This window comes from Pseudomonas sp. 3-2, from assembly GCF_019710535.1.
Lineage (GTDB): Bacteria > Pseudomonadota > Gammaproteobacteria > Pseudomonadales > Pseudomonadaceae > Aquipseudomonas > Aquipseudomonas pharyngis.
On record NZ_CP081200.1, the window covers coordinates 757,739 to 815,409 of the forward strand.

43 protein-coding genes, 2 tRNA genes, 3 rRNA genes and 1 pseudogene (1 of these 49 cut by a window edge) are annotated in these 57,671 nt (G+C 60.6%); 24 read left to right on the forward strand and 25 right to left on the reverse strand.

Annotated features, from left to right (window positions below; all coding sequences use genetic code 11):
- The 3 genes from K3819_RS03280 to K3819_RS03290 form a co-directional block, all read right to left on the reverse strand.
- Positions 1 to 205 carry the beginning of a collagen-like triple helix repeat-containing protein gene (locus tag K3819_RS03280; RefSeq protein WP_221398622.1) on the reverse strand. The gene continues 1,349 nt to the left of window position 1, outside the view, so only the first 205 of its 1,554 coding nucleotides appear in the window; the start codon lies at positions 203 to 205; its stop codon lies off the left edge, out of view.
- A 306-nt stretch (positions 206 to 511) separates the two neighbouring features.
- Positions 512 to 1,366 carry a MaoC/PaaZ C-terminal domain-containing protein gene (locus K3819_RS03285; RefSeq protein WP_221398623.1) on the reverse strand — a complete coding sequence of 285 codons (855 nt, stop codon included), beginning with the start codon at positions 1,364 to 1,366 and terminating at the stop codon, positions 512 to 514.
- A 2-nt stretch (positions 1,367 to 1,368) separates the two neighbouring features.
- Complete coding sequence (locus K3819_RS03290) at positions 1,369 to 2,721, reverse strand: 3-oxoacyl-ACP reductase (protein ID WP_085610984.1); 1,353 nt, start codon at positions 2,719 to 2,721, stop codon at positions 1,369 to 1,371.
- A 177-nt stretch (positions 2,722 to 2,898) separates the two neighbouring features.
- On the opposite strand from K3819_RS03290, the gene K3819_RS03295 reads away from it, so the two are divergent.
- Positions 2,899 to 4,176 carry an acetyl-CoA C-acetyltransferase gene (locus tag K3819_RS03295; protein WP_085643975.1) on the forward strand — a complete coding sequence of 426 codons (1,278 nt, stop codon included), beginning with the start codon at positions 2,899 to 2,901 and terminating at the stop codon, positions 4,174 to 4,176.
- A gap of 49 nt (positions 4,177 to 4,225) precedes the next feature.
- Here K3819_RS03295 and K3819_RS29635 read toward each other — a convergent pair whose 3' ends face one another.
- Together K3819_RS29635 and K3819_RS29640 are read right to left on the reverse strand one after the other, a co-directional pair.
- Positions 4,226 to 4,993, reverse strand: coding sequence for a methyl-accepting chemotaxis protein (locus tag K3819_RS29635; protein ID WP_371850984.1), 768 nt, complete (start codon positions 4,991 to 4,993; stop codon positions 4,226 to 4,228).
- A gap of 138 nt (positions 4,994 to 5,131) precedes the next feature.
- A pseudogene (locus K3819_RS29640) lies at positions 5,132 to 6,172 on the reverse strand (cache domain-containing protein); the annotation flags it as partial.
- Between the two features lie 441 nt (positions 6,173 to 6,613).
- Here K3819_RS29640 and K3819_RS03305 point away from each other — a divergent pair.
- Both K3819_RS03305 and K3819_RS03310 read left to right on the forward strand, forming a co-directional pair.
- On the forward strand, positions 6,614 to 7,510 hold the full coding sequence (locus K3819_RS03305) for a PA4780 family RIO1-like protein kinase (protein WP_221398624.1): 897 nt from the start codon (positions 6,614 to 6,616) through the stop codon (positions 7,508 to 7,510).
- Positions 7,511 to 7,566: 56 nt separating this feature from the next.
- On the forward strand, positions 7,567 to 8,784 hold the full coding sequence (locus K3819_RS03310) for an MFS transporter (RefSeq protein WP_221398625.1): 1,218 nt from the start codon (positions 7,567 to 7,569) through the stop codon (positions 8,782 to 8,784).
- Here the strand turns inward: K3819_RS03310 and cueR are convergent.
- The 3 genes from cueR to K3819_RS03325 form a co-directional block, all read right to left on the reverse strand.
- Entirely contained in the window at positions 8,738 to 9,151 is a 414-nt protein-coding gene (cueR, locus tag K3819_RS03315; protein WP_007958485.1) for a Cu(I)-responsive transcriptional regulator, read from the reverse strand. The two genes, K3819_RS03310 and cueR, sit on opposite strands and share 47 nt — an antisense overlap.
- Complete coding sequence (locus K3819_RS03320) at positions 9,148 to 11,541, reverse strand: heavy metal translocating P-type ATPase (RefSeq protein WP_085613570.1); 2,394 nt, start codon at positions 11,539 to 11,541, stop codon at positions 9,148 to 9,150. The genes cueR and K3819_RS03320 overlap by 4 nt, the downstream gene beginning before the upstream one ends.
- Before the next feature lie 77 nt (positions 11,542 to 11,618).
- Positions 11,619 to 12,002 (reverse strand): hypothetical protein, encoded by a 384-nt coding sequence (locus tag K3819_RS03325; protein ID WP_064593272.1) that lies wholly within the window; start codon positions 12,000 to 12,002, stop codon positions 11,619 to 11,621.
- 148 nt (positions 12,003 to 12,150) lie between these two features.
- Between K3819_RS03325 and K3819_RS03330 the strand changes: the two genes are divergently transcribed.
- Both K3819_RS03330 and K3819_RS03335 read left to right on the forward strand, forming a co-directional pair.
- Positions 12,151 to 12,348, forward strand: a complete 198-nt coding sequence (locus tag K3819_RS03330) for a heavy-metal-associated domain-containing protein (protein WP_007958490.1) — start codon at positions 12,151 to 12,153, stop codon at positions 12,346 to 12,348.
- Positions 12,349 to 12,451: 103 nt separating this feature from the next.
- A complete protein-coding gene (locus tag K3819_RS03335) occupies positions 12,452 to 13,654 on the forward strand; it encodes a multidrug effflux MFS transporter (protein ID WP_064593273.1) in 1,203 nt (400 codons plus the stop codon).
- A 10-nt stretch (positions 13,655 to 13,664) separates the two neighbouring features.
- Here K3819_RS03335 and K3819_RS03340 read toward each other — a convergent pair whose 3' ends face one another.
- From K3819_RS03340 to K3819_RS03350, 3 genes are all read right to left on the reverse strand, one after another.
- Entirely contained in the window at positions 13,665 to 13,838 is a 174-nt protein-coding gene (locus K3819_RS03340; protein ID WP_166742328.1) for a hypothetical protein, read from the reverse strand.
- A gap of 166 nt (positions 13,839 to 14,004) precedes the next feature.
- Positions 14,005 to 15,018, reverse strand: coding sequence for a zinc-binding alcohol dehydrogenase family protein (locus K3819_RS03345; protein WP_221398626.1), 1,014 nt, complete (start codon positions 15,016 to 15,018; stop codon positions 14,005 to 14,007).
- A gap of 31 nt (positions 15,019 to 15,049) precedes the next feature.
- Positions 15,050 to 15,343, reverse strand: coding sequence for a putative quinol monooxygenase (locus K3819_RS03350; protein WP_011332308.1), 294 nt, complete (start codon positions 15,341 to 15,343; stop codon positions 15,050 to 15,052).
- A gap of 117 nt (positions 15,344 to 15,460) precedes the next feature.
- Between K3819_RS03350 and K3819_RS03355 the strand changes: the two genes are divergently transcribed.
- The 3 genes from K3819_RS03355 to K3819_RS03365 all read left to right on the forward strand — a co-directional run bounded on the left by K3819_RS03355 (position 15,461) and on the right by K3819_RS03365 (position 18,938).
- The gene (locus K3819_RS03355) at positions 15,461 to 16,390 is read left to right on the forward strand and encodes a LysR family transcriptional regulator (RefSeq protein WP_085613573.1); all 930 of its coding nucleotides are present in this window, start codon (positions 15,461 to 15,463) and stop codon (positions 16,388 to 16,390) included.
- A 304-nt stretch (positions 16,391 to 16,694) separates the two neighbouring features.
- On the forward strand, positions 16,695 to 17,429 hold the full coding sequence (locus K3819_RS03360) for a helix-turn-helix transcriptional regulator (protein WP_064593276.1): 735 nt from the start codon (positions 16,695 to 16,697) through the stop codon (positions 17,427 to 17,429).
- A 126-nt stretch (positions 17,430 to 17,555) separates the two neighbouring features.
- On the forward strand, positions 17,556 to 18,938 hold the full coding sequence (locus K3819_RS03365; RefSeq protein WP_221398627.1) for an MFS transporter: 1,383 nt from the start codon (positions 17,556 to 17,558) through the stop codon (positions 18,936 to 18,938).
- A gap of 117 nt (positions 18,939 to 19,055) precedes the next feature.
- On the opposite strand, the gene K3819_RS03370 is transcribed toward K3819_RS03365, so the two are convergent.
- The 3 genes from K3819_RS03370 to K3819_RS03380 form a co-directional block, all read right to left on the reverse strand.
- Complete coding sequence (locus K3819_RS03370) at positions 19,056 to 20,009, reverse strand: adenosine deaminase (protein ID WP_007958502.1); 954 nt, start codon at positions 20,007 to 20,009, stop codon at positions 19,056 to 19,058.
- Between the two features lie 81 nt (positions 20,010 to 20,090).
- The gene (locus K3819_RS03375; protein WP_221398628.1) at positions 20,091 to 21,056 is read right to left on the reverse strand and encodes a 2-oxoglutarate and iron-dependent oxygenase domain-containing protein; all 966 of its coding nucleotides are present in this window, start codon (positions 21,054 to 21,056) and stop codon (positions 20,091 to 20,093) included.
- A 56-nt stretch (positions 21,057 to 21,112) separates the two neighbouring features.
- Positions 21,113 to 22,186, reverse strand: a complete 1,074-nt coding sequence (locus K3819_RS03380; protein ID WP_064593279.1) for a BMP family ABC transporter substrate-binding protein — start codon at positions 22,184 to 22,186, stop codon at positions 21,113 to 21,115.
- 287 nt (positions 22,187 to 22,473) lie between these two features.
- On the opposite strand from K3819_RS03380, the gene K3819_RS03385 reads away from it, so the two are divergent.
- Positions 22,474 to 23,565, forward strand: coding sequence for a calcium:proton antiporter (locus K3819_RS03385; protein ID WP_221398629.1), 1,092 nt, complete (start codon positions 22,474 to 22,476; stop codon positions 23,563 to 23,565).
- A 29-nt stretch (positions 23,566 to 23,594) separates the two neighbouring features.
- Here the strand turns inward: K3819_RS03385 and K3819_RS03390 are convergent, their stop codons facing one another.
- From K3819_RS03390 to K3819_RS03405, 4 genes are all read right to left on the reverse strand, one after another.
- The gene (locus tag K3819_RS03390) at positions 23,595 to 24,557 is read right to left on the reverse strand and encodes a transposase (RefSeq protein WP_221397423.1); all 963 of its coding nucleotides are present in this window, start codon (positions 24,555 to 24,557) and stop codon (positions 23,595 to 23,597) included.
- A 237-nt stretch (positions 24,558 to 24,794) separates the two neighbouring features.
- On the reverse strand, positions 24,795 to 26,153 hold the full coding sequence (locus K3819_RS03395) for an 8-oxoguanine deaminase (protein WP_085613576.1): 1,359 nt from the start codon (positions 26,151 to 26,153) through the stop codon (positions 24,795 to 24,797).
- 182 nt (positions 26,154 to 26,335) lie between these two features.
- On the reverse strand, positions 26,336 to 27,031 hold the full coding sequence (locus tag K3819_RS03400) for an SDR family oxidoreductase (protein WP_011332317.1): 696 nt from the start codon (positions 27,029 to 27,031) through the stop codon (positions 26,336 to 26,338).
- Between the two features lie 27 nt (positions 27,032 to 27,058).
- Entirely contained in the window at positions 27,059 to 27,409 is a 351-nt protein-coding gene (locus K3819_RS03405; RefSeq protein WP_074689712.1) for a MerR family transcriptional regulator, read from the reverse strand.
- 83 nt (positions 27,410 to 27,492) lie between these two features.
- Between K3819_RS03405 and K3819_RS03410 the strand changes: the two genes are divergently transcribed.
- Positions 27,493 to 27,909: a hypothetical protein gene (locus K3819_RS03410; RefSeq protein ID WP_221398630.1), complete on the forward strand. Its 417-nt coding sequence runs from the start codon at positions 27,493 to 27,495 to the stop codon at positions 27,907 to 27,909.
- Here K3819_RS03410 and K3819_RS03415 read toward each other — a convergent pair.
- From K3819_RS03415 to K3819_RS03440, 6 genes are all read right to left on the reverse strand, one after another.
- Positions 27,906 to 28,832: an ABC transporter permease gene (locus K3819_RS03415; RefSeq protein WP_085613578.1), complete on the reverse strand. Its 927-nt coding sequence runs from the start codon at positions 28,830 to 28,832 to the stop codon at positions 27,906 to 27,908. The genes K3819_RS03410 and K3819_RS03415 overlap by 4 nt on opposite strands.
- Complete coding sequence (locus K3819_RS03420) at positions 28,832 to 29,938, reverse strand: ABC transporter permease (RefSeq protein WP_221398631.1); 1,107 nt, start codon at positions 29,936 to 29,938, stop codon at positions 28,832 to 28,834. Before K3819_RS03420 ends, K3819_RS03415 begins: the two co-directional genes overlap by 1 nt.
- Before the next feature lie 12 nt (positions 29,939 to 29,950).
- Positions 29,951 to 31,501 (reverse strand): ABC transporter ATP-binding protein, encoded by a 1,551-nt coding sequence (locus tag K3819_RS03425; protein WP_221398632.1) that lies wholly within the window; start codon positions 31,499 to 31,501, stop codon positions 29,951 to 29,953.
- 537 nt (positions 31,502 to 32,038) lie between these two features.
- Positions 32,039 to 32,620 carry a YigZ family protein gene (locus K3819_RS03430; RefSeq protein WP_221398633.1) on the reverse strand — a complete coding sequence of 194 codons (582 nt, stop codon included), beginning with the start codon at positions 32,618 to 32,620 and terminating at the stop codon, positions 32,039 to 32,041.
- Between the two features lie 8 nt (positions 32,621 to 32,628).
- A complete protein-coding gene (locus K3819_RS03435) occupies positions 32,629 to 33,279 on the reverse strand; it encodes a TetR/AcrR family transcriptional regulator (RefSeq protein WP_011332324.1) in 651 nt (216 codons plus the stop codon).
- 95 nt (positions 33,280 to 33,374) lie between these two features.
- Complete coding sequence (locus K3819_RS03440) at positions 33,375 to 34,295, reverse strand: LysR family transcriptional regulator (protein WP_007958517.1); 921 nt, start codon at positions 34,293 to 34,295, stop codon at positions 33,375 to 33,377.
- Positions 34,296 to 34,434: 139 nt separating this feature from the next.
- Between K3819_RS03440 and K3819_RS03445 the strand changes: the two genes are divergently transcribed.
- The 13 genes from K3819_RS03445 (at position 34,435) to K3819_RS03505 (ending at position 55,051) form a co-directional block, all read left to right on the forward strand.
- Positions 34,435 to 35,784: an aspartate aminotransferase family protein gene (locus K3819_RS03445; protein WP_011332325.1), complete on the forward strand. Its 1,350-nt coding sequence runs from the start codon at positions 34,435 to 34,437 to the stop codon at positions 35,782 to 35,784.
- A gap of 77 nt (positions 35,785 to 35,861) precedes the next feature.
- Positions 35,862 to 37,355 carry a CoA-acylating methylmalonate-semialdehyde dehydrogenase gene (locus K3819_RS03450; protein WP_011332326.1) on the forward strand — a complete coding sequence of 498 codons (1,494 nt, stop codon included), beginning with the start codon at positions 35,862 to 35,864 and terminating at the stop codon, positions 37,353 to 37,355.
- A 632-nt stretch (positions 37,356 to 37,987) separates the two neighbouring features.
- Positions 37,988 to 39,524: ribosomal RNA gene (locus K3819_RS03455) — 16S ribosomal RNA — on the forward strand.
- Positions 39,525 to 39,605: 81 nt separating this feature from the next.
- Positions 39,606 to 39,682 (forward strand) — tRNA-Ile (locus K3819_RS03460).
- Between the two features lie 30 nt (positions 39,683 to 39,712).
- Positions 39,713 to 39,788: transfer RNA gene (locus K3819_RS03465), tRNA-Ala, on the forward strand.
- 244 nt (positions 39,789 to 40,032) lie between these two features.
- Positions 40,033 to 42,923, forward strand: a 23S ribosomal RNA gene (locus tag K3819_RS03470).
- Between the two features lie 156 nt (positions 42,924 to 43,079).
- Positions 43,080 to 43,195, forward strand: a 5S ribosomal RNA gene (rrf, locus tag K3819_RS03475).
- The 16S, 23S and 5S rRNA genes sit together here with 2 tRNA genes alongside, the layout of an rRNA operon.
- A gap of 154 nt (positions 43,196 to 43,349) precedes the next feature.
- On the forward strand, positions 43,350 to 46,802 hold the full coding sequence (gene recC / locus K3819_RS03480; RefSeq protein ID WP_085611244.1) for an exodeoxyribonuclease V subunit gamma: 3,453 nt from the start codon (positions 43,350 to 43,352) through the stop codon (positions 46,800 to 46,802).
- Positions 46,799 to 50,488: an exodeoxyribonuclease V subunit beta gene (gene recB, locus K3819_RS03485; RefSeq protein ID WP_221398634.1), complete on the forward strand. Its 3,690-nt coding sequence runs from the start codon at positions 46,799 to 46,801 to the stop codon at positions 50,486 to 50,488. Before recC ends, recB begins: the two co-directional genes overlap by 4 nt.
- Positions 50,485 to 52,593, forward strand: coding sequence for an exodeoxyribonuclease V subunit alpha (gene recD, locus K3819_RS03490; protein ID WP_221398635.1), 2,109 nt, complete (start codon positions 50,485 to 50,487; stop codon positions 52,591 to 52,593). Before recB ends, recD begins: the two co-directional genes overlap by 4 nt.
- A gap of 117 nt (positions 52,594 to 52,710) precedes the next feature.
- Positions 52,711 to 53,286 (forward strand): YfiR family protein, encoded by a 576-nt coding sequence (locus K3819_RS03495; protein WP_210710973.1) that lies wholly within the window; start codon positions 52,711 to 52,713, stop codon positions 53,284 to 53,286.
- A complete protein-coding gene (locus tag K3819_RS03500; RefSeq protein ID WP_210710974.1) occupies positions 53,283 to 54,551 on the forward strand; it encodes a diguanylate cyclase domain-containing protein in 1,269 nt (422 codons plus the stop codon). Before K3819_RS03495 ends, K3819_RS03500 begins: the two co-directional genes overlap by 4 nt.
- Complete coding sequence (locus tag K3819_RS03505) at positions 54,551 to 55,051, forward strand: OmpA family protein (protein ID WP_221398636.1); 501 nt, start codon at positions 54,551 to 54,553, stop codon at positions 55,049 to 55,051. The genes K3819_RS03500 and K3819_RS03505 overlap by 1 nt, the downstream gene beginning before the upstream one ends.
- Here K3819_RS03505 and K3819_RS03510 read toward each other — a convergent pair.
- Positions 55,048 to 55,995, reverse strand: coding sequence for a LysR family transcriptional regulator (locus K3819_RS03510; protein WP_039772937.1), 948 nt, complete (start codon positions 55,993 to 55,995; stop codon positions 55,048 to 55,050). The two genes, K3819_RS03505 and K3819_RS03510, sit on opposite strands and share 4 nt — an antisense overlap.
- Positions 55,996 to 56,144: 149 nt before the next feature.
- Between K3819_RS03510 and K3819_RS03515 the strand changes: the two genes are divergently transcribed.
- Entirely contained in the window at positions 56,145 to 57,671 is a 1,527-nt protein-coding gene (locus K3819_RS03515; RefSeq protein ID WP_085611248.1) for a CoA-acylating methylmalonate-semialdehyde dehydrogenase, read from the forward strand.

The following is a 57,671-nucleotide window of genomic DNA, read 5'->3' on the forward strand; positions in this document are numbered from 1 at the left end:
CGCCAGTGCCCGCGGTGTCTCCGGTTCCACCCGTGCCACCGGTGCCGCCAGTACCCGCAGTCGAGCTGTCGGGGGAAGAACTGCCGGAACTGCTGTGATGACCGCCGCCGCCACTGCTGCAACCGGCCAGACCGAGGGAGAGAATGAGGGCCAGTGCCGTTGCCGATTTGCACCATGCCGCCTGAGCTTTCATCTGAGTTTTCATGAGCGTTATTCCTTGCACCTGTCACAACGTTTGTTGTCTTCGATGGCCCGCCGATTCTGTTGCCGGCAGTGCCTTCGTCCGTTGTGCTCATATCAGCCGCAAGGCCGGATCCACGCCATTCTCAAGTTGGTATTAACGCCTTTATGCAGGGGGACGCGAGTGCCGCCTAACGACTAATACCGAGGATATAGGCGCGCAAAAAAAAGCCTTGAAAATCAAGGCTGGGTTTCGGCGAGGGACGTTTGTGCGGCGCGGGAAAACTTAAGTGATATATACACAATTGAGCAGGTTTTCCCGGCCTCGATGTCAGGCCACCGGCTGCCAGTTGCCCACCATGTGCTCCAGATCCCCGGCGCCGATCAGGCGCAACTCACCGCTGGAACCGGCAGCGCTGGCGAACAGGCTCACCTCGCTCGGCAGGCGCACCGGTTTGCGAAAATGCACGGTGACCTCAAGGTTGGCCTTGGGCAGATGATCTGCCAGCGCTGCCAGCGTGCGGGCCTTGTTCCATAACCCGTGGGCGATGGCTGTGGGGAAACCGAACAGCTTGGCACTGGCGGCACTGAGGTGGATCGGGTTGTAGTCGCCGGAGACTTTCGCGTACTGCCGGCCGATGTCCGCCGGCGCCTTCCATTGCGCCACTTGCATCAGCGGCAGCGCCGGCTCCCAGGCCTGTTCGACCGGTTCGCCTTCAAGCTTCACGCCGCGACAGAGCATTTGGCTTTCGGCTTCCCACAACGGGCCGAGTTGATCGTCGAGGGTGGTCAGCAGATCGAAGGTCGCGCCTTTGGGATGGGGTTGCAGGTTATGCACCCGGACGCTGACTTGCGCACGACTGATCCCGCCCATCGGACGCAACACGCGGATGCGGTTGCGCAGATGAATCAGCCCCAGCAGCGGGAACGGAAAGTCTTTGGCCGTCAGCAATTGCATCTGCAGGGCGAACGCCAGGATATGCGGATAGGTCGGCGGCAGCAGGCCGTCATCGGCGAAACCGCAGACCTGGCGATAGGCCGCCAGACGTTTGCCATCGACCTCGACGGCGCAGCGCAGGCCGCTGTCGGGCAGGGTGGTGCCGGTGATTTTGCGTCGGGTGGCCGCCCGGGCATACAGCCCCGGCAGGCTCGGTTCGTGGTGCAGCGTTTGCCATTCGATGCTCATGCTCAGGCCCCCAGAACGCTTTGGCCGCACACCCGCAGCGCTTGTCCGGTGAACGCGCCGGTGCCCGGTTGTGCCAGCCAGGCCACGGCTTCGGCGACGTCTTGCGGCAGGCCGCCCTGGCCCAGCGAACTCATGCGCCGCCCGGCCTCACGCAGGCCGAACGGGATGTGCGCAGTCATCTGGGTCTCGATGAATCCCGGCGCCACGGCATTGATGCTGATGCCGCGTTCCAGCAGGGTCGGCGCCCAGGCCTGGGCCAATCCGATCAGCCCGGCCTTGCTCGCCGCGTAGTTGGTCTGCCCGCGATTGCCGGCGATGCCGCTGATCGAGGCCAGCAGAATGACCCGGGCGTTATCGCGCAACGTGCCGCTGTCGAGCAGGGCTTTGGTCAGCACTTGCGGTGCGTTGAGGTTGACCGCCAACACCGCGTCCCAGAATTCCGGCGTCATGTTGGCCAGGGTCTTGTCACGGGTGATGCCGGCGTTGTGCACCAGAATGTCGAGGCCGTCCGGCAGCTGTTCGATCAGTTGCGCGGCAGCATCTTCGGCGCAGATGTCGAGGGTGATGGCGCGCCCGCCGAGGCGCGCGGCCAGGGCTTCCAGATCGGTTTTCGCGGGCGGCACGTCGAGCAGGATCACCTCGGCGCCGTCACGGGCCAAAGTTTCGGCGATGGAGGCGCCGATGCCGCGCGCCGCACCGGTGACCAGTGCCTTACGTCCGGCCAACGGGCGCGTCCAGTCGGTGACCTGGGTGGCGCAAGCTGTCAGCCGGATCACCTGCCCGGAGACGAATGCACTTTTCGGCGAAAGGAAAAACCGCAGCGGCCCTTCGAGCTGATCCTCGGCGCCTTCGCCCACGTAGATCAATTGCAGCGTGCCGCCGCTGCGCAGCTCCTTGGCCAGCGAGCGAGAGAAGCCTTCAAGGGCTCGCTGTGCGCTGGCGGCAAACGGTTCACGCAGGGTTTCCGGGGCGCGGCCGAGGATCACCAGATGCGCGCTGCTGTCGAGGTTTTTCATCAACGGCTGGAAGAACTCACGCAGCTGCTTCAGCTGGTCGGTGTGCTGCAAATCGCTGGCGTCGAACACCACGGCCTTGAGTTTCGGGCCATGGCCGGGAATCCATTGGGTGGCGCTGGCCGGCTGATCGCCGTAGCGATAAATGGCATCGGTCAACCGGTTGGCAAAGGCGCTGACCTGCTCGGCCAGCGGACCACCGCCGATCAGCAGCGCACCGTCCACTGGCCGCAGGCGCCCCGCCTGCCATCGTTCCAGCCGCACCGGCGACGGCAGGCCCAGGGCTCCGACCAGACGGTGGCCGATGGACGAGTTGGCGAAGTCGATATAGCGGTCAGACATGGAACGCTCTCCAGAAGATGGGGTTCAAAGTGTGGACTGCGAAGGGCAATCAATCGTTCGATCCACGCAATAAGGCCTACGCTAGAACAGCAGAGTAGTTTGCCCTCGGCGCTTTTGTGGCCCGACCGGGTTTTCAGCGCTCGATTTTCAGACCGGATATTTCACAAGGAGCATTTCATGAGTCAGCTGCGCCGCGTCGCGATCATTGGTGGCAACCGCATTCCGTTCGCCCGTTCCAACGGGCCTTACGCCACCGCCAGCAATCAGGTGATGCTCACCGCCGCCCTCGAAGGCCTGATCGAACGCTACAACCTGCACGGCCAGCGCATCGGCGAAGTGGTCGCAGGGGCGGTGCTGAAATTGTCACGGGATATGAACCTGACCCGCGAATGCGTGCTTGGCTCACGCCTGTCACCGGCCACCCCGGCCTACGACATTCAGCAGGCCTGCGGCACTGGCCTGGAAGCGGCGCTGCTGGTGGCGAACAAGATCGCCCTCGGCCAGATCGATTGCGGCATTGCCGGCGGCGTCGACACCACGTCGGATGCGCCGATCAGCGTCAGCGAAGGCCTGCGCAAGATCCTTCTGCAAGCCAACCGCGCCAAGACCACCGGCGACAAGCTCAAGACCTTTCTGCAATTACGCCCGAAACACCTGATCCCCGACTTCCCGCGCAACGGCGAACCGCGCACCGGCCTGTCGATGGGCGAGCACTGCGAATTGATGGCGCAGACCTGGAACATCCCCCGCGAGGAACAGGATCAACTGGCCTTCGAAAGCCACCACAAACTGGCGGCTTCCTACAGCGAAGGCTGGCACAACGACCTGATGACCCCATTCCTCGGCCTGACCCGCGACAACAACCTGCGCCCGGACCTGACCCTGGAAAAACTCGCGACCCTGAAACCGGCCTTCGAGAAAAGCGCCAAAGGCACGCTGACTGCCGGCAACTCGACGCCGCTGACCGATGGCGCGTCGGTGGTGCTGCTGGGTAGCGAGGAGTGGGCGAAGGAACGCGGCTTGCCGATCCTCGCTTACTTGCGTGACGGCGAAGCGGCGGCGGTGGATTTCGTCAACGGCGCCGAAGGGCTGCTGATGGCGCCGGTCTATGCCGTGCCACGCTTGCTGGCGCGCAATGGGCTGACCTTGCAGGACTTCGACTACTACGAAATTCACGAGGCCTTCGCCGCGCAAGTGTTGTGCACGTTGAAGGCCTGGGAGGATCCGGACTACTGCAAGACCCGGCTCGGGCTGGACGCGCCGCTGGGCTCGATTGATCGCAGCCGCTTGAACGTCAAGGGCAGCTCGCTGGCGGCGGGGCATCCGTTCGCCGCGACGGGCGGGCGAATTGTGGCGAATCTGGCGAAGTTGCTGGATGCGGCGGGGCAGGGGCGGGGGTTGATTTCGATTTGTGCGGCGGGGGGGCAGGGGGTGACTGCCATCGTCGAGCGCTGAAGGAACAAGAAGCCCCCTCTCCCAAGGGAGAGGGGATTACAAAGGTTACTCAGGTACGGAACCTGCGCACCAACCCGTCCAGCTCATTCGACAACCCCGCCAGACTCTGTGAATCCAGCCGCGCCGAATTCGCCAGCTCCGCCACCAACTGCGCATCACCATGAATCTGGCTGATATGCCGATTGATGTCCTCAGCCACCTGATGCTGCTCTTCAGCGGCCGTGGCGATCTGCGTGTTCATGTCGCGAATCACATCCACCGACTCACGGATCTGACCGAAGCTTTCTCGCGCTTCGCCGATGCGTGCCACCGATTGCTGAGACACATCGAGGCTGGCGCGCATCTGCTGAGTCACCGCGCTGGTGCGTTTGGCCAGGTTGCCCAGCAGCCCGTCGATTTCCGCCGTCGAATCCGCCGTGCGTTTGGCCAGTGCGCGAACCTCATCGGCCACCACCGCAAAACCACGACCCTGCTCACCGGCCCGCGCCGCTTCGATGGCCGCGTTGAGCGCCAGCAGGTTGGTCTGTTCGGCGATGGAGCGGATGGTGCCGAGGATCGACTGGATGTCGTTGCTGTCGCGCTCCAGTTGTTGCATCGACTGCGCCGATTGCTCCAGCTCCTGGCTCAGTTGATCGACGCTGTGCACCGCCGCATCGATCTGCTGCTGACCTTCGCGGGCCTGGCGCTGGCCGCTGTCGGCAGACTCCGCCGCCTGGCTGCACGAGCGGGCGACTTCGTTGGCGGTGGCGACCATTTCGTGGAACGCGGTCGAGACCATGTCCACCGCTTCGCGCTGGCGTCCGGCGGCTTCGGCCATGTCGCCGGAGACGCGGGTCGAGCTCTGCGAAGTGGCGAGGATTTTCCCGGCCGCGCCGCCGATATGCTGGATCAGGCTGCGGATCGCGGTAAGGAACTGGTTGAACCAGTTGGCCAGTTGCGCGGTTTCGTCGCTGCCACGAATGTCGAGGCTCTTGGTCAGGTCGCCTTCGCCTTGGGCGATGCCTTCCAGACCACTGGCCACGCTGCGGATCGGCCGCACGATCAGGCTGGCGAAACTGGCACCGACCACCGCGAAAAACACCGCCAGCACGGCCGCAATGATTGCGATCAGCCAGGTCAGTTGGGTGGCGGAACTCATCACTTCGTTCTGTTTGATCAGGCCGATGAAGGTCCAGCCCAGTTGCTCCGAGGGCCAGACATTGGCCATGTAGCGTTCGCCGTTGAGCTCGATGTCAACCAGGCCTTTGCCGGCCTTGGCCAGTTGCGCGTAGCCGTCGCCGAGGCTGTCGAGTCGCTTGAAGTTGTGCTCCGGTTGCTTCGGATCGACCAGCACCGTGCCGGTGTTTTCCATCAGCATCAGGTAACCGCTTTCACCGAGCTTGATCTGTTTGACGATCTCGGTCAGTTGCTTGAGCGACACGTCAATGTTGACCACGCCACCCTGGGCGCCCAACTGGTTGGCGACCGCCCGCACGGTGCTGACCAGTACCGCGTCATCGCCGGCCCAGTAATAGGCTTCGGTACGCAGGGTCTTGCCCGGGTTGGCCATGGCCGTCTTGTACCAGGGGCGGGTGCGCGGGTCGTAGTTGGCCATCTTCGGATCGCCCGGCCAGAAGGCATAGCCGCCGCTGTTCAATCCATAGGAGACGTAGGAGTAGGCCGGGTGGGATTTGGCCAGCCCCTCGAACAGTGCAAACAGTTGCTTGTCGATCTCGCCATCGGAGGTATCGGCGGCGTTGGCGCTCATGCGGCTGCGAACGCTGCCGTCCGCGTTCTTTACCAACGGCTGCGCCGCCAGGTAATCGACGTTCTGGCTGATGCCGTCGAAAAACAGCTGCATGGCATTGCTGACCTGACGGATCTCGCGCCCGCTGCTGTCGACAAAATCGTCCCGGGCATCGCTGCGCAGGTTCAGTACCACCAGCGTGGCGACCAGCACCACGGGCAAGCAGGCGATGATTGCAAACGCCCAGGTCAACTTCTGTTTGATGTTCATCCGCGCTCCAGATTTTCTTGTAGGCCCACGCAGTGCAGATGACTCGCGGTTATTGGCAGCCGAAAAACCTATTTCTCACCCGTTTCCCTGGGTGCGACATCGAAGTTTTTTTTGGAACGATTGTCGGACAAGTTCCTCTGTCTCAGAGGAATTCGGCTGATGAAGAGGGAAATTGAGGTCTTGGGAGAAAATTCTTACGAGATCTGTTCAGTTGGATGTCAGATTCTGTCGCAAATGCCCTCAAGTCCTGGCGCCTATAAATTCGCCGGCCTCGGCTATGATTCGAAGCGGTCGATAAAGAGGCGAATTGACCTGATTTATCCGGCACAGTGTGTGCATCCACAGGTTCACAGGTCGGCAACCCCTCCCCGTGATGCGAGGATTGCCGTATAACGAATGACATTCGCGTGTTTGGTAATAAAGGACCCACAATAAAAGCTGATGAAGACTCCAAAACGCATTGAACCCCTGATCGAGGACGGTCTGGTCGACGAAGTGCTGCGTCCACTCATGAGTGGCAAAGAAGCAGCTGTTTATGTGGTGCGCTGCGGCAATCAGTTACGTTGCGCAAAGGTCTACAAGGAGGCGAACAAACGCAGTTTCCGCCAGGCGGCCGAATATCAGGAAGGCCGCAAGGTTCGTAACAGCCGACAGGCCCGGGCGATGGCCAAGGGGTCGAAATTCGGTCGCAAAGAGACCGAAGACGCCTGGCAGAATGCCGAGGTCGCGGCGCTGTTCCGTCTGGCCGGCGCGGGTGTGCGAGTGCCCAAGCCCTACGACTTCCTCGACGGCGTGCTGCTGATGGAACTGGTGGCCGATGAATACGGGGATGCCGCGCCGCGTCTGAACGACGTGGTGCTGGAGCCGGATCAGGCCCGCGAGTATCACGCGTTCCTGATTTCGCAGATCGTGCTGATGTTGTGTACCGGTCTGGTGCACGGTGACCTTTCGGAGTTCAACGTGCTGCTGACGCCGACGGGGCCGGTCATCATCGACCTGCCGCAAGCGGTGGACGCGGCGGGCAACAACCATGCGTTCAGCATGCTGGAGCGTGACGTCGGCAACATGGCGTCGTACTTCGGCCGCTTTGCCCCGGAGTTGAAGAAGACCAAATACGCCAAGGAAATGTGGGCGTTGTACGAGGCGGGTACGCTGCACCCGGCCAGCGTGCTGACCGGCGAGTTCGACGATCCCGAGGACCTGGCCGATGTCGGCGGGGTACTGCGCGAGATCGAAGCGGCGCGTCTGGATGAGGAGCGCAAGCAAGCCATCCGCGCGGCGGACGACGAGCCCAAGGGCAAGTCCGACGAACCTCCGCCACCACCGTGGATGCAGTGAGCATCTGAAAAACAAAACCCGGCTTCGGCCGGGTTTTACACATTCAAGGATTGATTGTGACCAGCACTTCCCGCAATGCCCGGCTGATCATCACGGCGCGGCTGATCTCCGATTTCGGCGCGTTCCTCAACATGGTTGCGCTGGCCACTTATGTCTACCTGCTGAGCAACAGCGCGATGAGCGTGGGGATCTTTCTCGCCAGTCGCGTGGGCGGCGGGATTTTCGCCAGCCTGATCGGCACCGCGTTTTATCGTCGATGCAGCGGTCGCTTGCCGTTGATTGCCTTCGATCTATTGCGCGCCACAGTGCTCGGTTTGTTGCTGATCGTGCCGGTCAGTCAGCAGGCGTTGTTGCTGCCGCTGATCGCGTTCGGTCTGGGCTTTGGCAATTCAATGTTCGCCATCGGCCTCAACAGTCAGTTGCCGCGCTTGATCGAGCCGGCGCAGTTGCTCAAGACCAATGCGTGGATCACGTCCGCCTCGTCCATGGCGATGGTCGGCGGCAGTCTGGTATCCGGGTTGCTGGTCGCGGGATTTGGTTTTGAAACGGTGTTTGCGCTGAACGCGGTGACCTATCTGTTGGCGGCAGTGTTGATTGCGCCGCTGCGGTTCAGCGCACCGGAGCCAGTGGCCGAATCCAGCGCTAAACAGGGTGAGTGGTCGGCATTGTTGCAAGGCTTGCGCAGCGCTCCGGTGGTTGCGGCGATGCTGGCGGTGACTATGGCCGACACCCTTGGCAGCGCTGCGCACAACGTCGGTTTTCCGATCATTTCCAAACTGCTGACACCGGACTCGGCCAGCACCACGCTGGGCCTGATGCTCGCAGTGTGGGCCGTCGGCAAACTGCTCGGCGCGCGGATCGCCAGTCGCCTCAACGGCTCGGAAAACATTCATCTGGAGCGCCGCTATTTCGGTGGCGTGCTGCTGATGTCCTGCGGCTTCATCCTGATGTTCCAGCAGCACAGCGTCGTCGGTCTGTTGCTGTTTTCGCTGCCGGCCGGGTTGGGCGACGGTTTCTCGGAAGTCGGCTTGATGTCACGTCTGCAACGGGAACCGGAGCCTTTGCGCCTGCCGATCTTCAGCTTCCTGACGCTGTTGCAGATGACCGGGTTCGGCGTCGGCATGCTGATCGCCGCACCGTTCTATGCGTGGTGGGCGCCGGGTGCCGTGGTGCTGCTGTTCCACGGCATTCCCCTCGCCACAGTGCTGTCGATGAAAATCCTGCTGCTCAGGCGCGCGCGGGTTGCGCGCAGCAGCCCGACGCCAGTTCCTTGAGGATCGGACAGTCCGGGCGATGGTCGCCGTGGCAGTGCTCGACCAGATCCTGCAGAGTGTCGCGCAGTTCGCCGAGTTCGCGGATCTTCTGATTCAGCTCGTCGATGTGCTGGCGGGCCAGGGCCTTCACATCGGCGCTGGCGCGCTGGCGATCCTGCCAGAGGGTCAGCAGCTTGCCGACTTCCTCCAGCGAAAAGCCCAGGTCCCGCGAACGCTTGATGAATGCCAGCGTGTGCAGGTCATCGTCACCGTAGACGCGATAGCCGCTGTCGGTGCGATGGGCAGCCTTGAGCAGACCGATCGACTCGTAATAACGGATCATCTTCGCGCTCAGGCCACTGTGGCGGGCCGCTTGGCCGATGTTCATCGGTTGTCCTCCAGATCCTCGGGTTTCCAGGTTTTCAACAGTAGCGCATTGCTCACCACGCTGACGCTCGACAGGGCCATCGCCGCACCAGCCAGCACCGGATTGAGGAAGCCGAACGCCGCCAGCGGAATGCCGATCAGGTTGTAGACGAAGGCCCAGAACAGGTTCTGGCGGATCTTCGCGTAGGTCTTGCGGCTGATTTCCAGTGCGGCCGGCACCAGCCGTGGATCGCCGCGCATCAGGGTGATGCCGGCGGCGTGCATGGCCACGTCGGTGCCGCCGCCCATGGCGATGCCGATGTCGGCCGCGGCCAGCGCCGGTGCGTCGTTGATGCCGTCACCGACCATGGCCACGACCCCGGTTTTTTTCAGCTCGGCGACAGTGGCGGCTTTTTCCGCCGGCAGCACTTCGGCGTGGACATTTTCGATGCCCAGCGCTTCGGCCACCACCCGGGCGCTGCCGCGGTTGTCGCCGGTCAGCAGGTGGCTGTGGATGTGCTGCGCGGCCAGTTGTTGCACCGCGTGCAGCGCGCCTGGCTTGAGGGTGTCGCCGAAGGCGAACAGACCGAGCACGCGAGGTTCCGGGCTTTGCTCGATCAGCCAGGACAGCGTGCGGCCCTCGGTTTCCCAGGCCTTTGCGGATTCGCTCAGGGTTGCGGCGTTCAAACCGCTTTCTTCCAGCAAGCGCCGGTTGCCCAGCGCCAGGCGCCGGCCGTCGAGGCTGCCGGCGATGCCGCGCCCGGTCAGGGACTGGCTGTCGCTGACATCCGGCACGCTCAGATGGCGTTCGGCACAGGCATCCAGCACCGCTTTGGCCAGCGGATGTTCGCTGCCGCGTTGCAGTGCGCCGGCCGCTGTCAGCAGGGCGTTTTCATCACCCTCGATCGCGCTGAAATGCGCGATGCGCGGCGTGCCGGAGGTCAGGGTGCCGGTCTTGTCGAACACCACGGCGCTGACTTCATGGGCACGCTCCAGTGCTTCGGCATCCTTGATCAGAATCCCGTGGCGGGCGGCCACGCCGGTGCCGGCCATGATCGCGGTCGGTGTCGCCAGACCGAGGGCACACGGGCAGGCGATCACCAGTACCGCGACGGCGTTGATCAACGCGGTTTCCAGCGGCGCGCCGTACAGCCACCAGCCGATCAGTGTAGCCAGGGCCAGTAGCAGAACCGTCGGCACGAACACCTGACTGACTTTATCCACCAGTTTCTGGATCGGTGCCTTCGCAGCCTGGGCGTCCTCCACCAGACGGATGATCCGCGCCAGCACGCTTTCCGCACCGAGCGCCGTAGTGCTTACCAGCAAGCGGCCTTCGCCGTTGATCGCGCCGCCGGTGACCCTATCGCCCGGTTGCTTGGGCACCGGCAGGCTCTCGCCGCTGATCAGTGCTTCGTCGGCGTGGCTCTGGCCTTCCAGCACTTCGCCGTCCACCGGGAAACGCTCACCGGGTTTGACCAAAACCCGATCGCCAAGACGCAGGGCGCTGATGGCGACGTCCTGTTCGCGGCCATCGATGACTTGAATTGCCCGCTCCGGGCGCAACGCTTCCAGTGCGCGGATGGCGCTGGCGGTCTGGCGTTTGGCACGGCTTTCCAGGTATTTGCCGAGCAGCACCAGAGCGATGACCACCGCCGAGGCCTCGAAATACAGATGCGGCATGCGCCCGTCGGCGGTGGCCCATTCGTAGAGACTCAAGCCATAACCGGCGCTCGTGCCCAATGCCACCAGCAAATCCATGTTGCCGGCCCCGGCGCGTACGGCTTTCCACGCCGCCAGATAAAACCGCGCACCGAAAATGAATTGCACCGGGGTCGCGAGGGCGAATTGCGCCCAGGCCGGCAGCATCCAGTGAATGCCGAACGGTTGCAGCAGCATCGGCAGCACCAGCGGCAAGGCGAGGGCGATGGCGCAGATCAGTGCCCAGCGCTCATGGTCCAGGCGCTGTTGACGATTGTCGGATTGCGGATTTTCGAGTTCGAAGAGGCTGGCCGAATAACCGGCCTTGCTCACGGCGGCGATCAGGGTTTGCGGGTCGACCGCGCCGAGCAATTCGAGATGAGCGCGTTCATTGGCGAGGTTGACGCTGACGCTTTTCACCCCCGCAACCTTGTTCAGGGCGCGTTCGACGCGACCGACGCAGGAGGCGCAGGTCATGCCGTCGATGTTCAATTCCACGGTCTGCTGCGGCACGCTGTAACCGGCGCGTTCGACTGCTTCCATCAGCGCCGGCAGGCTGTCGCCGGGGGCCTGCACCCGGGCCTGTTCGGTGGCGAGGTTGACGCTGACGGCACTGGCGCCGCTGACTTTGCTCAACGCCCGCTCGACACGGCCGGCGCAACTGGCGCAGGTCATGCCGCTGATGGGCAGATCGAAGGTGATGGAATCGGACATCGGTCGTACTCCCTGTAGAAGATGCCTACAGGATCAACCTTGCCATGCTGGCAAGGTCAAGCGCCAATCCGAAAGCGTCAGTAGCCGAGGCCGGTCGGCTTGAGGTACATGCCTTCCTGGTTCATCGCGATGCGGAATTTCAGGATGTCGCCGGCATGCAGTCTGATCTCCTGCGAGCCCGGCGCGAGCATGCCCGGGTTGCAACCCGGCATTTGCCCCGGCAGCAGCTTCAGGCGCAGCGAGACATTGCCCGGCGGCAGGTTGAACGATGTGCTTTGCTCCTGAAACAGGCGCGCCGACAGCTGATCCTGGATGTACACGCCGATTTCGCAGGAGGTCGCCACTTCCAGGCGCTCGCGGGAAATGATCAGCACCCCGTAATCTTCCCCGGCGGCTTGCACCGAAGGGATCGCGGCAAAGAGGCTGAGTAAGCCAAACAGGCTGAAAGCTGACCAGCGCATGGCTGAATCTCCTGAATTCATGTCATTGATGCGTGCAGCTTGGCCGAGCGCGGCGCCGATTGCCAGCCCGGCAGTTTTTTGCAGAACTTGACCTTGCCATCGTGGCAAGCCTGAAACTGCCGGCAACCTCACTCAAAGGAGTCATTCCATGCAAGTGTTCACTGTTGAAGGCATGTCCTGCGGTCACTGTGTCAAGGCCGTCACCCAGGCGGTGCAGAGCAAGGATCCGGCCGCCAGCGTGCGGGTCGATCTGGCGGCGAAGGAAGTCGGCGTCGAAAGTGCGCTGAGCGCCGAGCAGGTGATCGAGGCGATCAGCGAAGAAGGCTACGCCATCAAACTCGCCTGATCTTTTTAATAGTTAGCGAGCTACCGGAATGTTCAAGGCGTCCTCGCGCAGCTAGACTGTCGGGCTGCACTCAACTCAACTGCCCGCCCGACCTGGACGCCTGATGAACTTCCGTACCCTTCTGATTCTCGGTGCCCTGACCGCTTTCGGTCCGTTGGCGATCGACTTCTATCTGCCCGCGTTTCCCACCATGGCGCTGGCGTTCGGCACCGACGAGAAACACGTCCAGCTGACGCTGTCGGCTTACTTCTTCGGCCTGTCCATCGGTCAACTGGCATACGGGCCGTTGGCGGATCGCTTCGGCCGGCGGATTCCGTTGCTGATCGGTCTGACGCTGTTCACGCTGGCGTCAGTGGCCTGCGCCTATGCGCCGAATCTGGAGTGGCTCATCGCGGCACGGCTGGTGCAGGCGCTGGGCGGTTGTGCGGGGATGGTGATTGCCCGGGCGGTGGTCAGCGACAAGTGCGACGCGGTGGGTTCGGCGAAAGTGTTCTCGCAGCTGATGCTGGTGATGGGGTTGGCACCGATTCTGGCGCCGATGCTCGGCGGCCTGCTGGTCAACACCACGGGGTGGCAGTCGATTTTCCTGGTGCTGACCGGATTCAGTGCCTTGGCCGGACTGGCCGTGGCCCTCGGCCTGCCGGAAAGTCTGCCGGCGCATGTTCCGCGCCAGCCGTTGTCCGGTGCCCTGCGTCAGTACGGTCGGCTACTGGCGGATCCGGTCTACATGGGCCATGCCCTGACCGGCGGTATCGCCATCGCCGGGATGTTTGCCTACATCGCCGGTTCCCCTTTCATATTCATCAAACTGTACGGCGTGCCGGCCGAGCATTTCGGCTGGCTGTTCGGCACCAACGCGGCCGGGTTCATTCTGGTCGCACAAGTCAATGCGCGCCTGCTGGCCAAGCGCGGTCCGGCCTTTCTGCTGTCACGGGCGGTCTGGGTTTACCTGGGTGCCGGGCTGACGCTGCTCGCGGTCAGCGCCTTGCACACCGAGTCCCTGTGGCCACTGCTGATTCCTTTGTTCATTTGCGTTGCCAGCCTTGGCTGCATCAGCCCCAATGCGGCGGCGTGTGCGATGAACGGGCAGGGCGGTCGCGCCGGCAGTGCTTCAGCGTTGCTCGGTAGCCTGCAGTTCAGCGTCGCTGCCGGGGCCTCGGCGCTGGTGGGGATCCTGCACGATGGCACCGCCGTGCCGATGGCCATGGTCATCAGCCTGTGTGGTTTGCTGGTGGTGTGCGCAGCGATGCTCACCCGGCGCATCCAGAATGCCCGGGCGCTGGCAAAGGCGCAGGCTGAAAACTGAAACGAAAGCCTCAGCCGACAGCGCGCTGCTGGCCGGGATCGGGAATCTGATGGGGCGCGTGCAGACGCGCTTCGAGGGTGCGGGTGAAGGCCAGCGCTTCGGCCTCACTGCGGAAGGTCACGGCGTGCTGGTCGAGACGAACTTGCCACTGGGACTTTGCCACTTCTTTTATCAGGATCTTCATTGCTGACCTCCCGTACGTAAAAGATTGCATCGCAGAGGTTTCGATTGTAGTCCTGAATACGATCGCAATTGTGACAAGGGTCAAGCATCTGACTGACGGCAAAAAAGCGCCGCAGCCCCCGAGCCAGACATTTTTGGCGCTGGCGAAGGCTGCGGTCTTACGGGTTTTAGAAACCTTCTAAAACAATTTTCCCCTTGGCCTTGCCGCTTTCCAGCAATTCATGGGCGCGGCGCAGGTTGCTCGCGTTGATCGTGCCGAAGTGCTCGCCGACCGTGGTTTTCAAGGTGCCGCTGTCGATCAGCCCGGCCACTCGATTGAGCAGTTTGTGCTGCTCGATCATGTCCGGCGTTTCGAACAGCGAGCGGGTGTACATGAACTCCCAGTGCAGCGACAGGCTCTTGCGCTTGAGTTTGGTTACGTCCAGCGCTTTCGGATCGTCGATCAGCGCCAGTTTGCCTTGCGGCGCCAGAGCCTCGACCAGTTGGTCCAGGTGCTGTTCGGTCTGGGTCAGGCTGGCGACGTGGGTCACGTGGGCCACACCGGCGCGTTTCAGTTCTTCGCTCAACGGCTGGCTGTGATCGATCACCACGTCGGCGCCCAGCTCGGTCACCCAGTCGCGAGTCTCCGGGCGGGAGGCGGTGCCGATGACCTTGAGTCCGGTCAACTGGCTGGCCAGTTGGGTGAGGATCGAACCGACGCCGCCAGCCGCGCCGACGATCAGCAGGCCCTGGCCTTCGTCAGTGTTGCCTTCGCGAATCTGCAGACGTTCGAACAACAATTCCCACGCCGTAATGGCGGTCAGCGGCAAGGCGGCAGCTTCGGCGAAGCCGAGGGTTTTCGGCATGTGGCCGACAATCCGCTCATCGACAACGTGCAATTCGCTGTTGCCACCGGCCCGGGCAATGGAGCCGGCGTAGAACACCTTGTCGCCGGCCTTGAACAGGGTCACTTCACTTCCGACGGCCTTGACCACACCGGCCACGTCCCAGCCCAGTACCTTGGCGGCGCCGCCTTCCGGCGCGACGTTCTGGCGAACCTTGGTGTCGACCGGGTTGACCGAAATCGCTTTGACTTCCACCAGCAGGTCGCGGGGGCCGGCTACCGGTTCTGGCAGTTCGATGTCTTGCAGGGATTTTTCGTCGCTGATCGGGAGCGAGGCGTAATAGGCGATGGCTTTCATGGAGAACTCCGAAAGTGAATTAAGGAAGGTTTCAGGCGATGACGCGCAGGCGCTTGAGTTCGAAGTGTTCGAGGAACGCCTCGGCCTGGCTGCGGAAATGCTGGATATGCGCGCTGGCATCGTGGGCTTGCAGGGCTTCGTCGCTGGCCCACTGTTCGATCATGTAGAAGGCCAGTGGATTGGCCAGGTCCTGATGCAGTTCGTACTGACCGCAACCCGCTTCGGCGCGGGTCGGTTCGATCAGGGCGCGCAGGTGCTGTTCGAGAGCGTCCTGCTGGCCAGGTCGGGCGATCAGGGTGGCAATAGCGGTGAAAGGCTGGGACATGTTCGACTCCGGGACGGGATGAATTCGATGGAAGGCATGATTGGCTATTTCTGCCCGAGATAAAACCGGCTAAAAGAGCAGTCTCTTTCAATGTTTTTTTGATAATCGAGGCTGAGGATGCTGCGTTTCGATGACTTGCAGTTGTTTGTCCGGGCGGCGGATCTGGGCAGCCTGTCGGCGGCGGCTCGGGTGATGGACCTGTCCGCCGCGGTGGCCAGTGCCGCGCTCAAGCGGATCGAGCAGCAACTGGGCGCGCGCCTGTTGGCACGCTCCACCCGCAGTCTGCGGCTGACGGCCGAAGGTGAAGGGTTTCTCGAATACGCCCGCGCTGCGTTGAGCAACCTGGATGAGGGGCGCCGCCTGCTGGCCAGCGGGCAGGACCAGGTCAGCGGCATTCTGCAACTGTCGGCGCCTTCGGACTTCGGTCGCAACCTGCTGTTGCCGTGGCTCGATGAATTTCAACGCGAACATCCGAAGCTGACGGTGCGACTGCTGCTGGGTGACCGCATCGCCGACCTGTTTCGCCAGCCGGTGGACATCGCCTTGCGCTACGGCGAGCCGGAGGATTCGAGTCTGGTGGCATTGCCGATTGCCCCGCACAACCGACGGGTACTGTGCGCTTCGCCGCTCTACCTGGCGCGGCACGGCGAGCCGCTGCATCTGGAACAGCTCGCGCAGCACAACTGCCTGCTGTACATGCTCGGTGGCCGGGTGCATGACCACTGGAGTTTTCATGATGGCAAGCGCGAGGTCAGCCTGACCGTCAGTGGCGATCGCTTCAGTGATGATGCCGATGTGGTGCGTCTGTGGGCGGTGGCTGGCGCGGGGATCGCCTATAAGTCGTGGCTTGATGTGGCCGGTGATGTACTGGCGGGGCGACTGAAAGTGCTGTTGCCGGAGCTGCTCTGTGAACGCGCTCCGCTGAATCTGCTGTGCGCCCATCGCGCACAATTGAGTAAGCCAGTGAACCTTCTGAGGGAAATGCTCGCCAGTCGTTGCGCTGAATTGAGTAGCCGATTTCCCGTTTTCTTGGAGACCGATCATTAGTCGCAGGTAAATAGCGAAATTTCTCTCAGGAACAATCACCAGCCACGGCCACTCCGGCGCAGGACGCAGCGAGCAACCCGCTTATACTAGCGACCGCCTGAAGCCCGCACCGACAGGCCGGCAAGAGAACGATCAGACCGGAACCGGCGGGGCAGGAACGAGGGTCGCGACAGTACTGCGGTTTCCTCGCTGCGGCGCGCAAAGTGCCTCGGCTCAAGGCACTTTGCGCGTCTTGGCCGACGACTGATTACTGGTCAAGATGTCTATGAGCAGTAGACGATACGATTCAACAGGGAGTGAATACATGGAACATGCACCTTGCATCAGCCAGATCGCCACGTTGCTGGCCGATCCCAAACGCAGCGCAATGATGTGGGCGTTGATGGATGGCTCGGCGCGGCAGACCGAGGAGCTGGCGTTGCTGGCCGGGCTTTCGCCTTCGTCAGCCAGTGCGCATCTGGGGCGCTTGTCCGCTGGCGGTCTGTTGAAGGTCGAGGCGCGCGGACGCAAACGCTTCTTTCGTCTGGCGGCTCCTGAAATCGGTGCGGCCATCGAGGCGCTGGCCAGTGCCACCCTGGCCAGCGCCCCGCGAGAAATCCCCGACGTGTTCAAGCGTGCCTCGCCGGTCGTCAGACCCCAGGCCGCGCCGTCGTCACTGCTGCGCGCGCGGTTTTGCGACGACCATCTCGGGGGCACGCTGGCCGCCGATCTGTACCAGCGGCTGCTTGACGCCGGCTGGATCGAGCAGCTTGAAAACCGGGTGGTCGTGACGCACAAAGGCTCGACACAACTGGCCGGGCGCGGCGTTTACATCCAGGCCCTGGCTCACCGCAACGCCCAGGTGGCGTGTGCCTGCCCGGACTGGAGCGAGCGTCGTCCGCACATGGGAGGCTCGCTGGGGGCGGCGTTGTTGCAGCTGTTCATGCAGTCGGGCTGGCTGGTGCTGCCCAAGGACTCCCGTGCTTTGCAACTGACGGCGGCGGGCCAGCGGGAAATTCATCGATTTGCCTGTGAAACCGAGCTGGAAATGGCGTTATAGAGCGCTTTCTTCCACGGATGTACTCCTGAACGTCGCCAACGGCTGCGAACAAGTCGCATCTGGCACAGGCGCGCAACCGCTATCGCGCACACTCGATCCGGGGACTTTTCGGATTGAGGAGGTGGCATGGACACGGGAAACTACAGCGCGGCAGATCGACTGGAGCGCCTGCCAGTCAGCGGTTATCACCGGATCATCTTCATCATCATCGCCCTGGCGTTTTTCTTCGACTCCATGGATCTGGCGATGATGACCTTCCTGCTCGGTTCGATCAAAGCCGAGTTCGGCCTGAGCAGCGCCGAGGCTGGTCTGCTGGCCAGTTCGAGCTTTTTCGGCATGGTGCTGGGGGCGTCGCTGTCCGGGATGCTGGCTGATCGATTCGGCCGAAAACCGGTGTTCCAGTGGAGCATCGTCCTGTGGGGGCTGGCCAGTTACCTGTGCTCCACGGCGCAGACGGTCGAAAGCCTGACGCTGTTTCGCATCCTGCTGGGAATCGGCATGGGCATGGAGTTTCCGATTGCTCAGTCGATGTTGTCGGAGTTGATCCCCGCCCAGCGTCGGGGTCGCTATATCGCCTTGATGGACGGTTTCTGGCCGCTGGGTTTTGTCGCGGCGGGCGTGCTGTCGTATTTCCTGCTGCCGTTGATTGGCTGGCGCGACATCTTTCTGGTACTGGCGCTGCCGGCGGTGTTCGTGCTGGCGATCCGCTTTTTCATTCCCGAGTCGCCGCGCTGGTTGGAACAGGCCGGCAAACATGACGCAGCGGACAAGGTTTTGTGCGGCATCGAGGCGCGGGTACGGGCATCGCTGGGCGGTGCTGCATTGCCGGCGCCGGTTCGTCTGCCACGTAGCGTGACCCCGCCGGGCCATTTCCTTTCGGCGCTCAAACAGATCTGGTCTCCACTGTATCGCCGGCGTACGACGATGATCTGGAGCCTTTGGTTCTTCGCGCTGCTCGGCTTCTACGGCCTGACCTCCTGGCTCAGCGCGCTGCTGCAACAGTCGGGTTTCGCCGTGACTCAGTCGGTGTATTACACGGTGCTGATTTCCCTCGGCGGGATTCCCGGGTTTCTGATGGCGGCGTGGCTGGTCGAGCGCTGGGGACGCAAGCCGGTGTGCATTGTCACGCTACTCGGCGGCGGGGTGATGGCGTTTCTGTACGGGCAGAGCGCAGTGTTCGGCGGCAACGTGGCGCTGCTGATCGGCACGGGGCTGTTGATGCAGTTTTTCCTGTTCGGCATGTGGGCGGTGCTCTACACCTACACGCCGGAACTGTACCCGACCTCGGCGCGGGCGACGGGCTCGGGGTTCGCCTCGGCCATCGGGCGCGTGGGTTCGCTGCTCGGGCCGTTGGTCACCGGGCTGGTGTTCCCGATCACCGGGCAGGGCGGGGTATTTGCGCTGGGAGCGCTGTGCTTTGCGATTGCGGCGGGGGTGGTGTGGCTGTTCGGGATGGAGACCCGGGGCAAGACGCTGGAAGAGCTGACTGAAACCGAGATGCTCAGCTAAATACAGCACCCTGTGGGAGCGGGCTTGCCCGCGATGGCGGACCGTCAGTCAACATTGATGTTGGAAGTGATGGCCTCATCGCGGGCAAGCCCGCTCCCACAGTTTTTGTATTGCTCTTTATGGTTTTACCAGGCGCGCATCCAGGCTGTTCTGCGCCAGACGCTTGGCCTGATCCTGAGTCATGCCCAGGTGGGTGTGCAGCGCATGGAAGTTCTCGGTCACGTAGCCACCGAAGTACGCCGGGTCATCGGAGTTCACCGTGACTTTCACGCCGCGCTCGAGCATGTCGAGGATGTTGTGCTGGGACATGTGATCGAACACGCAGAGCTTGGTGTTCGACAGCGGGCACACGGTCAGCGGGATCTGCTCGTCGATGATCCGCTGCATCAGGCGCTCGTCTTCGATGGCGCGCACGCCGTGGTCGATACGCTGGATTTTCAGCAGGTCGATGGCTTCCCAGATGTATTCCGGCGGGCCTTCTTCACCGGCGTGGGCAACGGTCAGGAAACCTTCGTGGCGGGCACGATCGAACACGCGTTGGAATTTGCTCGGCGGGTGACCCATCTCGGAGCTGTCCAGACCTACGGCGACAAATGCATCACGGAACGGCAGTGCCTGGTCTAGGGTTTTCTGTGCTTCGTCTTCGCTCAGGTGGCGCAGGAAACTCAGGATCAAACCGCTGGTGATTCCCAGTTGCTGCTCGCCATCCTTCAGCGCGGCGGCGATGCCGTTGAGCACCACTTCGAACGGGATGCCACGGTCGGTGTGGGTCTGCGGATCGAAGAACGGTTCGGTGTGAATCACGTTCTGCTCTTTGCAGCGCAGCAGGTAGGCCCAGGTCAGGTCGTAGAAGTCCTGGGAGGTGCGCAGCACGTCGGCGCCCTGGTAATACAGGTCGAGGAATTCCTGCAAATTGTTGAAGGCGTAAGCCTTGCGCAGGGTTTCGACGTCGCTCCACGGCAGGGCGATCTTGTTGCGCTCGGCCAGGGCGAACAACAGCTCGGGCTCCAGCGAACCTTCGAGGTGCAGGTGCAGTTCAGCCTTGGGCAGGGCGTTGAGCCAGTCGTACATATTCTTTTCTCATCAGGTGCAATGGCGGGCATTCTACAGATGCCCGCCGAAACAATTGGCAAAACCTGACCAACCGATCCATCACACCGCTTCCTGCTCCCGTCGATAGGCGTAGGTATCGGCGAAGCGCGACAGCAGGAATTCGGCGCAGGTGGTGGTCGGATATTTCGCAGGATGCTGTGCGTCCTGGCAACCGGGCAGGCACTCGATACGGGTGTCCGGGTGCGGTTCGGCGAAGAACGGCATCGAGTAGCGATCCACCCCGAGAGGGCTGATCACCCGGTGCGGGGTCGAGCGATAACGGTCGTTGCTCCAGCGGGCCATCATGTCGCCGAGGTTGACCACGAAGGTGCCGTCGATGGGCGGTGCGTCGATCCACTGGCCGTTGACGTTCTTCACCTGCAGGCCGCCGGCGCTGTCCTGATACAGCAGCGTGATGCAGCCGTAATCGGTGTGCGCGCCGGCACCTTGTTGTTCGGCGGAACTGGCGGTGTGGCGCGGTGGGTAATGGATCATCCGCAGCACGCTGACCGGTTCGTTGAAGCGTGTATCGAAGAAGTCGCGCTCGATGCCCAGCGCTAACGTCATGGCCCGCAACAGGGTTTGCGCCAGGGCCTGCATGTCGAGGTAGTGCTGCTCCATCAGCGGCTCCCAGCCAGGGATGGCCGGATGACGGTTGGGGCCACGTAACGGTTTTCCTGCCAGCACCTCGGGATGATCGGCCGGCAGGTGCAGGCCCATGTCGAAGGTTTCCTTGAGATCGCTGGGTTTGTCCGGGTCGAGCTGTTCGGTGGCGATGGCGCCGTAGCCGCGATGATGGACGGTCTGGGTGATGTCGATCTTGAGTTTTTCCGCGCTCGGCAGCGCGAAGAAGTGCCGGGCGTGATCGAGCAGGGATTCGATGCGCTGCGCAGAAATCGGGTGACCCTTGATGTAGAAAAATCCCCATTCGCGGCAAGCGTGGTCGATCTGTTCGGCGACGGCCGGCCAGGCGTTCTGGTCGTCGGAGTAGAGCGGCGAGATGTCGATGATCGGGAGTTGGTTCATTTCGAATGCTCGTTAGCGACCGCTCCCATGCAGAGGAGCGGTCAGGGGCAGGTGGATTACTTCGGCATCTCGGCCTTCATGCCTTCGACGTAGTAATTCATCGACGCCAGTTCGGCGTTGGTGGCGCTGACCCCCGCCGGGATTTTCTCGACGCCGGCCTGATCCTTGATCGGCCCGGTGAACGGTTGCAGGGCGCCGCTCTTGATGTCGGCGATGATCTGCTCGGCTTCGGCCTTCACCGGTGCCGGCACCAGGTCGCTGATCGGCAGTTCGACCGTGCCTTCCTTCAATCCGCCCCAGTAGTCCTGGGATTTCCAGTTGTGGTCGATCACGCTCTGGGTCGCTTGAATGTAGTGCGGCGCCCAGTCGTTGACGATCGAGGTCAGCACCGCTTTCGGCCCGAAGTGCGCCATGTCCGAAGCGTAGCCCACGGCGTACACGCCGCGTCGCTCGGCGGCCTGGATCGGCGCCGGGCTGTCGGTGTGCTGGAACACCACGTCCACGCCCTGATCGATCAGCGCGTTGGCCGCGTCGGCCTCCTTGCCCGGGTCGAACCACGAGTTGACCCACACCACTTTGATTTCGGTGCCGGGGTTGTACTTGTTCAAGGCCAGTTGAATGGCGTTGATGTCGCGGATCACTTCGGGGATCGGGAACGAGGCGACGTAGCCGATTTTTTTGCTCTTGGTCATCTTCGCCGCGAGGAAACCACCGACGTAACGGCCCTCGTAGGTGCGCGCCAGATAGGTCCCGAGATTCTTGTCCTGCTTGTAGCCCGTGGCATGTTCGAAGGTCACTTTGGGAAACTGTTTGGCGACTTTCACCGTCGGGTTCATGTAGCCGAAAGAGGTGGTGAAGATCAGGTCGTAATTGTCCTTGGCCATGTTGCGGATCACCCGCTCGGCGTCGGCGCCTTCGGCGACGTTTTCCACGTAATTGGTGGTGATCTGCGTGCCGAGTTTTTCCGCCAGCGCCTTGCGCCCCTGTTCATGCTGATACGTCCAGCCGTGGTCGCCGATGGGGCCGATGTAGACGAAGCCGACTTTCAGTGGATCGGCGGCACTGGCGCTCAGGCTGAGGCCAAGGCCCATGGCGATGCACAGCAGTGTTTGCAGTGGACGTTTTTGCATGAACGCGAACTCCCTTTTGTTGTGTGTGAGGAGGGCAATGCAAAAGGCTGACCAAGCGGACAACAATCTGGCTTGAAACCGAGGCGCGCCCATCGCGGGCAAGCCCGCTCCCACAAAAGCACCGCGACCCCTGTGGGAGCGGGCTTGCTCGCGAAGAGGCCGTAAAGTCCAATAAAAGTGCAGGCGTAGATAAAGCTGCCATCCACTGGTGCGCTAAGGTGTAACGAAACGTTAGCGCCGCCCCGCAGTCAGTAGCTCATTCGCACTCTTCGGCAAAAAGGCCCGTCATGTTCACCATCCTCAAGCAAGAAAGCTTTCTGCTGCTGGCCCTGATCGCCGCCCTTGTCGCGTATCCGCTGGAGCACTGGCTGCTGCATAGCGGCCAGTTTGTCGCGCTGACGGCCGGGCTGGTGCTGATCGCCTTCATCGTCGCCGCCTCGATGCGCGTTGCCCATCAGGCTGAACTGCTCGCGGAAAAAGTCGGCGATCCGTACGGCACGATGATCCTGACCCTTGCCGCCGTGCTGGTGGAAGTGGTGATCCTGGCGATCATGATGAGCAACGAAGCCTCGCCGACATTGGTGCGCGACACGATCTATTCGGCGGTGATGCTCGACATCAACGGCATTCTCGGCCTCGCCGCGCTGATGGGCGGGATCAAGCATGGCGAGCAGTCCTACAACGACGATTCGGCCCGCAGTTACAGCGTGATGATTCTCACCGCCATGGGCGTGTCGATGGTGGTGCCGGAGTTCATTCCCGAGGCCAACTGGAAAATCTATTCGGCCTTCACCATCGGCGCGATGGTGGTGCTTTATGCGTTGTTCCTGCGCATGCAGGTCGGGCCGCACAGTTACTTTTTCAGCTACAGCTACCCGGACAAACGCCGCAAGAAAGAGCCGGTGGAACAAGAGCCGAAACCGGTCAGCCTGGCACTGTCGATCGGCATTCTGGTGTTCGGTGTGGTGGTGATCGGCGCACTGGCCGAGGTGATGTCCAAGACCCTCGATCTGGGCCTGGAAGGGACGGGCGCACCACCGGTGATCACGGCGATTCTGGTGGCAGCGATTTCCGCGGCGCCGGAGATTCTGACCGCGTTGCGCGCGGCGTTGGCCAACCGTATGCAGTCGGTGGTCAACATTGCGATGGGCGCTTCGTTGTCGACGGTGATCCTGACGGTGCCGGTGATGGAGGCGATGGCGCTCTATACGGGGCAGCCGTTTCAGATGGCGATGACCCCGGTGCAGACGGTGATGATCTTTATCACGCTGATCGTCAGCGCGATCAACCTCAATGACGGGGAGACCAATGCCATCGAGGGCATGACCCACTTTGTGCTGTTTGCGACGTTCATCATGCTGTCGTTGCTTGGTCTCTGAGCCGATCACAAAACCAAATGTGGGAGATTCTATGTTGCAGGGGAACCCTGCAACCTTAAATTCGGTTGGTATTCGCTCTGGTTTTTCATGAGGGCGAATGCCACCCGGCAAAGCTTGCGGGCGAGGATGACCAAGGCTTGGGTTCTGGCTAGACCTCTTGCCAGATAGGACTCATAGAACGGTTTCCAGACAGGGGACCGACAAGCTGCCATAGCTGCATTGTGTGCAAGACGCCGTAATTCCCCGTCACCTTTTTTGCTCAAGTGGCGAGGACTGTGTTTCTTACCTGAGTCTTTTGCCTTCAAGTCCATTCCCAGAAAGGCGATGAACGCATCGGCGCTGGCGAACTCACCTCGCATGTATGTAGTTGCCAGGCCCGTTGCCGTGAGTTCACCAACTCCTTCAATCGCTTTGCAGCGTCTGATGTTTTCACTAATTCCGGCTTCTTGGCTGACTTTACGAAGCAACTCCTGAATGGCCTGATCCAGCTGTTTGAAATGCTTCAACCCATCGGCCAAAAGATCTTCAAGAAGAGGTTCGGTTGACCAGCTCAGCTTGATACTGACTCGGACCTTCATCAGCTGTGCACGCTTGTTAAGCAGACTTTTCAACACTGTGTAGTGCCGCGGTGGTGGGTTCCAGACCCGCAGCCGATGCTGTTCACTGGTTAGATAACGCGCCAGAAGACGTGCATCACAAGGGTCGGTTTTTGCACGCTGACCGATGCTTTCGCGGTAATGGCTCACCCGGTAAGGGTCCACGATGTAAACCCGATGCCCCATACCATGGGCCAGTTCGGCCGTGTCCAGGTGGTAGAGATTAGTGGCTTCCAGGGCGATTGAGCTTTGGGCGGGCAGGGTCTTCAGCCAATGACCTACAGATGTGCGGTCGTTGTTGATGGCCTGGATGATTTTCAGATCTTCGCGATAAACGACGATTTCGGCCTTGGCCACATCGACACCAATCACCGTTGGCGAGGTAAGGATTGTCATGACGAATCCTCGGAGCTAGGGTTTAAGAGCTTGTCGGGGTCTACCGTAGCGCTGGCTTGCCTCTATCGTCGGTTTTACCGATGAATTCCTTATCGGCGCTTTAGGTAGAAAGGGCGGGACGAGAAGTCTCCCACGGTCCGTACTGGCTAGAGTCGGAATCGAGCTTTTAGTCCCGCCCACCCCTTCAAGTCTAAACATACAAGCGGGCTTGCTCCCACATTCAGACTTCCGCTTGGATCAGTTACCGGCAATCAACTGCCGAGCCGCCTGGCTGTGATCGGCAATCAGGCCTTTGAGATCCAGCCCTTCAACCTGCCCGTCAACCACACGCCATTTGCCGCCGACCATCACCCGATCCGCCCGGTCCGCGCCGCACAGCAGCAACGCCGAAATCGGGTCATGGCTGCCGGAGAAGCGCAGTTCATCGAGCTTGAACAACGCCAGATCCGCCTGCTTGCCGACCGCCAGTTCACCGATGTCGGTGCGACCCAGCAGGCTCGCCGAACCCTTGGTCGCCCAGCCCAGCACACGTTCCGGAGTGATCTTCTCGGCGCCGTAACGCAAGCGCTGGATGTACAGGGCCTGACGCGCTTCGAGGATCATGTTCGACGCATCGTTGGACGCCGAGCCATCCACGCCGAGACCGAACAACGCGCCGGCATCGGTCAGTTCGATGCTCGGGCAGATGCCGGACGCCAGACGCATGTTCGAGCTCGGGCAATGACAGATACCGGTGCCCGCCGCGCCGAGACGGGCGATTTCGTCCGGGTTGAAATGGATGCCGTGGGCCAGCCACGTGCGCGGGCCGAGCCAGCCGACGCTGTCCAGATAATCCACCGTGCGCAGGCCGAAGCGTTGCAGGCAGAAGTCTTCTTCGTCGAGGGTTTCGGCGAGGTGAGTGTGCAAGCGCACATCGAGTTTGTTCGCCAGTTCGGCGCTGGCGGACATGATTTCCGGGGTCACCGAGAACGGCGAGCACGGCGCCAGAGCGATCTGGATCTGCGCGCCGTCGCCACGTTCGTGGTACTCGTGGATCAGGCGCTGACTGTCGTCGAGAATCACTTGGCCTTCCTGCACGGTCTGCTGCGGAGGCAGGCCGCCGTCCTTCTCGCCGAGGCTCATCGAACCACGGGTGAGCATGGCGCGCATGCCCAGTTCGCGCACGGTTTCGACTTGCACGTCGATGGCGTTTTCCAGGCCATCCGGGAACAGGTAGTGATGGTCGGCGGCGGTGGTGCAACCCGACAACAGCAACTCGGCCAGCGCAACTTTGCTGGCGAGGGCGAGTTTTTCCGGCGTCAGGCGCGCCCAGACCGGGTACAGGGTTTTCAGCCACGGAAACAACGGCTGATTGACCACCGGCGCCCAGGCACGGGTCAGGGTCTGATAGAAGTGGTGATGGGTGTTGATCAGGCCCGGCAGGATCACGTGTTCACGGGCGTCGAACACTTCGTTGCATGGGGTCGATGGCTGCTGGCCGGCGCCGAGCACTTCGGTGATCACACCGTCTTGCAGGACCAGACCGCCACGGGCATCGAGACCGTTGGCCGTGAAAATGGCGAGGGGATTTTTTAACCAGATACGGGTCGCAGGCATTGTGGCCGGCTCCTCTGAAAGTTGGGTTCAGGGTTGCCAGCTCAGTGTTGCCCTGTCTGCTGATCCAGGGTCGCCGCGAAGGACGAGGTGCGGAGTTTCGAACAAAATGTTGCGACGGGCAAGCCCAACCCGACCAGACACCGGGATAACCCTGTGGGGTGAGCCCCCACAGGGTCCAGTGATTACCAGGGAATGGTTTCACCCTTGTAGTTCACGAAGTGATGGCCGCCCTTGCCGGCGAACGCATCCACCTGATCCACGAGGCCACGGGTGCTGGTCTCCACGTCGATGTCGGCACCTTCGCCGCCCATGTCGGTTTTCACCCAGCCCGGATGCAGCGACAGCACCGTGAGTTTCTGCTCGCCCAACTGCGTGACGAAGCTGTTGGTCATCGAGTTCAGCGCCGCTTTGCTGGCCTTGTACAGCGCCAGTTCCGGCGCGTCGGGCATGGTCACGCTGCCGAGCACCGAACTCATGAACGCCAGCACGCCGCTGCCGTCGCGGATCTGCCCGACAAAGCGCTGGGCCAGATTGATCGGTGCCACCGCGTTGGTGAAGAACAACTGGCCGACTTCCGCCAGCGTCGCGCCGCCCGGGGTCTGCACTTCGGGGCCTTTGACCCCGGCGTTGACGAACAGCAGGTCGAAGGTCTCGCCCTTGAGCTTCTGGCTCAGGGCGATCACCGCTTGCTGGTCGTCCATGTCGAGTTTTTCGATTTGCACGTTGCCCAGTGCTTCGAGAGCCTCGGCGTTGGAAGGATTGCGAACCGTGGCGGTGACTTGCCAGCCGTCGGCCAGCAGGGTTTTCACCAGTCCCAGGCCCAGGCCCCGGGAGGCGCCGATGATCAGTGCGTGCTTGGCAGGATTAAGTGCGGACATGACGGGCTTTCCTTGAAAGTTGAAAGATCACGGGTTCAATGGACAGCGTTGACCGAGCCGATGCTGCAATTCGAGGCGCAGCTCGCCGAGTTCGGCCATGCGGGTTTCGACCAGCTTGAGTTTGTCTTGCAGCAGTTGCGTGACGGTGGTGTCAGGATTTGGCGATTGCCACAGCGCGCCAACGCTGCTGCCGATCTCGCCGAGGGTAAAGCCCAGACGCTGCGCCGTTTTGATGTAGAGCACCAATTGCACCATCTCCGGCGGATAGTCGCGATAACCGTTGGCGCTGCGTTGCGCCGCGATCAATCCGCGCTCCTCGTAAAAACGCAGCGTGTCACGGCTGACATCGCAGGCCTGGGCCAACTCACCGATGCGCATCTTGCAGGTCTCGAAAGTGTTTGACCCTGGAGCATACTCCAGGCTTTACCGTGGTTGCTCCCTGAATTTTTGGAGCAAGGATGATGTGGACTTCAACGCAGTATCGGCAGGTGGTGCGCGGCAGCGCCTGGTATGACTTGATCGTGACGGCGGCGTTTGTCACGCCGTGGAGTTTTGCTGTGTTGCACGGGTTGCTGACGGCGCTGAGTCAGGCGCTGGAGCTGCCCGGCGAGCTGCCGCCGTTCGAACCTGCGCATCTGTTGATAGCCAATTTGTTCGGTTCGGTGGTGTGCATGTGGGCGGTGCTGCGGATTCGTGATCCGCAGCCGGTTTATGGGCGCTATGACGCGGTGACGCGGTTTCTGTTCGCCGCGTGGATGACGTATGCCCTGGCCCACGGCGCCAATTCGTTGGTGGTGGGATTCCTGGTTCTCGAAATGGCGTGGGGCATCGCTCAGGCGTTGCCGGTCCGGCCGCTGTCGCGAGCCGTAGCGGCTTAGTGCCCGGCCTGCCACGGCTGCCCCAGTGATACCGGCGCGTACAACCGTGTACGCAGCGCATCCCGCGACAACAACACCAGCACCAGAATCGTCGCGACATACGGCAGCATCGCCAGCAGACTCGAAGGAATCGCCAGCCCCAGCCCCTGCGCCACCAGGTGCAGGATGCTGGCGAGTCCGAACAGATACGCACCGAGCAGCAAGCGCCACACTCGCCAACTGGCGAACACCACCAGCGCCAGCGCAATCCAGCCGCGTCCGGCGGTCATGTTCTCGGCCCACATCGGCGTGTAAGCCAGCGACAGATAAGCGCCGGCCAGTCCGGCCATCGCTCCGCCGAACAGCACCGCCAGTGTGCGTACGGTCAGCACCGGCAAGCCCATGGCACTGGCCGCATCCGGGTTCTCACCGACCGCTTGAATGATCAGCCCGACACGGCTTTTCACGATCACCCACGCCACCAGCGCAAACAGTACGAACGACAGGTACACCAGCAGATCCTGGGCAAACAGCATGCGGCCGATCAACGGGATTTCGCTCAGGTAGGGAATCGCCAGCGGCTCGAATCCCGCCAGCGGTTTGCCGACCCACGCCGCGCCGACAAAGGTCGACAGGCCGACGCCAAAAATTGTCAGCGCCAGCCCGGTCGCCACCTGATTGGCGTTGAACACCAGCGCCACCAGAGCAAACAGCGACGACAGCAACATCCCGGCGAGCATCGCCAGCACCACGCCGAGCCACAGGTTGCCGCTGTTGAACGCGACGATGAAACCGATCACCGCGCCAAACAGCATCATGCCTTCCTGGCCGAGGTTGAGTACGCCGCTCTTCTCGCAGATCAATTCACCCAACGCCACCAGCAGCAGTGGCGTACCGCAGCGCACCATGGCGTAGAAAATATTGCTCAACAGATCGATATCCATCACAGCGCTCCGGCGGCTACGGCGGTGGTAGAAGTGCGCCGCACCCAGCGCAGGTTCAGGCGTGGCCGATAGAGGATCAGCACGTCACAGGCCAGCAGGAAAAACAGCATCATTCCCTGGAACAGCTGAGTGATCGCCTGCGGCAGATTCAGTGTCATCTGCGCGCTCTCTCCGCCGATGTACAGCAGTGCCATCAACAGGCTGGAAAACAGAATGCCGATAGGATTGAGCCTGCCGAGAAATGCCACGGTGATCGCCGCGTAGCCGTAGCCCGGCGAGACCTGCGGCACCAGTTGGCCGATCGGTCCGGTGACTTCGCAGACACCGGCCAGTCCCGCCAATCCTCCGCTGATCAGCAGTGCGAGCCAGATCAGACGCTTCTCGCGAAACCCGACAAATCCTGCTGCACGCTTGTCCAGCCCCAGCACCTTGATCTGGAAACCGACGAAGCTTTTCTGCAGCAACACCCACACCGCGACCAGCGCGAGCAAGGCGAAATACACGCCGATGTGTGCCCGACCCTCCTCCATTAACAGCGGCAGGCGGCTGGCGTCGCTGAACATTGCCGATTCGGGAAAATTGAATCCGGCCGGATCCTTCAGCGGCCCGTGTACGCAGAACAGCAACAGGTTCAGCGCGATGTAGTTGAGCATGATGCTGGTGAGGATTTCGTTGGCGTTGAAGCGGGTACGCAACCAGGCGGTGAGCCCGGCCCAGGCGGCGCCGGCGAACGTGCCGGTCAGCAGGATCAGCACCAGCGCCCAGCGGCTTTGCATGTCGATGATGTTCACCGCCAGCGCACTGCCGGCCAGCGCGCCGAGCAGCAACTGGCCTTCGGCACCGATGTTCCAGATCCGCGCCTGATAGGCCACCGCGAGGCCCAGTGCACACAGCAGAATCGGCAGGGTTTTGACCAGCAGCTCGGAGACGCCATACAGGTCGCTGACCGGGGCGATCAATAACGTGTGCAGGGTTTTCAGCGGGTCGTGACCGAGGGCGATGAACAGCAACGATCCGCAGACCAGCGTCAGCACCGCCGCCAGCACCGGCGAGCACCACAGCATCAGCCGTGATTGCCGGCCACGGGGTTCGAGGGAAAGCAACATGGGAAAACTCCGTTAAACCGTGGCCGGTTGTGATTGAGGGGTGTCGAACTGGCCGGCCATCCAGCCGCCGACGTCGCTGAGGCGGGTTTGCGCCGTGTCCTGCAACACCGACAGGCGCCCGCCGCACAGCGCGCCGAGGCGGTCGCTGATCTGGAACAGTTCGTCGAGGTCTTCGGAGATCACCAGAATCGCCGCCCCGGCATCGCGCAGGGCAATCAGCGCCCGGTGAATGGTGGCCGCCGCGCCGACATCCACGCCCCAGGTCGGGTGCGCGGCGATCAGCAGTTTCGGTTGCTGGAGGATTTCCCGGCCGAGGATGAATTTCTGCAGGTTGCCGCCGGACAGGCTGCGGGCGGCGGTCTGGGTGTCCGGGGTTTTCACGCCGAAGCGCTGGATGATCGTTTGGGCGAGGGCTTCGACCTTGCCGCGCTCGATCAAGCCGTGGCTGACCAGGCCTTGTTGAAAGGCGGTGAGCAGGGCGTTGTCCGCCAGGCTCATGTCCGGCACCGCGCCATGCCCGAGGCGTTCGGCGGGGACGAACGCCAGGCCGAGTTTGCGTCGGGCATCCGGGCGCTGATCGGCGACGAGGTGTTCCTGGAAGCAGATGGTTTGCGCTGCGTCGCGGGGTAATGTCTGTTCGCCGCTGAGCAATGCCAGAAGCTCGTCCTGCCCGTTGCCCGCCACGCCGGCGATGCCGACGATTTCACCGCTGCGCACCTGCAGATCGATGTCGCTCAGGGAGCAACCGAACGGATCCGGGTTGTGCCAGTTCAGACCGCTGACCTGCAAGAACGCCGCGCCACCGGTGACCTTCGTGAACTCGCCGATCGATGTCGCGGCGTCGCCCACCATCAATTGCGCCAGTTGCCGATCAGTGCAGTCTGCGGGCACGCAATGCCCGGCCACCCGACCACCACGCAACACTGTGGCGCTGTGGCACAAGGCGCGGACCTCGCCAAGTTTGTGGCTGATGAACAGAATGCTGCAGCCTTCGGCCGCGAGCCGGCGCAGGGTGATGAACAACTCTTCGGCTTCCTGCGGCGTGAGCACCGAGGTCGGTTCGTCGAGAATCAGCAGGCGAATGTCCTGCATCAGGCAACGCACGATCTCGACCCGTTGCCGCTCGCCGATCGACAGGCTGTGGACAAGTCGCTGGGGTTCCAGGGCCATGCCATATCGGCGCGACACTTCACGGATTTTCGCCTCCAGCTGTTTCGGCGAACCGGCTCCTGCGCCCATCGCCAGTGCGATGTTCTGCGCCACGCTCAAGGTCTCGAACAGCGAGAAATGCTGGAACACCATGCCGATGCCCAACTGCCGCGCCTGGGCCGGGTTGCGCATGATCACCGGTTGACCCTGCCACAGCATCTCACCCGAATCGGCCTGGGTGACGCCGTAGATGATCTTCATCAACGTGCTTTTGCCTGCCCCGTTTTCACCGAGCAGCGCGTGGATTTCACCGGGGGCGATGCTCAGGTCGATGGCGTCATTGGCAAGGCAACCGGGATAACGTTTGCTGATGTGGCGCAGTTGCAGCTGCGGTGTGGACGTGGGGTTTGGCATGACAGGCTCGGGTTGCTTGGAGTTGTGCCTGTGGATAAAGCAATTTCCTGGCCATTGAGTCAGGAACGCAGGTGGCTGCTGTTTGCCAGCCTGTGGCGCAGAGCCTGTGAATCGAATTCGGTTGCCTGCACGGCACCACTTGAGGGCAAAGCCTTTGATCAGGCTCCAGTTTTGCCCGCAACTGGCTGATCAAAAAACGAGCAACCCCGCCGAAGCCATGCAGAACCTGCGACTGCGCCAGCCATGAACGGCTTATCCACAGGTTGCTCCACAGTATTTGTGCGCAAGACAAAATCCCGGGCATAAGCACTGCCGGGCTTTCTTCTAAAGGCGATAAACAACGCTAAGCGATTGTTTTTACGTGAAATTGTTCATTGCGATGGGCGATTGGACGAAAAGTGAGCAAATCCCGCAAAGCCACGTGACAGAAGGGTTACAGCCTCCTGTGCTCAGGTTATCCACAGCCGGGTGCACAGCGGATGTGGGCAAGTCTCGGGCATAAGCAAGCGGGCTGGTGCCCCAAAACATGGCGGGGCTTCAACGCTGCAGCAGGATTCGCCCGCGGCTCAGGTCGGCCAGCTGATTCTGCAACAGCTCGATGTGCGCTTCGCCCACGGCCAGTTGCAATTCGACGCCGTTGGCGGTGAAGTTTTCTTCCACCACCAATCCACCCAGATCCGCGACCCGCAGCTTCACCAGCGCCAGTTCGCCAAAGGCGCAGGCGCAACGCACGGGCACGCGGCTGATCAACTCGATCTTCGGCGCGGCCTGCAGGCACTTGTTGGCGCCGCCGCCATAGGCCCGGGCCAGGCCGCCGGTGCCCAGCTGAATGCCGCCGTACCAGCGGATCACCAGCACCGCGACCTGATCGCAGTCCTGCGCTTCGATGGCCGCGAGGATCGGCCGCCCGGCAGTGCCGCCGGGTTCGCCGTCGTCGTTGCTGCGGTATTGATCGCCGAGCTTCCACGCCCAGCAATTGTGCGAAGCGTTCAAGTCGCTGTGTTGCTCGATGAAGGCTTGCGCATCGGCAGGGCTGCCGATCGGCGCGGCGAAGGTGATGAAGCGGCTTTTGCGGATTTCTTCGCGGAACTCGCAAAAGCCGCTGAGGGTGAATGGCATAAAACGACTTATATAGAAGAAGTGAGGCCGCAGCCTTTGAGGATGATGCGGATCAGATTGTTGCCGGCGTCTTCCATGTCCTGTTTGGTCAACTTGCTGCGACCGGTCACCCGGCAGATCTGGGTGGCGAAGTCGGCGTAATGCTGGGTGCTGCCCCACAACAGGAAGATCAGGTGCACCGGGTCGACCGGATCCATTTTGCCCGCGTCGATCCAGGCCTGGAACACGCCGGCGCGGCCCTGGAACCAGGCGCGGTAATCCTGATTGAAATATTCGGTCAGGCATTCGCCGCCGCTGATCACTTCCATCGCGAAGATCCGCGACGCTTGCGGCTGGCGACGGGAGAATTCCATTTTCGCGCGGATGTAGCGGGTCAGCGCTTCGGCCGGATCGTCCTCGGCCGTCAGGGTATTGAAGGTGCTGTCCCACAATTGAAGGATGTTGCTCAGCACCGCCACGTACAACCCGAGCTTGTTGGTGAAGTAGTAATGCAGGTTCGCCTTGGGCAGTCCGGCCTTGGTGGCGATGGTGTTCATGCTCGTGCCTTTGTACCCGTGACGGGCGAACTCGTCTTCGGCGGCTTTGATGATGGTCTCTTCGTTCTTCTGACGAATGCGGCTGGCGGGTTTGCCGCCGTGAGCGGGGACTTCAAAGGTCATAGGCACTTCCGGGTTTGTCTGTGGGGTGCAAGCAGTTGCGTTGATAGCGCAACCACCGGCGCGGGACAAGCCCCGGGCGAATAAAACCCCGGTCGTCAGCGGGTGGCGGCCAGGCTCTCGAGAAAGCTTTCCAGGACCAGATGAGGGCGACGGCCCTTGCGGGTAACCGAGGCCAGGCTCAAATCATAGAAGCGGGTACTGGCCTTGAGCGCGCGCAAGCGACCTTGTTGAACCCAGAGACTGGCGTAGTGATCCGGCAGGTAGCCGATGTAGCGCCCGGTCAGAATCAGGAACGCCATGCCTTCGCGGTCGGAAGCGCTGGCGGTGCAGTTGAGCGCCTGATAGTGCGCCTGGATCTCCGCCGGCAAACGGAAGGTCGGGGCGATGGCGTCCTGGCTGTTCAAGCGTTCGTCATCCAGTTGTTTGTCATCGACGTAAAACAGCGGATGGCCGACCGCGCAGTAGAGCAACGAGCGCTCGCTGTACAACGGCTGGTATTCCAGTCCCGACAACGCACTGGCCTGCGGCACCACGCCGACATGCAGGCGCCCGTCGAGCACGCCTTGTTCGACTTCGTTGGGGGCGATCATGCGGATCTGGATCTGCACGTCTGGCCCACGTTCCTTCAATTGCGCCAGTGCGTGGGTGATGCGCATGTGGGGCAGGGTGACGAGGTTGTCAGTCAGGCCGATGATCAGTTCACCACGCAGGTGCTGGTGCAGGCCGTTGACCTCGGTGCGAAAACTCTCCAGTGCACTCAACAGCTGCAGCGCCGACTGGTAAACCTCACGACCCTCTTCGGTCAGGGAGAAACCGGCGCGCCCGCGTTGGCACAGACGCAGGCCGAGACGTTGTTCCAGATCGCTCATCTGCTGGCTGATCGCCGAGCGACCGATGCCGAGCACGGTTTCCGCCGCCGAGAAGCCACCGCACTCCACCACGCTGCGAAAAATTCGCAGCAGGCGAATGTCAAAGTCACTGACCTGGGCCAATGGATCGGGGCGGCGGCTGCTCATGCTGGTGTTCTCATTGTTTAGCAGAGTTCTAACTAAAGGTTAGAAGAGTTGAATTTCACCGACTTTATCCCCGTGGCAATTTAGCTGCAACAACGCTTTCTATCTCTCTGAAGCTTATTGCCCTGCGAGGTTTTGCCCGATGAACATGCCTGAAAATGCGCCGTCGCCACTGGCCAGCCAACTGAAGCTGGATGCGCACTGGATGCCGTACACCGCCAACCGCAACTTCCAGCGCGACCCGCGTCTGATCGTTGGTGCCGAAGGCAGCTGGCTGATCGACGACAAGGGCCGCAAGGTATACGACTCGCTGTCCGGTCTGTGGACCTGCGGCGCCGGGCATACCCGCAAGGAAATCCAGGAAGCGGTGGCCAAGCAGTTGGGCACCCTCGATTACTCGCCGGGCTTCCAGTACGGCCACCCGCTGTCGTTCCAGCTGGCGGAGAAAATCACTGATCTGACGCCGGGCAACCTGAACCATGTGTTCTTCACCGACTCCGGTTCCGAGTGCGCCGATACCGCGGTGAAAATGGTCCGCGCCTACTGGCGCCTGAAAGGCCAGTCGACCAAGACCAAAATGATCGGCCGCGCCCGTGGCTATCACGGTGTGAACATCGCCGGCACCAGCCTCGGCGGCGTCAACGGCAACCGCAAGCTGTTCGGTCAGGCGATGATGGATGTCGATCACCTGCCGCACACTCTGCTGGCGAGCAATGCGTTCTCCCGTGGCATGCCGGAGCAGGGCGGTATCGCCCTTGCCGATGAGCTGTTGAAGCTGATCGAGCTGCACGATGCTTCGAACATCGCTGCGGTGTTCGTTGAGCCGATGGCCGGTTCCGCTGGCGTGCTGGTTCCGCCGCAGGGCTACCTCAAGCGTCTGCGTGAAATCTGCGATCAGCACAACATCCTGCTGGTGTTCGACGAAGTGATCACCGGTTTCGGCCGTACCGGCACCATGTTCGGCGCCACCACCTTCGGTGTGACCCCGGACCTGATGTGCATCGCCAAGCAAGTCACCAACGGCGCGATCCCGATGGGCGCGGTGATTGCCAGCTCCGAGATCTACCAGACCTTCATGAACCAGCCGACCCCGGAATACGCCGTGGAATTTCCGCACGGCTACACCTACTCGGCGCACCCGGTGGCTTGCGCCGCTGGCCTGGCGGCACTCGACCTGCTGCAAAAGGAAAACCTGGTGCAGAGCGTGGCTGAAGTTGCACCGCATTTCGAAAATGCCCTGCATGGCCTGAAAGGCGCGAAGAACGTCATCGACATTCGCAACTTCGGTCTGGCCGGTGCAATCCAGATCGCGGGCCGTGACGGCGACGCCATCGTGCGTCCGTTCGAAGCCGGCATGGCATTGTGGAAAGCCGGGTTCTACGTGCGCTTCGGCGGCGACACCCTGCAGTTCGGCCCAACCTTCAACAGCAAGCCGCAGGACCTTGATCGTCTGTTCGACGCGGTCGGCGAAGTGCTGAACAAGCTCGACTGATTTTTCCTTCTATATAGATACGCAAACAGCAGGCGCCCCTTGCGGGCGTCTGCGCACAAGAATTCAGGAGTTCCCCGATGAGCGTTATCCCGCATTTGATCAATGGCGAACTGGTGACCGAGAACGGTCGCGCGGTCGATGTGTTCAATCCGTCCACCGGCCAGGCTATCCACAAGCTGCCGCTGGCCAGCCGCGAAACCATCCAGCACGCCATCGATGCCGCCAAGGCTGCGTTCCCGGCCTGGCGCAACACGCCACCGGCCAAACGTGCCCAGGTGATGTTCCGTTTCAAGCAACTGCTGGAGCAGAACGAAGCACGCATCGCGCAATTGATCAGCGAAGAACACGGCAAGACTCTGGAAGATGCTGCCGGTGAACTGAAGCGTGGCATCGAGAACGTCGAGTTCGCCTGCGCAGCGCCGGAAATCCTCAAGGGCGAGTACAGCCGCAACGTCGGCCCGAACATTGATGCGTGGTCGGACTTCCAGCCGCTGGGCGTGGTGGCCGGCATTACGCCGTTCAACTTCCCGGCAATGGTGCCGCTGTGGATGTACCCGCTGGCGATCGTCTGCGGCAACTGCTTCATCCTCAAACCATCCGAGCGTGATCCGAGTTCGACCCTGCTGATCGCGCAACTGTTGCTGGAAGCCGGCCTGCCAAAAGGCGTGCTGAGCGTGGTGCACGGTGACAAGACTGCGGTGGACGCGCTGATTGAAGCGCCGGAAGTCAAAGCGCTGAGCTTCGTGGGTTCGACGCCGATTGCCGAGTACATCTATGCCGAAGGCACCAAGCGCGGCAAGCGCGTACAGGCACTGGGCGGCGCGAAGAACCATGCGGTGCTGATGCCGGATGCGGATCTGGACAACGCGGTCAGCGCACTGATGGGCGCGGCTTACGGTTCCTGCGGCGAACGCTGCATGGCGATTTCGGTAGCTGTGTGTGTGGGCGACCAGGTAGCGGATGCACTGGTGGCCAAACTGGTTCCACAGATCAAGGCGCTGAAAATCGGTGCCGGCACTTCGTGTGGTCTGGATATGGGGCCGCTCGTAACCGGTCAGGCGCGTGACAAGGTCAGCGGTTATGTGGAGGACGGCGTGGCGGCGGGCGCGACTCTGGTGGTCGACGGTCGTGGTCTGAGCGTTGCCGGTCATGAAGAAGGTTTCTTCCTGGGTGGCTGCCTGTTCGACAACGTCACGCCTGAGATGCGCATCTATAAAGAAGAGATCTTCGGGCCGGTGCTGTGCGTCGTCCGGGTGAACAGCCTGGAAGAGGCGATGCAACTGATCAACGATCACGAATACGGCAACGGCACCTGCATCTTCACTCGTGACGGTGAAGCGGCGCGTCTGTTCTGCGACGAGATCGAAGTCGGCATGGTCGGCGTCAACGTTCCATTGCCGGTGCCGGTGGCTTACCACAGCTTCGGCGGCTGGAAGCGCTCGCTGTTCGGCGACCTGCATGCTTACGGTCCGGATGGTGTGCGCTTCTATACCCGTCGCAAGGCGATCACCCAGCGCTGGCCACAGCGTGCGAGCCATGAGGCGTCGCAGTTCGCATTCCCTAGCTTGTAAGTAGAAGGGCAGTGCAAAGAAGGCCGACCTTTTAAGGTCGGCCTTCGCGTTTCGAGGCATTTTTGACCGATATGACAGATTTATGAAAATAAGGGTTGACGGCGAATTCCAGAGGTCTATAATTCGCCCCACTTCCGGCGCGGTCGAAACGGAAAACTCCTTGAGATTCAATGAGTTAAGTAGGTTTCGAGAGTGGATCGCTTCAGTTCATCGAAGCCTGGAAAGAGTTGGAAATGCCGGTTTGTTGGGTGCTTTCAACGGTTCGATCTTCTCGGTCGAAAGCGGAGAAAAGAGGTGTTGACAGCAGCGTGTAACGCTGTAGAATTCGCCTCCCGCTAACGAGAGATCGGAAGCGCAAGTGGTTGAAGTTGTTGAAGAAATCTTCGAAAACTTCTGAAAATAATCACTTGACAGCAAATGAGGCTGCTGTAGAATGCGCGCCTCGGTTGAGACGAAAGATCTTAACCAACCGCTCTTTAACAACTGAATCAAGCAATTCGTGTGGGTGCTTGTGGAGTCAGACTGATAGTCAGAAAGATTATCAGCATCACAAGTTACTCCGCGAGAAATCAAAGATGTAACCAACGATTGCTGAGCCAAGTTTAGGGTTTTCTCAAAACCCAAAGATGTTTGAACTGAAGAGTTTGATCATGGCTCAGATTGAACGCTGGCGGCAGGCCTAACACATGCAAGTCGAGCGGATGAAGGGAGCTTGCTCCTGGATTCAGCGGCGGACGGGTGAGTAATGCCTAGGAATCTGCCTGGTAGTGGGGGACAACGTTTCGAAAGGAACGCTAATACCGCATACGTCCTACGGGAGAAAGCAGGGGACCTTCGGGCCTTGCGCTATCAGATGAGCCTAGGTCGGATTAGCTAGTTGGTGAGGTAATGGCTCACCAAGGCGACGATCCGTAACTGGTCTGAGAGGATGATCAGTCACACTGGAACTGAGACACGGTCCAGACTCCTACGGGAGGCAGCAGTGGGGAATATTGGACAATGGGCGAAAGCCTGATCCAGCCATGCCGCGTGTGTGAAGAAGGTCTTCGGATTGTAAAGCACTTTAAGTTGGGAGGAAGGGTTGTAGATTAATACTCTGCAATTTTGACGTTACCGACAGAATAAGCACCGGCTAACTCTGTGCCAGCAGCCGCGGTAATACAGAGGGTGCAAGCGTTAATCGGAATTACTGGGCGTAAAGCGCGCGTAGGTGGTTCGTTAAGTTGGATGTGAAATCCCCGGGCTCAACCTGGGAACTGCATCCAAAACTGGCGAGCTAGAGTATGGTAGAGGGTGGTGGAATTTCCTGTGTAGCGGTGAAATGCGTAGATATAGGAAGGAACACCAGTGGCGAAGGCGACCACCTGGACTGATACTGACACTGAGGTGCGAAAGCGTGGGGAGCAAACAGGATTAGATACCCTGGTAGTCCACGCCGTAAACGATGTCAACTAGCCGTTGGGAGCCTTGAGCTCTTAGTGGCGCAGCTAACGCATTAAGTTGACCGCCTGGGGAGTACGGCCGCAAGGTTAAAACTCAAATGAATTGACGGGGGCCCGCACAAGCGGTGGAGCATGTGGTTTAATTCGAAGCAACGCGAAGAACCTTACCAGGCCTTGACATCCAATGAACTTTCCAGAGATGGATTGGTGCCTTCGGGAACATTGAGACAGGTGCTGCATGGCTGTCGTCAGCTCGTGTCGTGAGATGTTGGGTTAAGTCCCGTAACGAGCGCAACCCTTGTCCTTAGTTACCAGCACGTAATGGTGGGCACTCTAAGGAGACTGCCGGTGACAAACCGGAGGAAGGTGGGGATGACGTCAAGTCATCATGGCCCTTACGGCCTGGGCTACACACGTGCTACAATGGTCGGTACAAAGGGTTGCCAAGCCGCGAGGTGGAGCTAATCCCATAAAACCGATCGTAGTCCGGATCGCAGTCTGCAACTCGACTGCGTGAAGTCGGAATCGCTAGTAATCGCGAATCAGAATGTCGCGGTGAATACGTTCCCGGGCCTTGTACACACCGCCCGTCACACCATGGGAGTGGGTTGCACCAGAAGTAGCTAGTCTAACCTTCGGGAGGACGGTTACCACGGTGTGATTCATGACTGGGGTGAAGTCGTAACAAGGTAGCCGTAGGGGAACCTGCGGCTGGATCACCTCCTTAATCGACGACATCAGCTGCTCCATAAGTTCCCACACGAATTGCTTGATTCATTGAAGAAGACGAAAGAAGCAGCCCGAAATTGGGTCTGTAGCTCAGTTGGTTAGAGCGCACCCCTGATAAGGGTGAGGTCGGCAGTTCGAATCTGCCCAGACCCACCAATTTTGTGTGGGAAACGCCTGTAGAAATACGGGGCCATAGCTCAGCTGGGAGAGCGCCTGCCTTGCACGCAGGAGGTCAGCGGTTCGATCCCGCTTGGCTCCACCACTACTGCTTCTGAAGTAAGAGCTTAGAAATGAGCATTCCATCGTTGTGATGGTGAATGTTGATTTCTAGTCTTTGACTAGTTCGTTCTTTAAAAATTTGGGTATGTGATAGAAAGATAGACTGATGGCCACTTTCACTGGTGGTGATCAGGCTAAGGTAAAATTTGTGAGTTCTCTTAGTTGAGAAATTCGAATTTTCGGCGAATGTCGTCTTCACAGTATAACCAGATTGCTTGGGGTTATATGGTCAAGTGAAGAAGCGCATACGGTGGATGCCTTGGCAGTCAGAGGCGATGAAAGACGTGGTAGCCTGCGAAAAGCTTCGGGGAGTCGGCAAACAGACTTTGATCCGGAGATGTCTGAATGGGGGAACCCAGCCATCACAAGATGGTTATCTTGTACTGAATACATAGGTGCAAGAGGCGAACCAGGGGAACTGAAACATCTAAGTACCCTGAGGAAAAGAAATCAACCGAGATTCCCTTAGTAGTGGCGAGCGAACGGGGACTAGCCCTTAAGTGGCTTTGAGATTAGCGGAACGCTCTGGAAAGTGCGGCCATAGTGGGTGATAGCCCTGTACGCGAAAGTCTCTTAGTCATGAAATCGAGTAGGACGGAGCACGAGAAACTTTGTCTGAATATGGGGGGACCATCCTCCAAGGCTAAATACTACTGACTGACCGATAGTGAACTAGTACCGTGAGGGAAAGGCGAAAAGAACCCCGGAGAGGGGAGTGAAATAGATCCTGAAACCGTATGCGTACAAGCAGTGGGAGCAGACTTTGTTCTGTGACTGCGTACCTTTTGTATAATGGGTCAGCGACTTATTTTCAGTGGCGAGCTTAACCGAATAGGGGAGGCGTAGCGAAAGCGAGTCTTAATAGGGCGTCTAGTCGCTGGGAATAGACCCGAAACCGGGCGATCTATCCATGGGCAGGTTGAAGGTTAGGTAACACTGACTGGAGGACCGAACCGACTACCGTTGAAAAGTTAGCGGATGACCTGTGGATCGGAGTGAAAGGCTAATCAAGCTCGGAGATAGCTGGTTCTCCTCGAAAGCTATTTAGGTAGCGCCTCATGTATCACTGTAGGGGGTAGAGCACTGTTTCGGCTAGGGGGTCATCCCGACTTACCAAACCGATGCAAACTCCGAATACCTACAAGTGCCGAGCATGGGAGACACACGGCGGGTGCTAACGTCCGTCGTGAAAAGGGAAACAACCCAGACCGTCAGCTAAGGTCCCAAAGTTATGGTTAAGTGGGAAACGATGTGGGAAGGCTTAGACAGCTAGGAGGTTGGCTTAGAAGCAGCCACCCTTTAAAGAAAGCGTAATAGCTCACTAGTCGAGTCGGCCTGCGCGGAAGATGTAACGGGGCTCAAACCATACACCGAAGCTACGGGTATCACGCAAGTGATGCGGTAGAGGAGCGTTCTGTAAGCCTGTGAAGGTGAGTTGAGAAGCTTGCTGGAGGTATCAGAAGTGCGAATGCTGACATGAGTAACGACAATGGGTGTGAAAAACACCCACGCCGAAAGACCAAGGTTTCCTGCGCAACGTTAATCGACGCAGGGTTAGTCGGTCCCTAAGGCGAGGCTGAAAAGCGTAGTCGATGGAAAACAGGTTAATATTCCTGTACTTCTGGTTATTGCGATGGAGGGACGGAGAAGGCTAGGCCAGCTTGGCGTTGGTTGTCCAAGTTTAAGGTGGTAGGCTGAAATCTTAGGTAAATCCGGGGTTTCAAGGCCGAGAGCTGATGACGAGTTGCCTTTAGGCGACGAAGTGGTTGATGCCATGCTTCCAAGAAAAGCTTCTAAGCTTCAGATAACCAGGAACCGTACCCCAAACCGACACAGGTGGTTGGGTAGAGAATACCAAGGCGCTTGAGAGAACTCGGGTGAAGGAACTAGGCAAAATGGCACCGTAACTTCGGGAGAAGGTGCGCCGGTGAGGGTGAAGCACTTGCTGCGTAAGCCCACGCCGGTCGAAGATACCAGGCCGCTGCGACTGTTTATTAAAAACACAGCACTCTGCAAACACGAAAGTGGACGTATAGGGTGTGACGCCTGCCCGGTGCCGGAAGGTTAATTGATGGGGTTAGCTAACGCGAAGCTCTTGATCGAAGCCCCGGTAAACGGCGGCCGTAACTATAACGGTCCTAAGGTAGCGAAATTCCTTGTCGGGTAAGTTCCGACCTGCACGAATGGCGTAACGATGGCGGCGCTGTCTCCACCCGAGACTCAGTGAAATTGAAATCGCTGTGAAGATGCAGTGTATCCGCGGCTAGACGGAAAGACCCCGTGAACCTTTACTATAGCTTTGCACTGGACTTTGAATTTGCTTGTGTAGGATAGGTGGGAGGCTTTGAAGCGTGGACGCCAGTTCGCGTGGAGCCATCCTTGAAATACCACCCTGGCAACTTTGAGGTTCTAACTCAGGTCCGTTATCCGGATCGAGGACAGTGTATGGTGGGTAGTTTGACTGGGGCGGTCTCCTCCTAAAGAGTAACGGAGGAGTACGAAGGTGCGCTCAGACCGGTCGGAAATCGGTCGTAGAGTATAAAGGCAAAAGCGCGCTTGACTGCGAGACAGACACGTCGAGCAGGTACGAAAGTAGGTCTTAGTGATCCGGTGGTTCTGTATGGAAGGGCCATCGCTCAACGGATAAAAGGTACTCCGGGGATAACAGGCTGATACCGCCCAAGAGTTCATATCGACGGCGGTGTTTGGCACCTCGATGTCGGCTCATCACATCCTGGGGCTGAAGCCGGTCCCAAGGGTATGGCTGTTCGCCATTTAAAGTGGTACGCGAGCTGGGTTTAGAACGTCGTGAGACAGTTCGGTCCCTATCTGCCGTGGACGTTTGAGATTTGAGAGGGGCTGCTCCTAGTACGAGAGGACCGGAGTGGACGAACCTCTGGTGTTCCGGTTGTCACGCCAGTGGCATTGCCGGGTAGCTATGTTCGGGAAAGATAACCGCTGAAAGCATCTAAGCGGGAAACTTGCCTCAAGATGAGATCTCACTGGAACCTTGAGTTCCCTGAAGGGCCGTCGAAGACTACGACGTTGATAGGTTGGGTGTGTAAGCGCTGTGAGGCGTTGAGCTAACCAATACTAATTGCCCGTGAGGCTTGACCATATAACACCCAAGCAATCTGTAGACTCGAAAGGGACCAGATTGCGGTGTGTGAAGACGCAATGAACCGAAAGTTCGACGCTCACAAAACACCGACAGCTGTCACATACCCAATTTGCTGAAGCGAGGCCATCCGGTCACGACTCAGTACCCGAATTTCTTGACGACCATAGAGCGTTGGAACCACCTGATCCCATCCCGAACTCAGAAGTGAAACGATGCATCGCCGATGGTAGTGTGGGGTTTCCCCATGTGAGAGTAGGTCATCGTCAAGATTAAATTCCGAAACCCCAATTGCGAAAGCAGTTGGGGTTTTGTTTTGCCCGCAGGAAAGTTCGTACGGCATTCTCGGACGCCTTGCGGCTGTCCTCGCCGGCCGACAATGCTAAGGTTCAGCCCTAGCTTTTGTACTTTTCCAAGGAAGCCTTCATGCCGGACACCCAGTCCCTCAACGCTGCATTCATGGTCGTTCAGAGCAATAGCCTGGATGAACTGCGCAGCCTTGTGATCAGCATCATGCGGCGTTATCCACTGGCTCCCTTGGAGAACGAAATTGCACTCGTACAGAGCAACGGCATCGCTCAATGGCTCAAGCTGGCACTGGCTGAGGACCCTGAAGCAGGCGACTTAGGCGGCTGTGGTATCGCCGCCGCAATTGATGTGCAACTGCCGGGCAGTTTCATGTGGCAGCTTTACCGGATGGTGCTGGGTCGAGAGGAAATTCCGGCAAAGTCGCTGCTCGATAAGGCACCGTTGACCTGGCGTCTGATGCGCCTGTTGCCACAGGTCATCAACCGGCCGCATTTCGAACCGCTGCAACGCTTTCTCACCCATGACACCGACCTGCGCAAGCGTTACCAGTTGTCCGAACGATTGGCTGACCTCTTTGACCAATATCAGGTTTACCGCGCTGATTGGCTTGAGGATTGGGCAGAGGGGCATCATCAGCTACGCAATGTGAGGGGTGAAGCGAAGCCGCTTCCTCCGACCAGTTGCTGGCAGGCAGAGTTGTGGCGCGCCCTGCTGGACGATGTGGGCGAGCAAGGCATGGCCCAAAGTCGGGCAGGCGTGCACCAGCGATTCATGGAGCGCATCAACAGTCTTGAAAGCGCACCGTCCGGACTTCCCCAGCGAGTGATCGTTTTTGGAATTTCCTCGTTGCCCGCACAAGTACTGGAAGCGTTGGCCGGGCTTTCCCGTTTCAGCCAGGTTTTGTTGTGCGTCCATAACCCCTGTCGTTATCACTGGGCCGATATCGTTGCCGACAAGGATCTACTACGTCATCAGTACAAGCGACAAGCCCGCAAAAACGGCATGCCTGTGGTGCTGGACTCGGAATCACTCCACCAACATGCTCACCCGCTCCTCGCTGCATGGGGTAAGCAAGGTCGTGATTACATCAACCTTCTCGACAGCTACGACGAGCCTGACAGCTATCGCGCAGCATTTCGTAACGGGCGTATCGATCTGTTCAGCGAAACCCAGCCGGAGAACATGCTCAATCAGTTACAGGACGATATTCTGGAACTGCGGCCACTCAGCGAGACTCGAGCGCGCTGGCCGGCAGTCGATCTGACTCAAGACGATTCGATCCGCTTTCATATTGCCCATAGCGCCCAGCGCGAAGTGGAGATTCTTCACGACCAGCTCTTGGCCCGTTTCAGCGCGAACCCGCAATTACGCCCTCGCGATGTGATCGTGATGGTGCCTGACATCGATAGTTATGCGCCGCATATCCGCGCCGTCTTTGGTCAGCTGGATCGTCATGACCCACGCTTCATTCCCTTCACCATGGCCGATCAGGGGCAACGCGGACGAGATCCATTGCTGATCGCTGTCGAGCATCTGCTCAAGCTGCCGGATAGCCGTTTTCCCGTCAGTGAGATCCTCGACTTGCTCGACGTTCCTGCGTTACGCGCCAGGTTTGGTGTGCAGGAGCGAGACTTGCCGACCCTGCATCGCTGGATCGAGGGGGCCGGGGTGCGTTGGGGCATCGATGCCGGGCAACGTGCCGAGCTGGGATTGCCCGACGAGCTGGAGCAAAACAGTTGGCGCTTTGGCTTGCGCCGGATGCTGCTCGGTTATGCCGTCGGCAGTTCCGGCGCCTGCGGGGATATCGAGCCGTACGACGAAATCGGTGGTCTCGATGCCGCGCTGATCGGCCCGTTGGTAGCATTGCTGGATGCACTGGAACTCTCGCATCAGCAACTGATGAGGCCTGCGCAGCCACAGGAGTGGGGGTATCGGCTTCAGGCGTTGATGCAGCTTTTTTTCAAACCCGAAGACGAGCATGACGACTACCTGCTGGCTCAACTCGAGGAGTTGCGCGAAACCTGGCTGGAAACCTGCGAAGCCGTCGGTCTGCTGGACGAGCTGCCACTGACCGTCGTCCGTGAGGCCTGGCTGGCAGGGCTGGATCAGGGGCGTCTGTCGCAGCGCTTTCTGGCCGGAGCCGTTAACTTTTGCACGCTGATGCCGATGCGCGCGATTCCGTTCAGACTGGTTTGTCTGTTGGGCATGAACGATGGCGATTATCCACGCGCTCAACCACCGTTGGACTTCGATCTCATGGGCAGCGACTACCGGCCGGGAGATCGTTCCCGTCGTGAGGATGATCGTTATCTTCTGCTAGAGGCACTCTTGTCCGCTCGTCATCAGCTCTATATCAGTTGGGTCGGTCGCAGCATTCGCGACAACAGTGAGCGGCCAGCCTCTGTGTTGATCGGCCAGTTGCGCGATCATCTCGCCAATGGATGGCGATCGGCTGACGACAACGAGGATCTCCTGATTGCCATGACCCAGGAGCATCCGTTGCAGCCATTCAGTTCGCGCTATTTCCATGAGGAACAAAAGCTTTTCAGCTACGCCAGCGAATGGCAGGTGCTGCATCAACCTCACAAACAGAACGACGTCGCCACAATGCTTGCCCCCCATGCCCAGGAAGAACCGTTGAGTCTGGAACTGCTGCAGGACTTCCTGCGCAATCCGGTCCGACACTTTTTCACTCAGCGACTCAAGGTTTACTTCGAAGCGGCGCAGGTACCTCAGGCTGATGAGGAACCTTTTGTGCTGGATGCATTGCAGCGATACATGCTCAGCGACAGCTTGCTCGGGGCAGCCTTGAGACACCCGGACAATGTTGATCAGGCGCTCGAGTCTCAAGCCCGACGCCTGCAGAACAGCGGACTGCTGCCCATGGCCGGGTTCGGTGAATGCCTTCAACGAGAGCTGATCGAGCCTTTGCCAGACTTGTTGCAACGCTATCAACAGCTGTTGGCGTTATGGCCAACACCGCTAACCAACGCGCTACCGATCAATTTTGAATGGCAGGAACTGCGCCTTGAAGGATGGCTAGGCGGTTTGCACCGGCGCGCCGATGGCGGCGTACTGTCGGTCACGACGATTCCCAACAGCATAGGCTCGATCAAGAGCCGCAAATGGCATCGCATGACCACGCCCTGGGTCAGCCATCTCGTCGCGTGCGCCAGTGGGCTCTCCCTGACGACCGCACTGGTGGCCAGTGATGACACGCTCCTTCTTGATCCTCTGGAACCAACCCGAGCGGGGCGAATTCTTGAGGATCTGCTGCTCGCCTGGCAGACGGGCATGCGCCAGCCGCTGCCGGTCGCGGTGAAAACGGCTTTTGCGTGGCTGGCACAGACCGATCCGGTCAAGGCTGAAGCGGCTGCCCGTAAAGCCTATGAAGGGGATGGTCAGACCAGCGAAGGTGAACGTCGCGAAAGCCCGGCTCTGGCCCGACAATTCGCCGACTATGATGCACTGCAGGCGGATGAAACCTTCTCAGGTTGGTGTGATGCACTGTATCGCCCCTTGCTTGAGGCGGGGTGGCGCACATGGACCCATGAGGAGGCAGGCGCATGAGCAATCAACAGCCGCTCGCGCTGGCATTCCCGTTAAGGGGCAGCCAACTGATCGAAGCCAGTGCGGGCACTGGCAAGACGTTTACCATTTCGGCGTTGTATCTGCGGTTGATCCTTGGCCACGGAGGCGAGGCGAGTGGTTTCGGTCGAGAGCTGTTGCCCCCGCAGATTCTCGTGGTGACCTTCACCGACGCAGCCACCAAAGAACTGCGCGAGCGCATACGCACGCGTCTGGCCGAGGCCGCCCGTTTCTTTCGTGACGAGACGCCTGCCCCTGATGCGCTGATCGATGAACTGCGTGCACAGTTCGATCCGCAACAATGGCCCGGCTGCGCCAATCGCCTGGACATCGCTGCGCAATGGATGGACGAGGCCGCGGTCTCGACGATCCACAGTTGGTGTCAGCGAATGCTGCGCGAGCATGCGTTCGACAGCGGCAGTCTGTTTACCCAGACCCTGGAAACCGATCACAGCGACCTGCTCGGCGAAGTGTTGCGCGATTATTGGCGGCTGTTCTGCTACCCGATGCAGGGCGACGCCTTGAGCTGGGTCCGCAGTCACTGGGGAGGGCCGGCGGCCCTGTTGCCGCGTGTACGGGGGCTGTTTGGCACCGAGCGCGAAGGGAACTCAGACCAGACGCCATCCGAACTGATCGAAGAATGCCTGCAGGAACGCCGTGCGGCATTGGTGGAGTTGAAGGGACCATGGCGGCAGTGGTCCGATGAGTTGCTCGCTATCTGCCATCAGGGTGTCGCCAACAAAACGGTGGATGGGCGCAAGATGCAGGCCCGCTATTTCGAACCCTGGTTTGAAAAGCTCAAGGCCTGGGCTGAGGACGAGACGCTCGAACAATTGGATATCGGCACCGGGTTCGCCCGGCTCACACCGGAGGGCATGGCTGAAGCCTGGAAAGGCGAGCCGCCGAGTCACCCGGGCCTGGATGCCATGCCTGTGCTCAAGTCGAGTCTCGACAATTTGCCGACGCCCGATGCGGCCGTGCTGCAGCATGCTGCCAAATGGGTCAGTGCTCGCTTTGAAGACGAGAAACGCCGTCGAGCGGAAATGGGTTTCGACGACATGCTGTTGCGTCTGGATGCGGCTTTGCAGTCCGACGGTGGGGAGCGTCTCGCCACGCTCATTCGCGAGCAGTTCCCGGTCGCCCTGATCGATGAGTTTCAGGACACGGATCCGGTGCAGTACCGGATCTTCGAAAGCATCTATCGCATTGAAGAGGATAACCCCGAGACCGGGTTGTTTCTGATCGGGGATCCGAAGCAGGCGATCTATGCCTTCCGGGGCGCGGATATCTACACCTATCTGCGAGCCCGGCAGGCCACGTTCGGGCGTCTGCATACCCTGGGCACCAACTTCCGTTCCAGTCACGGGATGGTCCGTGCGGTCAACCATGTGTTCGAGCGTGCCGAGGCCCGTGAGCAAGGGCGCGGGGCGTTTCTGTTCCGAGAGAAAAACGGCGATAACCCGGTGCCGTTCCAGCCTGTGGAGGCGCAGGGACGCAAAGAACATTTGCAGGTAGCCGGGCTGGACGTGCCGGCGCTGAACATCTGGCATCTATCTACCGACAAGCCACTGTCCGGGGCAGTTTACCGCCAGCAGTTTGCGGCAGCCTGCGCCAGTGAGGTCACGACCCTGCTCAATGGCGGGCAGACCGGTCGCGCCGGGTTTGCGCAGGAGGGCAAGGATTGGCGTGGGCTGCGGCCAGCGGATATTGCGATCCTGGTGCGCGATGGTAAAGAGGCGCAGGCGGTACGCGGTGAGCTCGCAGCGCGCGGAGTCCGCAGCGTTTATCTGTCGGACAAGGACTCGGTCTTTGCCGCACAGGAAGCCCATGACCTGTTGTCGTGGCTCAAGGCGTGCGCCGAGCCGGATGTCGAGCGTTCCCTGAAAGCGGCGTTGGCGTGCATCACGCTGAATCTGCCACTGGCTGAGCTGGAGCGTCTGAATCAGGACGAACTGGTCTGGGAAACCCGGGTCATGCAGTTCCGCGGTTATCGTGAACTGTGGCGCAAGCAAGGGGTGCTGCCGATGCTGCGGCGCCTGCTGCACGACTTTCAACTGCCGCAGATGCTCATTGCCCGCAGTGATGGTGAGCGGGTGCTGACCAACCTTTTGCACCTGTCGGAGTTGTTGCAACAGGCCGCGTCGGAACTCGATGGCGAGCAGGCACTGATCCGCCATCTGGCCGAGCATCTGTCGCTGTCTGGGCAGGCAGGTGAAGAGCAGATCCTGCGTCTTGAAAGCGACGAACAACTGGTCAAGGTCGTGACCATTCACAAATCCAAGGGGCTCGAGTACCCGTTGGTGTTCCTGCCTTTCATCTGTTCGGCTAAGCCGGTGGATGGCAGTCGATTGCCGCTGCACTACCACGATGAATCCGGCAAGGCTCGCATCAGCCTGAAGCCCGACGCGGAACTGATCGCTGTGGCGGACACCGAACGCCTGGCAGAGGATCTGCGTTTGCTCTACGTCGCTCTGACCCGCGCACAACATGCATGCTGGCTCGGGGTGACGGATCTCAAGCGCGGCAACCACAGCAGCTCGGTGCTGCATCTTTCTGCGCTGGGCTATCTGTTGGGCGGCGGCGTAACGTTGAACGAATCCAGCGGATTGGCCCGCTGGCTGGACGATCTGCAACAGGATTGTTCGGCGCTGAGCGTTGTTGAAATGCCACAAGCCACCAGCGAGGTGTACCAGCCTCCGCGTAACGAAGCCACGCTGCGTGCCACCCTTTTACCGAGCCGCAGGGCCAGCGAGAACTGGTGGATCGCTTCGTACAGTGCCTTGCGCATCAGTGACGTGCTGAGCGCTGGCAACGACGAAGCCCCCGACAGTCCGCAAGCGCAAAAGCTGTTCGACGACGAACGCCTCGATCCTGAAGCACCGCGCGAGATCATCGCCGGCGGAGCTGATATTCACCGTTTCCCTCGTGGACCGAATCCGGGAACGTTTCTTCACGGTTTGCTCGAGTGGGCGGGTGAGGAGGGCTTCGCGGTCACCCGCGAGTCGCTCGATGATGCGATCGCCCGGCGTTGCAATCGACGGGGCTGGGAGGGCTGGATCACCACCCTCGGCGACTGGTTGCAACACTTGCTCAAACTGCCACTGCCTGCGGGCCTCGACCAACCGCCAGTGGTGCTTGAGCAATTGAAGCAATATCGGGTCGAGATGGAGTTCTGGTTCGCCAGCCACAAAGTCGACGTGCTCAAGCTCGACGAACAGGTGCGTCAATTCACTCACAACGGTGTGGCCCGGGTCGGCGCCGAAGCGGTGCAGCTCAATGGCATGTTCAAAGGCTTTATCGACCTGACGTTCGAGCACGAGGGCCGGTACTACGTGGCCGATTACAAATCCAACTGGCTGGGCGTCGATGACGCCGCGTACACCGAACGGGCCATGGAGCAGTCGATCCTCGACAACCGTTACGACCTGCAATACGTGCTGTACCTGTTGGCACTGCATCGTCAGCTCAAGGCGCGGCTCGCCGATTACGACTACGACCGGCATATCGGCGGCGCGTTGTATCTGTTCCTGCGTGGAACGCGGGCGCCTGGTGGAGGCGTTTACTTCGCACGCCCACCACGGGAGCTGATCGAGCGTCTGGACTTCATGTTCCAGGGTAAACCGCAACCCAAGGCCGAGCCCGCGTGGGTGCAGGGAGAATTGCTATGAATCGGACGTTCGCCGACCTGCTGCCCACGCCGCTGACCGCCGACAGCCTCGCGCAGCTGACACCTCTCACCTGTGCCGATGATTTGCTGCTATTGCTCACCCGCTGGGTCGAGCGCGGATGGCTGCGGGCACTGGACAAGGCATTCGTGGGTTTTCTTCATGAATTGGCACCCGGCGTCGATCCGCTGGTGTTGCTCGCCGCCGCATTGACCAGTCACCAGCTCGGCCATGGGCATGTGTGTCTGGATCTGTTTGAAACCCTCAAGGCGCCGGATTTCGCCCTGTCTTTGCCTCCGGAAGGGGACATGCAACCCGGTGCATTGCTGCTGCCATCGCAGCTGCTTGAAACACTCGACGGGGCGCACTGGTGCAAGGTACTGGCCGGCAGTTCGCTGGTGGCACTGGCCGCCGACGAAGGTGCGTCGGCTCAGGAGCGCCCGCTGGTGTTGTCCGGCAAACGCTTGTACTTGCGGCGCTATTGGGCCTACGAGCGGCGTATCGACAGCGCACTGCGTCAGCGACTCGCGGAGCAGGAAGCGACACCACCCGATCTTGCTCGGCGGTTGGACGCACTGTTCGATCCGGCCCAGCGTGCGGATGTCATCGACTGGCAGAAACTGGCCTGCGCCCTGGCCACCCGGAGTGTCTTCAGCATCATCACGGGCGGCCCGGGCACCGGCAAGACGACGACGGTGGTCCGTTTGCTGGCGTTGCTCCAGGCACCTGCGGTCGAGGCGCATCAACCATTGCGCATTCGGCTCGCGGCGCCTACCGGTAAAGCGGCGGCGCGGCTGACCGAGTCCATCAGTCAGCAGGTGCAGTCGCTGAAGGTCGCTGACAGTGTCCGGGAAAAAATCCCGACCGAGGTGACCACGGTACACCGCCTGCTTGGCAGCCGTCCCGGCACGCGGCACTTTCGCCACCATGCCGGTAACCGCCTGCCACTGGATGTACTGGTGGTCGATGAAGCATCCATGATCGACCTGGAAATGATGGCCAACCTGCTCGATGCCTTGCCGCCTCATGCTCGACTGGTGTTGCTGGGCGACAAGGATCAACTGGCCTCGGTGGAGGCTGGCGCGGTGCTGGGCGATTTGTGCCGTGATGCCGAAGCGGGTTGGTACAGTCCGCAGACTCGCCAGTGGCTGGAAGCGGTGAGCGGCGAATCCCTGCAAGACAGCGGTTTGCAAGAAGGCAGTGACAGCTCGCACCCGCTGGCCCAGCAAGTGGTGATGTTGCGTCACTCACGGCGTTTCGGCGAGGGCAGCGGCATCGGTCAACTGGCGCGACGGGTGAATAAGCAACTCTCGGGCGAGGCTCGCCAGTTGCTGGATGCCAAAACCCATGGCGATGTGTTTTCGTTGCCACTTCAGAACGAGCACGACCGGAAACTTGAGCACCTGGTGCTCGATGGACACGGCGAAGGCCCCCACGGTTATCGACACTATCTGAGCATTTTGCGCGATCGACGTCCGGTGAGCGGAACGCCGCTCGAGAACCCGGGTTGGGTCGATTGGGCGCGTGACGTCCTGCGGGCCTTCGATACCTTCCAGTTGTTGTGCGCAGTGCGCAAAGGGCCGTGGGGTGTTGAGGGGCTTAATCAGCGCATCACTGATGCATTGCTCAAGGCGCGGCTGATCGAGAGCGACCAGCAATGGTACGAAGGCCGGCCGGTGTTGATGACTCGAAACGACTATGGCCTCGGGCTGATGAACGGTGACATCGGTATCGCCCTGAAACTCCCCGAGCGCGATGGCCCGGATGCCGGTAAGTCGGTGTTGCGCGTGGCGTTCCCGCGTAACGACGGGCGCGGTGGGGTGCGTTTCGTGTTGCCGAGCCGGCTCAATGATGTCGAGACCGTGTACGCCATGACCGTGCACAAGTCACAGGGCTCGGAGTTTGCCCATACCGCGCTGATCCTGCCGGACGCCCTGAACCCCGTGTTGACCAAGGAACTGATCTACACCGGAATTACTCGGGCCAAGGACTGGTTCACCTTGATCGAACCCCGCAGTGGCGTATTTGAAGAGGCAGTACAACGCAAGGTGAAGCGCTTGAGCGGACTGATGCTGGAACTGGAAGAAGCAGGGGCGCCTCGAGGATGAAGGTGCCTGAATGACCGGCGCTTATTGACCGACCGGTCAGGGGTACTGTATCGCTGGTGTTCCAGCGCTGTGCTATCGTTGCGGCATCATTTCGTAACGATCCAAGAGAATCCCTGCATGAAGGTGGCTGTCTGGGCGACAGAGCGCGTAGTTGTCTGCAAGCAGGCATTGCTTGCCGTTGCACTCTGTTTGCTCACGGGTGTGGCCGCTGCCCAGACTCCAGCCCCTGCGGGGATGGCCGAACAGCGGGCCAAATCCGTCACTCAGGTTGTCCTCGGTATCCTCAGTTATGCGCGCTGGCCGGTAGAGCCGGCGCAGTTGCGCCTGTGCATCGTCGGCCCGACCGAATACACCGATGACCTGGTCAAGGGCACGACCCAGGCCACGGGCCGTCCGGTCATCGTGCGCCGGCTGTTGGCCGACAATCCAGCCATCGTCAGCGAGTGCGACGCGGTCTATATCGGCAAACTCACCACAGACGAACGCAGCCGGCTGTTCGCGTCCCTGATCGGCCATCCGGTGCTGAGCATCAGCGAAGGCGGCGATCAATGCACGGTCGGCAGTCTGTTCTGCCTGCGGGTTGGTGATGAACAAGTGTCGTTCGAGGTCAATCTCGACTCCGTCGCCCGCAGCGGTGTGCGTATTCACCCCAGCGTGCTGCAGTTGTCGCGCCGCAAACCGGCGGTGCCATGAGACGCGACAAATCCACAGGGCGCCCGACCCTCGGCTCGGTCATCGGCCGTGGCAACCTGATTGTGGCGCTGGTCGCCGTGGCAATGGCCAGTGTGTCGCTGACGCTGCTCGGGGTGCTGGCGCTGCGGGTCTATGCCGATCACAACCTGCACTTGATCGCCCGCTCGATCAGTTACACCGTGGAAGCCGCCGTGGTGTTCAACGACAAGGCCGCCGCGACCGAAGCGCTGGCGTTGATCGCCTCGACCGAAGAAGTGGCCGATGCCCAGGTGCTGGACACTCAGGGCCAATTGCTCGCACGCTGGCAGCGTCCGGAGAACGGCCTGATTTCCGAGCTGGAGATGCAGGTCGCGCGAGTCATTCTGGAAAAACCCATCAACCTGCCGATCCAGCATCAGGATCGCGAGATCGGGCGGATCTTGCTGATCGGCCACGGTGGCAGCCTGATGCGTTTTCTGTTGAGCGGTCTGGCGGGGATCATTCTCTGCACGGCGATCAGCGCCTGGGTCGCGCTGTACCTGGCGCAGCGTCAGTTGCGCAGGATCATCGGCCCGTTGCACAGCCTGGCGGCGGTGGCGCATGCGGCCCGCAGCGAGCGGGCACTGGATCGACGGGTGCCACGGGCAAAAATTGCCGAACTGGACAACCTCGGCACCGACTTCAATGCCCTGCTCGATGAACTCGAATCCTGGCAAACCCACTTGCAGAGCGAGAACGAAACCCTCGCCCATCAGGCCAGCCATGACAGCCTCACCGGGTTGCCGAACCGGGCCTTTTTCGAAGGCCGCCTGATCCGTGCTCTGCGCAATGCCCACAAGTTGAATGAGCAAGTGGCGGTGCTGTTTCTCGACAGCGACCGTTTCAAGGACATCAACGACAACTTCGGTCATGCCGCTGGCGACGCCGTGCTGGTGGCGGTGGCGAATCGGGTGCGGGCGCAGTTGCGTGAAGAGGATCTGGTGGCGCGTCTGGGCGGTGACGAGTTCGCCGTTCTGCTCACGCCCTTGCACAAGACCGAAGACGCCGAACGCATTGCCGACAAGATCCTCGCCAGCATGGACACCCCGATTGCGCTGCCGGGCGACAGCAGTGTCGTGACGTCGCTCAGTATCGGCATCGCGGTTTACCCCGATCATGGCGTCACGCCTGGCACCTTGCTTGATGCGGCCGATGCCGCGATGTATCAAGCCAAGCGTTTGTCGCGCGGCGCCCAATTCACGGCCGGGACGGAGTACCCGGTCGATTCCGTTCAAACCAGGAGCTGATGCCCGTGTCCTCACTTTCCTTTCGCCTGTTTTCCACTCTGTTGCTGACGGCCATGCTTGCCCTGACCGGTTGCCAGACCGTCCCGCAAAAAGGCCTGACGCCGGCCCAGGTCGCGGTTCTCAAGCAGCAAGGCTTCGAGCTGACCGATGACGGCTGGGAGTTTGGCCTGTCGGGCAAAGTATTGTTTGGCAGCGATGTCGAAAGCCTGAATCAGCAAAGTACCGAAATCGTCGAGCGTATCGGTAAAGCCTTGCTGGGTGTCGGCATCGAACGGGTACGAGTGGATGGCCACACCGACGCTTCGGGCAAGGAAACCTATAACCAGCAGCTGTCACTGCGTCGCGCGAAAAGCGTCGGCAAAGTGCTGACCTCGGTCGGCATGAAAGAAGAGAACATCCAGTTGCAAGGCCTCGGCAGCCGCGAACCGGTCGCCTCCAACGATACCGCCGCTGGCCGCACCGAAAACCGCCGGGTGTCGATCGTGGTCAGCGCCGATTAGTCGGCGAACTGCATCTCTCGAGTTTCACCCATCAACAGCGCCTGATTGCGCTCGGTCACCTCGCGGATGTAATCCCACAACAGGGTGATCCGCTTCAACTTGCGCAGATCCTCCCGGCAGTACATCCAGAACTGCCGGGTGATATCGATTTCCTCCGGCAGCACCGGCAACAGGCGCGGATCCTGAGCCGCGAGAAAGCACGGCAGAATCGCCAATGAGCGCCCCTGCTGCGCCGCCACGAACTGCGCAATCACGCTGGTGCTGCGCAAATTGGCGCTGGCACCGGGCAACACGTTTGCCAGATACAGCAGCTCCGAGCTGAACGCCAGGTCATCCACGTAACTGATGAATTGATGCTTGCCCAGGTCGGCGGGGCGGCGGATCGGCGGATGTTTGTCCAGGTATTCCTGGGTCGCGTAGAGCTGCAAGCGGTAGTCGCAGAGTTTGCAGCACACGTACGGCCCGTGTTCCGGGCGCTCGAGGGCGATGACGATGTCGGCCTCGCGTTTGGACAGGCTGATGAAGTGTGGCAGCGGCAGGATGTCCACCGAGATCGCCGGGTAGGCGTCGACGAAGTGGCTCAGTTGCGGGGTGATGAAGAAGCTGCCGAAACCTTCGGTGCAGCCCATCCGCACATGCCCGGACAGTGCGACGCCGGAGCCCGACACTTGCTCGCAGGCCATGTGCAGCGTGCTTTCGATCGACTCGGCATAACTCAGCAGGCGCTGGCCTTCGGCAGTCAGCACGAAACCGCTGGTGCGGGACTTTTCGAACAGCAAAGTGCCGAGCGCCGCTTCCAGCGAACTGATCCGCCGCGACACGGTGGTGTAGTCCACCGCCAGGCGTTTGGCCGCCGTGCTGGCCTTGCGGGTACGGGCGACTTCAAGGAAAAACTTGAGGTCATCCCAATTCAGCGAGCCTAGAGAGGTGATGTTTTTTTGCATGATGGACGGGCTTATATGTGCGTTCTTATTGGAAGTTTGCACATCTATACTCCAAAAACAGTCCGACAACCAATTCGTGACACACGCCTCATCTCAAGGCGAACCTTTCGCCTTGGCTCCTAAGATAAAAACAAGTTCTGGAGACCAGCATGAACGCATCGCTTACGCCCAACGAAACCACGATCCAGAAGGTCAAGCTGCTGATCGACGGCGAGTGGGTCGAGTCGCAGACCACCGAATGGCACGACATCGTCAACCCGGCGACCCAGCAAGTGCTGGCCAAAGTCCCGTTCGCCACCGCCGCTGAAGTCGACGCTGCCGTCAGCGCCGCCCAGCGCGCCTTCCAGACCTGGAAGCTGACCCCGATTGGCGCGCGCATGCGCATCATGCTCAAGCTGCAAGCGTTGATCCGTGAGCATTCCAAACGCATCGCCGTGGTGCTGAGCGCCGAGCAGGGCAAGACCATTGCCGATGCCGAAGGCGACATTTTCCGTGGCCTGGAGGTGGTCGAGCACGCCTGCTCCATCGGCAGCCTGCAGATGGGCGAGTTCGCCGAGAACGTCGCCGGCGGCGTCGATACCTACACCCTGCGTCAGCCGATCGGCGTCTGCGCCGGCATCACCCCGTTCAACTTCCCGGCGATGATCCCGCTGTGGATGTTCCCGATGGCCATTGCCTGCGGCAACACCTTCGTCCTCAAGCCATCGGAGCAGGATCCGCTGTCGACCATGTTGCTGGTGGAGCTGGCGATTGAAGCCGGCATTCCGGCCGGTGTGCTTAACGTCGTTCATGGTGGCAAGGACGTGGTTGACGGCTTGTGCACCCACAAGGACATCAAGGCGGTTTCGTTCGTCGGTTCGACCGCCGTCGGCACTCACGTTTATGACCTGGCCGGTAAGCACGGCAAGCGCGTGCAATCGATGATGGGCGCGAAGAACCACGCGGTGGTGCTGCCGGATGCCAATCGCGAGCAAGCGCTCAATGCCTTGGTCGGTGCCGGTTTCGGTGCGGCGGGTCAACGTTGCATGGCCACTTCGGTGGTGGTGCTGGTGGGCGCGGCCAAACAGTGGCTGCCGGATCTGAAAGCGCTGGCGCAGAAACTCAAAGTCAATGCCGGCAACGAGCCGGGCACCGATGTCGGCCCGGTCATTTCGAAAAAGGCCAAGGCGCGGATTCTCGATCTGATCGAAAGTGGCATCAAGGAAGGCGCCAAACTTGAGCTGGACGGTCGCGACATCAGCGTGCCGGGCTACGAGCACGGCAACTTCGTCGGTCCGACCCTGTTCTCCGGGGTCACCACCGACATGCAGATCTACACCCAGGAAATCTTCGGCCCGGTGTTGGTGGTGCTGGAAGTCGACACCCTCGATCAGGCCATCGCGCTGGTCAACGCCAACCCGTTCGGCAACGGCACGGGCCTGTTCACCCAGAGCGGTGCGGCGGCGCGTAAGTTCCAGACTGAAATCGACGTCGGCCAGGTCGGCATCAACATCCCGATTCCGGTACCGGTTCCGTTCTTCAGCTTCACCGGTTCGCGCGGTTCGAAACTCGGCGACCTCGGCCCGTACGGCAAGCAAGTGGTGCAGTTCTACACCCAGACCAAAACGGTCACGGCGCGCTGGTTCGATGACGACAGCGTCAACGACGGCGTGAACACCACCATCAACCTGCGTTGA

What these genes read in the sequence shown, in the direction of transcription:
- K3819_RS03285 (WP_221398623.1), bottom strand. Translation starts at nt 1,366, where the DNA reads ATGAGCATCGAATGGCAAACGCTGCACCACGAACCGAGCCTGCCGGGG.
- K3819_RS03290 (WP_085610984.1), bottom strand. Translation starts at nt 2,721, where the DNA reads ATGTCTGACCGCTATATCGACTTCGCCAACTCGTCCATCGGCCACCGT.
- K3819_RS03295 (WP_085643975.1), top strand. Translation starts at nt 2,899, where the DNA reads ATGAGTCAGCTGCGCCGCGTCGCGATCATTGGTGGCAACCGCATTCCG.
- K3819_RS29635 (WP_371850984.1), bottom strand. Translation starts at nt 4,993, where the DNA reads ATGGCCGAAGCCGCCGGACGCCAGCGCGAAGCGGTGGACATGGTCTCG.
- K3819_RS03305 (WP_221398624.1), top strand. Translation starts at nt 6,614, where the DNA reads ATGAAGACTCCAAAACGCATTGAACCCCTGATCGAGGACGGTCTGGTC.
- cueR (WP_007958485.1), bottom strand. Translation starts at nt 9,151, where the DNA reads ATGAACATCGGCCAAGCGGCCCGCCACAGTGGCCTGAGCGCGAAGATG.
- K3819_RS03320 (WP_085613570.1), bottom strand. Translation starts at nt 11,541, where the DNA reads ATGTCCGATTCCATCACCTTCGATCTGCCCATCAGCGGCATGACCTGC.
- K3819_RS03325 (WP_064593272.1), bottom strand. Translation starts at nt 12,002, where the DNA reads ATGCGCTGGTCAGCTTTCAGCCTGTTTGGCTTACTCAGCCTCTTTGCC.
- K3819_RS03330 (WP_007958490.1), top strand. Translation starts at nt 12,151, where the DNA reads ATGCAAGTGTTCACTGTTGAAGGCATGTCCTGCGGTCACTGTGTCAAG.
- K3819_RS03335 (WP_064593273.1), top strand. Translation starts at nt 12,452, where the DNA reads ATGAACTTCCGTACCCTTCTGATTCTCGGTGCCCTGACCGCTTTCGGT.
- K3819_RS03340 (WP_166742328.1), bottom strand. Translation starts at nt 13,838, where the DNA reads ATGAAGATCCTGATAAAAGAAGTGGCAAAGTCCCAGTGGCAAGTTCGT.
- K3819_RS03345 (WP_221398626.1), bottom strand. Translation starts at nt 15,018, where the DNA reads ATGAAAGCCATCGCCTATTACGCCTCGCTCCCGATCAGCGACGAAAAA.
- K3819_RS03350 (WP_011332308.1), bottom strand. Translation starts at nt 15,343, where the DNA reads ATGTCCCAGCCTTTCACCGCTATTGCCACCCTGATCGCCCGACCTGGC.
- K3819_RS03355 (WP_085613573.1), top strand. Translation starts at nt 15,461, where the DNA reads ATGCTGCGTTTCGATGACTTGCAGTTGTTTGTCCGGGCGGCGGATCTG.
- K3819_RS03360 (WP_064593276.1), top strand. Translation starts at nt 16,695, where the DNA reads ATGGAACATGCACCTTGCATCAGCCAGATCGCCACGTTGCTGGCCGAT.
- K3819_RS03365 (WP_221398627.1), top strand. Translation starts at nt 17,556, where the DNA reads ATGGACACGGGAAACTACAGCGCGGCAGATCGACTGGAGCGCCTGCCA.
- K3819_RS03370 (WP_007958502.1), bottom strand. Translation starts at nt 20,009, where the DNA reads ATGTACGACTGGCTCAACGCCCTGCCCAAGGCTGAACTGCACCTGCAC.
- K3819_RS03375 (WP_221398628.1), bottom strand. Translation starts at nt 21,056, where the DNA reads ATGAACCAACTCCCGATCATCGACATCTCGCCGCTCTACTCCGACGAC.
- K3819_RS03380 (WP_064593279.1), bottom strand. Translation starts at nt 22,186, where the DNA reads ATGCAAAAACGTCCACTGCAAACACTGCTGTGCATCGCCATGGGCCTT.
- K3819_RS03385 (WP_221398629.1), top strand. Translation starts at nt 22,474, where the DNA reads ATGTTCACCATCCTCAAGCAAGAAAGCTTTCTGCTGCTGGCCCTGATC.
- K3819_RS03390 (WP_221397423.1), bottom strand. Translation starts at nt 24,557, where the DNA reads ATGACAATCCTTACCTCGCCAACGGTGATTGGTGTCGATGTGGCCAAG.
- K3819_RS03395 (WP_085613576.1), bottom strand. Translation starts at nt 26,153, where the DNA reads ATGCCTGCGACCCGTATCTGGTTAAAAAATCCCCTCGCCATTTTCACG.
- K3819_RS03400 (WP_011332317.1), bottom strand. Translation starts at nt 27,031, where the DNA reads ATGTCCGCACTTAATCCTGCCAAGCACGCACTGATCATCGGCGCCTCC.
- K3819_RS03405 (WP_074689712.1), bottom strand. Translation starts at nt 27,409, where the DNA reads ATGCGCATCGGTGAGTTGGCCCAGGCCTGCGATGTCAGCCGTGACACG.
- K3819_RS03410 (WP_221398630.1), top strand. Translation starts at nt 27,493, where the DNA reads ATGTGGACTTCAACGCAGTATCGGCAGGTGGTGCGCGGCAGCGCCTGG.
- K3819_RS03415 (WP_085613578.1), bottom strand. Translation starts at nt 28,832, where the DNA reads ATGGATATCGATCTGTTGAGCAATATTTTCTACGCCATGGTGCGCTGC.
- K3819_RS03420 (WP_221398631.1), bottom strand. Translation starts at nt 29,938, where the DNA reads ATGTTGCTTTCCCTCGAACCCCGTGGCCGGCAATCACGGCTGATGCTG.
- K3819_RS03425 (WP_221398632.1), bottom strand. Translation starts at nt 31,501, where the DNA reads ATGCCAAACCCCACGTCCACACCGCAGCTGCAACTGCGCCACATCAGC.
- K3819_RS03430 (WP_221398633.1), bottom strand. Translation starts at nt 32,620, where the DNA reads ATGCCATTCACCCTCAGCGGCTTTTGCGAGTTCCGCGAAGAAATCCGC.
- K3819_RS03435 (WP_011332324.1), bottom strand. Translation starts at nt 33,279, where the DNA reads ATGACCTTTGAAGTCCCCGCTCACGGCGGCAAACCCGCCAGCCGCATT.
- K3819_RS03440 (WP_007958517.1), bottom strand. Translation starts at nt 34,295, where the DNA reads ATGAGCAGCCGCCGCCCCGATCCATTGGCCCAGGTCAGTGACTTTGAC.
- K3819_RS03445 (WP_011332325.1), top strand. Translation starts at nt 34,435, where the DNA reads ATGAACATGCCTGAAAATGCGCCGTCGCCACTGGCCAGCCAACTGAAG.
- K3819_RS03450 (WP_011332326.1), top strand. Translation starts at nt 35,862, where the DNA reads ATGAGCGTTATCCCGCATTTGATCAATGGCGAACTGGTGACCGAGAAC.
- recC (WP_085611244.1), top strand. Translation starts at nt 43,350, where the DNA reads ATGCCGGACACCCAGTCCCTCAACGCTGCATTCATGGTCGTTCAGAGC.
- recB (WP_221398634.1), top strand. Translation starts at nt 46,799, where the DNA reads ATGAGCAATCAACAGCCGCTCGCGCTGGCATTCCCGTTAAGGGGCAGC.
- recD (WP_221398635.1), top strand. Translation starts at nt 50,485, where the DNA reads ATGAATCGGACGTTCGCCGACCTGCTGCCCACGCCGCTGACCGCCGAC.
- K3819_RS03495 (WP_210710973.1), top strand. Translation starts at nt 52,711, where the DNA reads ATGAAGGTGGCTGTCTGGGCGACAGAGCGCGTAGTTGTCTGCAAGCAG.
- K3819_RS03500 (WP_210710974.1), top strand. Translation starts at nt 53,283, where the DNA reads ATGAGACGCGACAAATCCACAGGGCGCCCGACCCTCGGCTCGGTCATC.
- K3819_RS03505 (WP_221398636.1), top strand. Translation starts at nt 54,551, where the DNA reads ATGCCCGTGTCCTCACTTTCCTTTCGCCTGTTTTCCACTCTGTTGCTG.
- K3819_RS03510 (WP_039772937.1), bottom strand. Translation starts at nt 55,995, where the DNA reads ATGCAAAAAAACATCACCTCTCTAGGCTCGCTGAATTGGGATGACCTC.
- K3819_RS03515 (WP_085611248.1), top strand. Translation starts at nt 56,145, where the DNA reads ATGAACGCATCGCTTACGCCCAACGAAACCACGATCCAGAAGGTCAAG.